Origin of the sequence: Longimicrobium sp., from assembly GCF_036399255.1 — a bacterium.
Taxonomy (GTDB): Bacteria; Gemmatimonadota; Gemmatimonadetes; order Longimicrobiales; family Longimicrobiaceae; genus Longimicrobium.
In genome coordinates, this window is sequence record NZ_DASWNM010000080.1 from 1 (window position 1) to 57,671 (window position 57,671).

Annotated in this window: 44 protein-coding genes (1 of these 44 running past the window's edge); 27 read left to right on the top strand and 17 right to left on the bottom strand. The window is 71.4% G+C overall.

Annotation, left to right across the window (positions count from 1 at the left end):
* Positions 1-69: 69 nt before the first annotated feature.
* A complete protein-coding gene (locus tag VGC13_RS13545; RefSeq protein ID WP_331125788.1) occupies positions 70-1,326 on the bottom strand; it encodes a PLP-dependent aminotransferase family protein in 1,257 nt (418 codons plus the stop codon).
* Between the two features lie 485 nt (positions 1,327-1,811).
* On the opposite strand from VGC13_RS13545, the gene VGC13_RS13550 reads away from it, so the two are divergent.
* The 9 genes from VGC13_RS13550 (at position 1,812) to VGC13_RS13590 (ending at position 16,056) form a co-directional block, all read left to right on the top strand.
* On the top strand, positions 1,812-2,783 hold the full coding sequence (locus VGC13_RS13550) for a helix-turn-helix domain-containing protein (RefSeq protein WP_331125789.1): 972 nt from the start codon (positions 1,812-1,814) through the stop codon (positions 2,781-2,783).
* Positions 2,784-3,481: 698 nt separating this feature from the next.
* Positions 3,482-4,609, top strand: a complete 1,128-nt coding sequence (locus tag VGC13_RS13555; RefSeq protein WP_331125790.1) for a DUF4956 domain-containing protein — start codon at positions 3,482-3,484, stop codon at positions 4,607-4,609.
* 52 nt (positions 4,610-4,661) lie between these two features.
* Entirely contained in the window at positions 4,662-5,867 is a 1,206-nt protein-coding gene (locus VGC13_RS13560) for a metallophosphoesterase family protein (protein WP_331125853.1), read from the top strand.
* A complete protein-coding gene (locus tag VGC13_RS13565) occupies positions 5,864-8,365 on the top strand; it encodes a BamA/TamA family outer membrane protein (protein ID WP_331125791.1) in 2,502 nt (833 codons plus the stop codon). Before VGC13_RS13560 ends, VGC13_RS13565 begins: the two co-directional genes overlap by 4 nt.
* Positions 8,366-8,370: 5 nt before the next feature.
* A complete protein-coding gene (gene ppk1, locus VGC13_RS13570; RefSeq protein WP_331125792.1) occupies positions 8,371-11,583 on the top strand; it encodes a polyphosphate kinase 1 in 3,213 nt (1,070 codons plus the stop codon).
* Between the two features lie 14 nt (positions 11,584-11,597).
* Positions 11,598-12,518 (top strand): hypothetical protein, encoded by a 921-nt coding sequence (locus tag VGC13_RS13575; protein WP_331125793.1) that lies wholly within the window; start codon positions 11,598-11,600, stop codon positions 12,516-12,518.
* 1,211 nt (positions 12,519-13,729) lie between these two features.
* On the top strand, positions 13,730-13,978 hold the full coding sequence (locus VGC13_RS13580; RefSeq protein WP_331125794.1) for a GlsB/YeaQ/YmgE family stress response membrane protein: 249 nt from the start codon (positions 13,730-13,732) through the stop codon (positions 13,976-13,978).
* A gap of 24 nt (positions 13,979-14,002) precedes the next feature.
* Entirely contained in the window at positions 14,003-14,902 is a 900-nt protein-coding gene (locus tag VGC13_RS13585) for a ferritin-like domain-containing protein (RefSeq protein ID WP_331125795.1), read from the top strand.
* A gap of 530 nt (positions 14,903-15,432) precedes the next feature.
* Positions 15,433-16,056 carry a lytic transglycosylase domain-containing protein gene (locus VGC13_RS13590; RefSeq protein WP_331125796.1) on the top strand — a complete coding sequence of 208 codons (624 nt, stop codon included), beginning with the start codon at positions 15,433-15,435 and terminating at the stop codon, positions 16,054-16,056.
* Positions 16,057-16,393: 337 nt separating this feature from the next.
* Here VGC13_RS13590 and VGC13_RS13595 read toward each other — a convergent pair whose 3' ends face one another.
* A complete protein-coding gene (locus VGC13_RS13595; protein WP_331125797.1) occupies positions 16,394-16,630 on the bottom strand; it encodes a ferredoxin family protein in 237 nt (78 codons plus the stop codon).
* Positions 16,631-16,750: 120 nt separating this feature from the next.
* Complete coding sequence (locus VGC13_RS13600; protein WP_331125798.1) at positions 16,751-17,617, bottom strand: alpha/beta hydrolase family protein; 867 nt, start codon at positions 17,615-17,617, stop codon at positions 16,751-16,753.
* 738 nt (positions 17,618-18,355) lie between these two features.
* Here VGC13_RS13600 and VGC13_RS13605 point away from each other — a divergent pair.
* From VGC13_RS13605 to VGC13_RS13615, 3 genes are read left to right on the top strand one after another with little or no spacing between them, the layout of a single operon-like run.
* Positions 18,356-19,717 carry an amidohydrolase family protein gene (locus VGC13_RS13605; protein WP_331125799.1) on the top strand — a complete coding sequence of 454 codons (1,362 nt, stop codon included), beginning with the start codon at positions 18,356-18,358 and terminating at the stop codon, positions 19,715-19,717.
* Positions 19,714-20,637: a cation diffusion facilitator family transporter gene (locus VGC13_RS13610; RefSeq protein ID WP_331125800.1), complete on the top strand. Its 924-nt coding sequence runs from the start codon at positions 19,714-19,716 to the stop codon at positions 20,635-20,637. Before VGC13_RS13605 ends, VGC13_RS13610 begins: the two co-directional genes overlap by 4 nt.
* A complete protein-coding gene (locus VGC13_RS13615) occupies positions 20,634-21,347 on the top strand; it encodes a methyltransferase domain-containing protein (RefSeq protein ID WP_331125801.1) in 714 nt (237 codons plus the stop codon). Before VGC13_RS13610 ends, VGC13_RS13615 begins: the two co-directional genes overlap by 4 nt.
* A 38-nt stretch (positions 21,348-21,385) precedes the next feature.
* On the opposite strand, the gene VGC13_RS13620 is transcribed toward VGC13_RS13615, so the two are convergent.
* Positions 21,386-21,799, bottom strand: a complete 414-nt coding sequence (locus VGC13_RS13620) for a hypothetical protein (RefSeq protein WP_331125802.1) — start codon at positions 21,797-21,799, stop codon at positions 21,386-21,388.
* 65 nt (positions 21,800-21,864) lie between these two features.
* Here VGC13_RS13620 and VGC13_RS13625 point away from each other — a divergent pair, with 65 nt between their 5' ends.
* Positions 21,865-23,028 carry an NAD(P)/FAD-dependent oxidoreductase gene (locus tag VGC13_RS13625; protein WP_331125803.1) on the top strand — a complete coding sequence of 388 codons (1,164 nt, stop codon included), beginning with the start codon at positions 21,865-21,867 and terminating at the stop codon, positions 23,026-23,028.
* Positions 23,028-23,684, top strand: a complete 657-nt coding sequence (locus tag VGC13_RS13630; RefSeq protein WP_331125804.1) for a cyclase family protein — start codon at positions 23,028-23,030, stop codon at positions 23,682-23,684. The genes VGC13_RS13625 and VGC13_RS13630 overlap by 1 nt, the downstream gene beginning before the upstream one ends.
* A 718-nt stretch (positions 23,685-24,402) precedes the next feature.
* Here VGC13_RS13630 and VGC13_RS13635 read toward each other — a convergent pair.
* Complete coding sequence (locus VGC13_RS13635) at positions 24,403-27,087, bottom strand: DUF5916 domain-containing protein (protein WP_331125805.1); 2,685 nt, start codon at positions 27,085-27,087, stop codon at positions 24,403-24,405.
* Positions 27,088-27,730: 643 nt separating this feature from the next.
* Positions 27,731-28,285 (bottom strand): molybdenum cofactor biosynthesis protein B, encoded by a 555-nt coding sequence (locus tag VGC13_RS13640; protein ID WP_331125806.1) that lies wholly within the window; start codon positions 28,283-28,285, stop codon positions 27,731-27,733.
* Between the two features lie 143 nt (positions 28,286-28,428).
* Between VGC13_RS13640 and VGC13_RS13645 the strand changes: the two genes are divergently transcribed.
* The 3 genes from VGC13_RS13645 to VGC13_RS13655 are packed head-to-tail and all read left to right on the top strand — an operon-like array spanning position 28,429 to position 32,103.
* The gene (locus tag VGC13_RS13645; protein ID WP_331125807.1) at positions 28,429-30,570 is read left to right on the top strand and encodes a methyl-accepting chemotaxis protein; all 2,142 of its coding nucleotides are present in this window, start codon (positions 28,429-28,431) and stop codon (positions 30,568-30,570) included.
* Entirely contained in the window at positions 30,567-31,334 is a 768-nt protein-coding gene (locus VGC13_RS13650) for a TVP38/TMEM64 family protein (RefSeq protein WP_331125808.1), read from the top strand. Before VGC13_RS13645 ends, VGC13_RS13650 begins: the two co-directional genes overlap by 4 nt.
* The gene (locus VGC13_RS13655) at positions 31,327-32,103 is read left to right on the top strand and encodes a DUF1499 domain-containing protein (protein WP_331125809.1); all 777 of its coding nucleotides are present in this window, start codon (positions 31,327-31,329) and stop codon (positions 32,101-32,103) included. Before VGC13_RS13650 ends, VGC13_RS13655 begins: the two co-directional genes overlap by 8 nt.
* Before the next feature lie 102 nt (positions 32,104-32,205).
* Here the strand turns inward: VGC13_RS13655 and VGC13_RS13660 are convergent, their stop codons facing one another.
* The 3 genes from VGC13_RS13660 to VGC13_RS13670 form a co-directional block, all read right to left on the bottom strand.
* Positions 32,206-33,927: an alkaline phosphatase family protein gene (locus VGC13_RS13660; protein ID WP_331125810.1), complete on the bottom strand. Its 1,722-nt coding sequence runs from the start codon at positions 33,925-33,927 to the stop codon at positions 32,206-32,208.
* A gap of 99 nt (positions 33,928-34,026) precedes the next feature.
* Complete coding sequence (locus VGC13_RS13665; protein WP_331125811.1) at positions 34,027-34,581, bottom strand: hypothetical protein; 555 nt, start codon at positions 34,579-34,581, stop codon at positions 34,027-34,029.
* Positions 34,582-35,280: 699 nt separating this feature from the next.
* Positions 35,281-36,018 carry a Bax inhibitor-1/YccA family protein gene (locus VGC13_RS13670; RefSeq protein ID WP_331125812.1) on the bottom strand — a complete coding sequence of 246 codons (738 nt, stop codon included), beginning with the start codon at positions 36,016-36,018 and terminating at the stop codon, positions 35,281-35,283.
* Positions 36,019-36,382: 364 nt separating this feature from the next.
* Here VGC13_RS13670 and VGC13_RS13675 point away from each other — a divergent pair, with 364 nt between their 5' ends.
* Complete coding sequence (locus tag VGC13_RS13675; RefSeq protein WP_349264210.1) at positions 36,383-36,679, top strand: Rho termination factor N-terminal domain-containing protein; 297 nt, start codon at positions 36,383-36,385, stop codon at positions 36,677-36,679.
* 186 nt (positions 36,680-36,865) lie between these two features.
* Here VGC13_RS13675 and VGC13_RS13680 read toward each other — a convergent pair whose 3' ends face one another.
* Positions 36,866-37,315, bottom strand: coding sequence for a hypothetical protein (locus VGC13_RS13680; RefSeq protein WP_331125814.1), 450 nt, complete (start codon positions 37,313-37,315; stop codon positions 36,866-36,868).
* A gap of 618 nt (positions 37,316-37,933) precedes the next feature.
* Complete coding sequence (locus tag VGC13_RS13685; RefSeq protein ID WP_331125815.1) at positions 37,934-38,224, bottom strand: hypothetical protein; 291 nt, start codon at positions 38,222-38,224, stop codon at positions 37,934-37,936.
* A gap of 292 nt (positions 38,225-38,516) precedes the next feature.
* On the opposite strand from VGC13_RS13685, the gene VGC13_RS13690 reads away from it, so the two are divergent.
* Positions 38,517-39,563 carry an MBL fold metallo-hydrolase gene (locus VGC13_RS13690; RefSeq protein ID WP_331125816.1) on the top strand — a complete coding sequence of 349 codons (1,047 nt, stop codon included), beginning with the start codon at positions 38,517-38,519 and terminating at the stop codon, positions 39,561-39,563.
* Positions 39,564-40,048: 485 nt separating this feature from the next.
* Entirely contained in the window at positions 40,049-41,359 is a 1,311-nt protein-coding gene (locus tag VGC13_RS13695; RefSeq protein WP_331125817.1) for a S8 family peptidase, read from the top strand.
* Between the two features lie 253 nt (positions 41,360-41,612).
* On the opposite strand, the gene VGC13_RS13700 is transcribed toward VGC13_RS13695, so the two are convergent.
* The 3 genes from VGC13_RS13700 to VGC13_RS13710 form a co-directional block, all read right to left on the bottom strand.
* Positions 41,613-43,223 carry a VWA domain-containing protein gene (locus VGC13_RS13700; RefSeq protein ID WP_331125818.1) on the bottom strand — a complete coding sequence of 537 codons (1,611 nt, stop codon included), beginning with the start codon at positions 43,221-43,223 and terminating at the stop codon, positions 41,613-41,615.
* A 1,097-nt stretch (positions 43,224-44,320) separates the two neighbouring features.
* Entirely contained in the window at positions 44,321-44,785 is a 465-nt protein-coding gene (locus VGC13_RS13705) for a hypothetical protein (RefSeq protein WP_331125819.1), read from the bottom strand.
* A 148-nt stretch (positions 44,786-44,933) separates the two neighbouring features.
* Positions 44,934-45,842: a PhzF family phenazine biosynthesis protein gene (locus VGC13_RS13710; protein ID WP_331125820.1), complete on the bottom strand. Its 909-nt coding sequence runs from the start codon at positions 45,840-45,842 to the stop codon at positions 44,934-44,936.
* A gap of 178 nt (positions 45,843-46,020) precedes the next feature.
* On the opposite strand from VGC13_RS13710, the gene VGC13_RS13715 reads away from it, so the two are divergent.
* Positions 46,021-46,731 (top strand): TetR/AcrR family transcriptional regulator, encoded by a 711-nt coding sequence (locus tag VGC13_RS13715; RefSeq protein WP_331125821.1) that lies wholly within the window; start codon positions 46,021-46,023, stop codon positions 46,729-46,731.
* Between the two features lie 308 nt (positions 46,732-47,039).
* Here the strand turns inward: VGC13_RS13715 and VGC13_RS13720 are convergent, their stop codons facing one another.
* The 3 genes from VGC13_RS13720 to VGC13_RS13730 are packed head-to-tail and all read right to left on the bottom strand — an operon-like array spanning position 47,040 to position 50,551.
* Entirely contained in the window at positions 47,040-48,311 is a 1,272-nt protein-coding gene (locus VGC13_RS13720; RefSeq protein WP_331125822.1) for a cation:proton antiporter, read from the bottom strand.
* Positions 48,312-48,314: 3 nt separating this feature from the next.
* Positions 48,315-48,812 carry a cation:proton antiporter regulatory subunit gene (locus VGC13_RS13725; protein WP_331125823.1) on the bottom strand — a complete coding sequence of 166 codons (498 nt, stop codon included), beginning with the start codon at positions 48,810-48,812 and terminating at the stop codon, positions 48,315-48,317.
* Entirely contained in the window at positions 48,809-50,551 is a 1,743-nt protein-coding gene (locus VGC13_RS13730; RefSeq protein ID WP_331125824.1) for a monovalent cation:proton antiporter-2 (CPA2) family protein, read from the bottom strand. Before VGC13_RS13730 ends, VGC13_RS13725 begins: the two co-directional genes overlap by 4 nt.
* An 813-nt stretch (positions 50,552-51,364) precedes the next feature.
* Between VGC13_RS13730 and argC the strand changes: the two genes are divergently transcribed.
* The 6 genes from argC to argH all read left to right on the top strand — a co-directional run.
* Entirely contained in the window at positions 51,365-52,357 is a 993-nt protein-coding gene (gene argC / locus VGC13_RS13735; protein WP_331125825.1) for an N-acetyl-gamma-glutamyl-phosphate reductase, read from the top strand.
* Positions 52,354-53,121, top strand: coding sequence for an acetylglutamate kinase (argB, locus tag VGC13_RS13740; protein WP_331125826.1), 768 nt, complete (start codon positions 52,354-52,356; stop codon positions 53,119-53,121). Before argC ends, argB begins: the two co-directional genes overlap by 4 nt.
* Positions 53,108-54,292 (top strand): acetylornithine transaminase, encoded by a 1,185-nt coding sequence (locus tag VGC13_RS13745; protein WP_331125827.1) that lies wholly within the window; start codon positions 53,108-53,110, stop codon positions 54,290-54,292. Before argB ends, VGC13_RS13745 begins: the two co-directional genes overlap by 14 nt.
* On the top strand, positions 54,283-54,846 hold the full coding sequence (locus tag VGC13_RS13750) for an N-acetyltransferase (RefSeq protein ID WP_331125828.1): 564 nt from the start codon (positions 54,283-54,285) through the stop codon (positions 54,844-54,846). The genes VGC13_RS13745 and VGC13_RS13750 overlap by 10 nt, the downstream gene beginning before the upstream one ends.
* Positions 54,847-55,132: 286 nt before the next feature.
* Positions 55,133-56,365: an argininosuccinate synthase gene (locus VGC13_RS13755; RefSeq protein ID WP_331125829.1), complete on the top strand. Its 1,233-nt coding sequence runs from the start codon at positions 55,133-55,135 to the stop codon at positions 56,363-56,365.
* A 3-nt stretch (positions 56,366-56,368) separates the two neighbouring features.
* Positions 56,369-57,671: the 5' portion of an argininosuccinate lyase gene (gene argH / locus VGC13_RS13760; RefSeq protein ID WP_331125830.1), read on the top strand. 122 nt of this gene lie beyond the right edge of the window; the window shows 1,303 of its 1,425 coding nt (coding positions 1-1,303); it begins with the start codon at positions 56,369-56,371; the stop codon falls past the right edge of the window.

Genomic DNA, 57,671 nt, shown 5'->3' on the forward strand with positions numbered 1-57,671 from the left:
GGAGGGGCGGCCCGCGGAATCCGCGGGCCGCCCCTACAATACGTCGTTTTGCCGATGGCGGGAAGTACGCTAGGCGTTCTCGCGCAGCACGCGGCCCAAACGCGCCATCCCCTCCCGGATCTGCTCCGGCTTGCAGTACGAGAAGTTGAGCCGCATGCCGTTGCGCCCGGCGCCCGTCCCCGGCATGGCGAACGCGTCGCCCGGCACGTACGCCACCCCGGCCGCCATGGCCGTCTCCAGCAGCGCGTCGGTGTCGTACCCCTGGGGCAGCTCCACCCACAGCAGCGCGCCGTTGCTGGGCACGCTCCACCGCGAGCCCGCGGGGAGCTCCGTGGCCAGCAGCTCCAGCATCAGGTCGCGGCGCACCCGGTACTCAGCGCGGACGCGGTCCAGGTGGCCGTCGAAGCCGCCGCCGGCCAGGTACTCGGCCGCCAGGCGCTGGCTGAAGCTGGCCATGTCCAGGTCCGCGCCGTCCTTGGCGCACCCCAGCACGGGCACCAGCGACTCGGGCGCGACGATCCATCCCAGGCGAAAGCTGGGCGCCAGCACCTTGCTGAACGAGCCCACGTACAGCACCCACTCTTCGTCCAGGGCGCGCATGGGCGCCTCGGGGCGCTCGTAGTACAGCATGCCGTACGCGTCGTCCTCGACGATGGGGACGCGGTAGCGGCGGGCCAGCTCCACCAGCCGCTCGCGCTTGCCGCGGCTCAGGCTGGAGCCCAGCGGGTTGTGGCCGTCGGTGATGCAGTAGATGTAGGCCGGGCGCTCGCCCGCGGCCAGGTACCGCTCCACCGCGTCCACGTCCATCCCGGTGTCCAGGTCGGAGCCCACGGTGAGCACGCGGGGGCGGTACGACTCGACGACCTGCTGAAAGCCCATGTACACCAGCTCGTCGCACAGCACCGTGCCGCCCGGCTCCAGCAGGACGCGCGACACCAGGCTGAGCGCCTGCTGGGCGGCCGTGGTCAGGAACACCTGCTCGGGGCGGCACTCCACGCCGCGCTGGGCCATCAGCCTGACCACCTGCTCCTTGAGCGGGCGATAGCCGGGCTTGTACTGCAGCGCGTCGGGGTCGCCGCGCAGCACGCGGTCGGCGGCGGCGGCCAGGCCGTCCACGGGAAACAGCTCGGGCGCGGGCAGCCCCAGCGCAAAGGTCACCAGGTCGTCGCGGCCGCTGAACGACAGCATGCGCTGGATGACGGAGGGGCGCACACTCCCCGTCCACGCCGCCAGGGGCAGCCCGGCGGCAATGCCGGGCCCGGATGCAAGGTTGGCCATGGGGACGGCGGGAATGGCGGTGGGCGGTTCGGCTTCGAGAACGCTCATGGAAACACCGGGGAGCCGTGCCACGCGGTGCGGCACGGAAGAGGTCAGGAGGGTTTGTTGATCTTCAAGGATAACGGAAGGACCGCAAGACACGCAACAGTTCGGCGGAAAATGTTAATGAGTTCACACTGCAGTTCCGGGGCTCCCGCCCAGCAACCGGGCCGTCCGTGGCGCAATCGGCGAGGTTGGAGATTCGAATAGGCCATGTTCGGCTACGATGCTCGCCGGCGCCCCCGCCCCGCCTCATCGCCGCCACCTTCGGGAGTGTACCACCGCCGTCCCCAAGCGCGCGCTCTGCCCACGCCTGCACCGAACAGGCACGTCCGTCGGGTGACGCCATACGTGAGACGACACCATCCCGGACGGCGTAAACAGGAAATGCTAGACAGGAACGAGAAAACAGGTTAGGTTGTACACGGAACGCGACACACGCGAAACGGCCATCCAGACGGTGGCCCGAAGCACCCTCGCCGCCGAGGAAGGCCATGCAACCCATCGCACGTCCGCTGATCGTGCTGCACTCGGACCCCGTGTTCAAGGAACGCGTGCGCCGGGTGGGCAACCAGCGGTTCAAGACCCAGTTCGTGGACGACTGGGACGGGCTTCGCGCCGCGCTCACCGAGTCGCCGCCGGCGGCGCTGGTGGTGGTGGACCCGTACACGCGCACCTACGGCACCGAGGCCGAGCTGGCGCCGGAGCTGCGCTCCATCCTGTGGGAGTTCCCCACGGCGACGGTGATCGCCGCGCTGGAGGTTCGCCGCGGCCGGGTGCGCGACCTGCGCACGCTGGGCGAGTGGGGCGTAAAGGAAGTGATCGCGCTGGACGAGGAAGACACGGTGGAGGCGATCAGCCGGCGGCTGCGCAGCGCGCAGGGGCGCCCGCTGCAGAGCCTGCTGGAGCGCTCGCTTCCCACCAACCTGTCGGGCCGCGCCCGCGCGCTGCTGATGGCGGCGGCCGAGGTGGTGGCCGAGGGCGGCCACGGCCGCGACCTGGCCTCGAGCCTCAAGCTGTCGGAGCGCACCCTGCTGCGGTGGGCCGAGCAGGCGGACCTGCCGCCCCCACGCCGCATCCTGGCGTGGATGCGGGTGCTGCTTGCCTGCGAGCTGCTGGACGACCCGGGCCAGACGGTGCTGAGCGTGGCGTACACCTGCGGCTACGCGTCGGACAGCTCGCTGCGCCGCGCGGTGCAGGAGTTCACCGAGGTGATGCTGACGCAGCTGCGCAAGCAGGGCGCATTCGCCACCGCGTCGGAAAAGTTCCTGGCCGAGCTGAACGCCGCCCGCGAGGCCGGCCGCATCCGCCGCCAGGAGACCAAGCTGGCGGACGACGAGAGCGAGAACGACCTGCCGATCTCGCGCCTGCACGCGCCGCACGACGACATGTCGCTGGCGGCCACGCTGGATGCGCCGCCCCACGTGCCGCGCCGCCGCGGCCGCCGCAAGGCCAACGCGGCCTGAGGCATCTTTCCGCACGACGAGCACGGGCCCGCGCGATTCCGATCGCGCGGGCTTCGTTGTTAGGGAATAGGGAATAGGGAACAGGGGACAGGGGACAGGGGACAGGGAACAGCCGGTAACGGCGGGCGGGATGCCGCTGCTGCTGGCGCAGGTTTCGTGAGCACGGGCCTGCGCGGCAGGTGGGGAACTCACAGGAGGAAGCAGAGTCAGCGGAGTTTTCTCGTGCCGTTTTCTCCGCGACCATCCCAAGCGCTGATCCGTGGTGAGCGGGGGAATGGCGCGCCGGGTGGATCGGGGGATGGTCTCCGCGGCGCACCGGAGCAGGCCGGACGAATACCTGATGCGCGATCTTGCGAACCATCCGCCCACACCCACGGCCGAGGGAAGCGCACGCATTCTGGACGCAGGAAACCGCCTCTGCTTCCGCCGCTTCCTCTGAGGGGGAATGGCCTTTGGGAGCCCGGATTCATTGACTCCCCGGCTCCACGGCAGAATTGTTCCGTGTTCGTTACGTTCTTCCCGCCCCTCCGCGGCTTCGCGCGAGGCCGGCCTTGCTTCCGCGCATGCAGGCGCGCGGCGTGTTTCCTGCTTGTGCGCGGCTGGCTCCGCGCGCACCGGCGGCGCAGCGGACCCGCACACACCTGATACGAATGGCACGCAACCGAGACAGGGAGTCCGCACCGCTGCCCGGACCGCCCGTGGTACAGCACGGCGAGTCCGAGACGCTGCTGTCGCGCCCCGCGCCCCCGGGCCCCCCGCCGCCCGCGCACCCGGCCCCCCGGCCGGCGCCGCGCCAGACGGAGGAGCCCCGGAACCACCGCGGCCTCATCGAGCGCATGACGGAGGCCCGCAGCCACCCGTTCCTGCGGCTGCTGGCGTACTACGTGTTGCTGGTGACGGTGATGTCGCTGCTGGTGTACCACGTCCCCGCCGTGCGCGAGGCGTTTCTCTCGTCCAACGCGCTGACGCTGGAGCAGGGGGGCGGGCTGGTGGGGCCGGTGGCGGCCGACTTCGGCGCGCGGGTGTCGCTGAACGAGGCGCTGAGCCGCGCCATGGGCACCCTGCTGGTGATCCTGGGCGCGCTGTCGCTGGTGGTGCCGGTTGCGTGGGTGTACATGCTCACCAAGCGCTTTCGCTACGACCCGGCGCTGGTGTCGTCCGTCATCATCCTGCCCATCGTGGTGGCGGGGATCGCGCTGGTGGTCAAGAACAGCGTGGCCCTGGCCTTTGCGCTGGCGGGGATCGTGGCGGCCGTGCGGTTCCGCAACACGCTCAAGGACCCGCGCGACGCCGTGTACATCTTTCTGGTGATCGGCATCGGCCTGTCGTCGGGGGTGCAGGCGCTGGACGTGGCGCTGGCCATGTCGCTGGCGTTCAACTACGTGGTGCTGGCGGTGTGGAAGTTCAACATCGGCAGCATCTACAGCGGCCGCTACGCCCGCACCGGCATCCTGTCGTCGGGGCCGCAGCGGCTGCTGCTGGCGCAGGACGCCCAGGGGCAGCGCGAGGTGCGCATGCGCATGCTGGACCACGCCGACCAGATCCGCACCGACGGCATCCTTCTGGTGCACAGCATGCAGCCCGACCTGGCCCGCCACACCGTGCAGGAGGCGCTGGCCGACATGGCCAGGGACTGGCAGCTGGTGGACGTGGTGAGCCGCGACGACGACCTGTTCACGCTGGAATACCTTGTGCGACTGAAGGGGAGCGCGTCGGCCCCCGAGCTGGTGGGGGCGCTGGACGAGCGGTGGGGCGCGCAGGTGGCGGCGGCCGAGTACGTGCCGTTTCGCGCCCGGCGCAAGAAGCGGAAGAAGCAGCGGGGCTGACGCGGCGCGCGGCCCCGGCACGAAGGTGGGTTTCCCCGGAACGTACGTGAGGATGATGAAGGACTGGACGCGGCGGGCGGCGCTGGCCGCCGGCGCCGCGCTGCTGGCGTCGGCGGGGTGCGGCAAGCCGGCGGCGGGGCTGGGACGGGTGGTGGGGCCGCTGCCGGCGGACTCGGTGGCGCTGAACCTGGTGCTCATCGGCGACGCGGGGCTGCCCAACCCGGAGGGCGAGCCGGTGCTGCGCGCCCTGCAGGCCGAGATCGCCGCCGCGCCCGAAAAGAGCTTCGTCGTGTTCCTGGGCGACAACATCTATCCCGTGGGGCTGTCGGACACGCTCACGGCCGAGGGCCGCGAGGGGCTGCGCATTCTGCGCGCGCAGATGCAGCCCCTGCGCGACACGGGGACGCGCGGCGTCTTCGTTCCCGGCAACCACGACTGGGCGCAGGGCGCTCCCGAGGGGTGGGCCAACATCGTACGGCAGGAGCGCTTCATCAACATCGAGGGCGCCGGGCTCTTCGGCATGGAGCCGCGTGACGGGTGCCCGGGGCCGGTGATCGTCGACCTGGGGGTGGTGCTGCGGCTGATCGTCATCGACAGCCACTGGTGGCTGCACCCCGCCACCAAGCCCGGCCGCGACCGCTGCAATCCGGGAACGGAGCAGGGGGTGGTCGATTCGCTGCGCGTGGCGCTGGCCACGGCGGGGGAGCGGCGCACCGTGGTCGTCGCCCACCACCCGGTGGTCTCGGGCGGGCAGCACGGGGGGTACTTCGACTGGCCCACCTACCTGTTCCCCTTCCATCCCTGGGCGCGGACGGCCGGCCTCTTTGCGCGTCAGGACGTGACCGGGCGCGAGTACCGGCACATGACGGCCGAGCTGAGCCGCGCCTTCGTGGTGGACACGCCCACGGTCTACGCGGCGGGGCACGAGCACAGCCTGCAGGTGTTCCGGCGCGACCCGGCCAGGTACCTGCTGGTGAGTGGGGGAGGGATCTACGGGCACACCACGCCCACGCGCGCCATCACCGGCATCCGCTACATCCGCCAGGCCAGCGGCTACCAGCGCATCACCTTTCTGGACGACGGCCGCGCGCGGCTGAGCGTGATGGTGGTGGACGCGCAGGGGAACGCCACCGAGGACTTTTCCACCTGGCTGGACGTGCCCCCGCTGCGCGGCAGCGCGTCGGCCACGTCGTCGCCCATCGTTCCCGCGCAGTCCGACACCACCCATGGGGTGCCGACGCCCGGGGGGCGCCCATGAGGCGTGCCCTCCCGGCCCTCGCCTCCCTGCTGCTGGCGGCCCCGCTGGCCGCCCAGGCGGGCGACTCGGCGCGGGTGGCGGCCGGGGCGGAGTACCGCGCCGGACCGGTGAAGCGCTTTCTGCTGGGCCGCTCGTACCGTGAATTGTGGACCACACCGGCAAACGTTCCCCTGCTGGACCTGCGCACCTTTGCCGGCGGACTGACGCCCACGGAGACGGGGGGCGGCAACCAGACGCTGTCGCTGCGCTTCCGGGGCGCGGACGGGCGCGAGTACGCCTTTCGCTCGGTCAACAAGGACCCGGGACGGGGCGAGGGCGGGCGCGGCGGGCCGGCGGGCGCGGTGCTGCGCGACCAGGTGAGCTCGCAGAACCCGGCGGGCGCGGTGGTGGCGGGGCGGCTGATGGACGCCACCGGCGCGCTGCACGTGGACCCGCTGCTGTTCGTGATGCCGGACGACCCGCGGCTGGGCGAGTTTCGCGCGGAGTTCGCGGGAATGCTGGGGCAGCTGGAGGAGCGCCCGGGCGACCGCTTCGGGGGCGCGGCGGACGTGGAGGACACGGACGAGTTCCTTCCCGCGCTGGACGCGGACCCCGCGCACCGGGTGGCGGCCGAGGAGTACCTGGCCGTCCGGCTGATGGACGTCTTCCTGGGCGACTGGGACCGGCACGAAGACCAGTACAGCTGGGCGCGGTACGACCGCGGCGGCACCACCCTGTGGCGCGCCATCCCCCGCGACCGCGACTACGTGTTCGTGGACTACGACGGGTTCGCGGTGGAGCTGGCGCGGCCGTTCCTGCCCAAGGCGGTGCGCTTTCGGGCCAACTACGACGGGCTGTTCGGGCTGGTGCAGCAGGCGCAGTACCTGGACCGGCGGCTGCTGGGCGGCATGGACCGCCGCACCTGGGACTCAGTGGCGGCGGCCCTGCGCGCGCGGATCACGGACGCGCTGATCGACGAGGCAGTGCGGCTGCTTCCCGCCGAGTACCAGGCGCTGGAGGGGGCCAACCTGGCCGCCACCCTGCGCGCCCGGCGCGACGCGCTTCCCGACGCGGCGGCGCGGTACTACGCCATGATGGCCCGCGAGCCCGAGGCGTACGGCACCGACGCGGCGGACTTCGCCGTGGTCGAGCGGCTGGAGGACGGCGGGATGGAGGTGCGCATCCACGCCGGCGCGGACGAATCCGCCGCGCCCTACTACCGCCGCCGCTTCGAAGGCCACGACACGCGCGAAGTGCGCGTCTTTCTGCTGGGCGGCGGCGACCGGGCCGTGGTGCGCGGTGCGGGCGGCCGGCTGGTGCGCGTGATCGGCGGGGAGGGCGACGACGTGCTGGAGGACCGCGGCACGGGACGCACGGCGTTCTACGACGCGCGCGGCGAAAACCGCATCGTCCGTGGATCCAATACCGTGGTCGACACGCGCCCGTTCGCGCGGCCCGAAAAGCTGTCGGGCGAGCAGAGCGCCATCGATCCCCCGCGCGACTGGGGGACGGACGGCGCGGCGCTGACGCCGTACGCCGCCATCCGCCCCTTCGCCGACCTGGTGGTGGGCGTGGGACCGCGGCACACGCGCTACGGCTTTCGCCGCGACCCGTACGCGGAGCGCTGGTTCGTCCGCGGGCTGTGGGCGCCGCTGTACACCCGCTTTGGCGCCGAGGCGCGCTACACGCGGCGGTGGACGGGCGCGCCGCGCTCGTACGGCTCCCTCTTCGCCCGCGCCTCGGAGCTGGAGGGCGTCTACTTTACCGGGTACGGCAACGACACGGACGACGACGCGGGGCTGCGAGACTACATCGTCTTCGAGCGGCAGGCGCTGCTGGAGCCAGGCGTGGTCCTGTCGCGCGGCGGCGGGCTGACCCTGGCGCTCTCCGGCGTGCTGCGCTACACGGACCCCGAGGTGGACGCGGGGACGCCGGCGGAGCTGGACGGGCCACTGGGGACGGAACCGTACGTGACGGCCGGCGTGCGCGCGGGCGCGGCGTGGGTGCGCGTGGACAGCGCGGCCTACCCCACCCGGGGCTGGACCTTCGCGGCGGAGGGCGGCGCCTTTCCCCTCCTTTCCGAGTCGTGGGCGGGGGGTGACGGCGAGCGGGACGGCGCCTTTGCCCGCACCGCCGCCCGCGGGGCGTTCTACCTTCCCCTGGGCCCCGCCGTGCTGGCCCTGCGCGCGGGGGGCGAAAAGGTGTGGGGCGACTTTCCCATCCAGTACGCGGCGCTGCTGGGCGGATCGCCCACCCTGCGCGGCTTCTCGTACCAGCGCTTCGCGGGGGACGCGGCCGCGTTCGGCGGGGCGGAGGCACGCATGCGGGCGTTCGGCCCGGTGGGCGTGCTGGCGCTGGCGGATGCCGGGCGCGTATGGTACGACGGTGAGAGCGACGGCGGCTGGCACACCTCGGTGGGCGCCGGCGCCTTCGTGAACGCCGGCTCGCAGACGCTCAGCGTGTTCTACGCGCGGGGCGAGCGCGGCATTTTGTACCTGCGCCTGGGTCTCCCCTTCTGACGGACATGTCCACGGACTGGCCCCCGCCCGCCCCCGACGAAGCCGAAACCGCACCCGGGCCGCCGCGCACCACCACGGTGCGCTTCGACCCCGGTGCGCCCGGCGTGCTGGAGGCGGTCGCTTCCGGCCCCGCCCCCGACGGCTTTCGCGCCGGGCACCCCGCGACCCGCGTGTTCCGCGACGTCTACCACGACACGGCGGACGGCGACCTGGAGCGCCGCGGCGCCTGGGCGTGCCTGCGCCACCACCCCGACGGCGCGCGCACCCTGTCCGTGCGCACCGGCGCGGACGCCGAGGGGGGCGAGGTGGCCGTCATCGAGCTTCCCGCCGCGCAGGACGACTCGCCGCTCCTGGGGCTGTCGGAGCCGGCGCGGCTGCTGCGGGCCATGGTGGACCCCGCGCGCCTCGTCCCCCGGGTGGAGCTGGAGACGCACCGCGTGCTGCGCCCCATCCAGTCGCTGGACGGGCGCCCGGCCGAGGCGGCGTGCGACGCCATCACCATCCGTTCCGGCGAGATGACGGCCACGCTGGAAGAGATCGAGCTGCGGCTGCCGGAGGGCGCGGACGACCAGCACCCCGTGGCCGCGGCGCTGCGGCACGCGCACGGCATGCGGCGGGTGGGCGAGGACCGGCTGGAGCGCGCCCGCCACGCCCTGCGCGAGGCGGAGCTGGACCGGATGGAGCAGGCGGTGCGCGCCGCCCGCCGCGTGGCCGTGGTGGCGGTGGAGGACGGCCGCATCGCCCTGCGCCGCGAGCGGGCGGCGCTGCGCGTGCCCTCCGGCCACGGATCGGGCGAAGAGGCGTGCCGCCGCGTGCTGCGCGAGTGCTTTGGCCACGACGGCGCCCGCGTGCGGCTGCTGGGGCTGGGGCCCGGCCCCGCCGAGCGCAGCGCCGTGGAGGTGTGGCTGGCCGAGGGCGCCCACGCGCAGAGCGAGGACGCCACCTGCGACATCATCCGCATGCCGCTGGCCGAGGTGCTGCACTCCGTGGGGAGCCCCGCCCTGCGCGACCGCGACACCCTGGCGGCGCTGCACGTGGTGGCCCGCTCCGACTTTCCCACGCCGCTGGCCGGCGCCGTGGGGAGCGAGGAAGAGGCGGCCACGCGCGCCATGCTGGCCAGCGCCGCCCCCGTTCTGGCCACGGACGACGCGGACCTTCCCGCGGGCTCCATGCTGAACATGGAGCTCAGCATGCTGGCGTTCAACCGCCGGGTGCTGGGGCTGGCCGAGGACGAGCGGGTGCCGCTGCTGGAACGGCTGCGCTTCGTGGCCATCTTCGGCGGCAACATGGACGAGTTCTTCCGCGTCCGCGTGGCCGGCTTCAAGCGCCAGGTGGCGCTGGGAAGCACCAAGGCCACCATGGACGGCGCCACCCCGCAGGAGCAGCTGGACGCCATCGGGGTGCGGGCGCGGCGGCTGCTGGACCGGGCGTACGCGCTGCTGGGCACCGCGCTTCTTCCCGCGCTGGCGGAGCACGGCATCCGGGTGGTGCGGCTGGACGAGCTGACGCGCGGGGAGCTGGAGATGGTGCGCGGCTACTGGACGCGCGAGGTGCATCCCATCGTCATGCCCCTGACCGCCGGCCCGGGCCACCCCTTTCCCCACGTCCGCAACCTGCGCCCCGCGCTCGCCGCCCTGCTGCGCGACCCGCGCACGGGCGAGCGGCGGCTGGGAATGGTGGAGCTGCCGGACGGGCTCCCCCGCTTCGTCCGCCTGCCGGAGAGCCGCCGCTTCATCCCCATGGAAGAGGTGATCCGCGGCTCGTTCGCGGCGCTGTACCCCGGGATGGAGGTGGACACGGCCTGCGCCTTTCGCGTAACGCGCAGCGCCGAGCTGCACCTGGACCGCGCGCAGGTCGAAGACCTGCTGCACGCGGTGGAGGAGCAGGTGCGCAAGCGCCGCTTTCGCCCCGTGGTGCGCCTGGAGGTGGAGCGGGGGATGCCCGGCGAGGTGCAGGGAATGCTGCTGCGCGAGCTGCAGTACGAGGTGCCCGGGCAGGTGGCGGCGCTGGGCGAGGAGGACGTGTACGTCATCCACCGGCTGGTGGACCTGCGCGGCCTGCGCGAGCTGGCCGAGGTCGACGCCGAGCCCGGCGTGCTCCTGTACCCCCCCGAGCCGCCGCCCCGCGAGCCGCTGGACCCGGCGCGCAACGTCTTCGAGCAGCTGCGGCAGTCGCCGGTGCTGGTCTCGTTTCCCCGCGACTCGTTCCGGGGAACGGTGGAGCGGCTGGTGATCGACGCGGCGGAGGACCCCGAGGTCCTGTCCATCAAGCTCGCCCTCTACCGCACCAACTCCAAGTCGCGCATCGTCGAGGCGCTGTCGCGGGCGGCGGCGGCGGGGAAGCAGGTGGTGGCGCTGGTGGAGCTTACGGCCCGCTTCGACGAGCTGAGCAACATCCAGTGGGCGCGCCACCTGCGCTCGTTCGGCATCCACGTCATCTACGGGATGCCAGGATTGAAGGTGCACGCCAAGATCGCGCTGATCGTGCGCCGCGAGCCGGCCGGCATCCGCCGCTACGCCTACATCGGCACGGGAAACCTGAACGCCAGCACGGCCGCCTTCTACACCGACCTGGGGCTGATGTCGGCGGACCCGGAGCTGGGGGCCGAGCTCAACGAGGTGTTCAACACCCTCACCAGCGGGACCATCCGCCCGGACTACGGGCCCCTGCTGGTGGCGCCGACCACCATGCGCAGCCGCTTCGTGGAGATGATCGACCGCGAGGCGGCGCACGCGGCGGCCGGCGGCGAGGGCGCCGTCACCGCCAAGTTCAACGGCCTGGCGGACCGCGGCATCATCGCGGCGCTGTACCGGGCGTCGCGGGCGGGGGTGCGCATCGACCTGCTGGTGCGCGGCATCTGCTCGCTGCGGCCGGGGGTGGCGGGATTGTCGGAGAACATCCGCGTGTACAGCGCGCTGGGGCGCCACCTGGAGCACGAGCGCATCTTCCGCTTCGCCAACGCGGGGGAGCCGGAGTACTTCATCGGCTCGGGCGACTGGCGCACGCGCAACCTGAGCCGCCGGATCGAGGTGGCCGCGCCGATCGTGGACCCGGCGCACCGCGCCCGGCTGGACGCCATCCTGGAGCACGACCTGGCCCGCCCCGACCTGTGGGAGCTGGGGGCCGACGGCACCTACTACCAGCGTCCGGAGCCGGCGCCCCGCGAAACCACGTCCGCGGACCCGTCGCGCACGCCCATCGTGATCCCCACCCCATGACGCGCGCCCGGTGGATGAAGAGGCACGGGGCGCGGGCCGCGGCCTCCTTCGCGGCCCTCGTGCTGTGGGCCGGGTGCCGGCCGGCGGAGGACGGGGAGGAGGATGCCGCCGCGGCCGCCGTGGAGGCCCCCGCGCAGACCTGCCGCGTGGTGCGGCAGGGATTGTCGCTCCCCGAGGAGGTGCGCGAGACCAGCGGCGCCGCGCTGGACCCCCTGGTGCCGGAGGTGTTCTGGACGGTGGGCGACTCCGGCACGGACCCGGTGCTGTACGCCGTCACGGCCGACGGGGCGCTGGCCGGCCGGGTGGCGGTGGCCGGGGCGCGCAACCGCGACTGGGAGGACGTGGCCATCGGCCCGTGCCCCGGCGGGGACTGCGTGTACGTGGGCGACATCGGCAACAACCAGAACAGCGCCGGCAACGAGGTGGTGCTGTACCGCGCGCCCCTGCCCCGCCCCCAGGACGCCGCCACCCGGCCGGCGGAGGTGTTCCGCGCCCGCTTTCCCGGCGGCGGCCGCGACACCGAGGCCATGTTCGTGGCGGCGGACGGCGGGGTGTACCTGGTGAACAAGGGGCAGCGCGACGACATCGAGCTGTGGCGCTGGCCCACGCCCCTGCGCCCCGGCCCCGTGGACCTGGTGCGCGTGCGCGTGCTGGCCCCCGAGCCCCAGCAGCCCGGCGACGCGGTGACCGGCGCCGGCGCGTCGCGCGACGGGCGGTGGGTGGCGCTGCGCACCTACGGCCGCCTGGCGCTGTACCGCACGGCGGACCTGCTGGGAAGCGGCGAGGCGGCCTTCAGCATGGACCTGGCCCCGCTGGGCGAGCCCCAGGGCGAAGGCGTGGCCATGCGCTCTGACGGCACGGTGCTGCTGACCAGCGAGTCGGGGGAGGGCGCGCTGCCCGGGCGAGCGGCGTGGCTGCAGTGCCCTTTGCGGTGAAGGGGTGAAGGGGTGAAGGGGTGAACGGGGGCAGACGGCGCTTGTCGTACCGAATCCCGAGGAAACACCTGTCATTCTGAGGAAGCGCCCGCCCCGGACTCCCGGGAAAACCACGAGGCCCTTTGGCGCGACCGAAGAATCTCCCTCCCCTCGCGCGGAGCCCTCTTCCGGGCATCGCCCGGGAACCCCGCGTAACGGAAAGATCCTGCAGCTCAGCATGCAGGAGATTCGATCTCGCATACGATGGGTGCCGGTGGCGCCTGTCTTACCGAATCCCGCGGAAACACCTGTCATTCTGAGGAAACGCCCGCCCCGGGCTCCCGGGAAAACCACGAGGCCCGTTGGCGCGACCGAAGAATCTCCCTCCCCTCGCGCGGAGCCCTCTCCCGGGCATCGCCCGGGAACCCCGCGTAACGGAAAGATCCTGCCGCCCAGCATACAGATCATTCGATCTCGCATACGATAGGTGCCGGTGGCGCTCGTTTTCCCGAATCCCGCGGAAACACCTGTCATTCTGAGGAAGCGCCCGCCCCGGGCTCCCGGGAAAGCCGCGAAGCCGGCTGGCGCGACCGAAGAATCTCCTTCCCCTCGCGCGGAGCCCGTTCCCGGGCATCGCCCGGGAACGCTGCGTGGCGGAAAGATCCTGCCGCCGAGCCTGCGGATTCTTCGATCTCGCATGTGATGCAGGAAGAACCATCATTCAGCCCCATCCCGGCACGCTGCGCCGCGGATGGGGCTTCGCGTTCACCCGCCGGAAGCACGCCACGGGTGATTGCGGCCGGATGGGCGCAGCATCGCGTCGGCTACCATGGGTCTGGCGCGAGCGGCCCCCGTTTCCGAAGAAGATTCTTCGGGCGGCGCACAGGGCTGCTGCGCGTTCCGGGCGGCCCGGGGGGCGCCTTCCTCGGAATGACAGTGATCGTCCTCGTGGGGTTCGTTACACGCTCGCTTCCGCTTGCGGGAGGGAGTGTCAGCGTGACGAGCGGCGCAGTACGCATGCATCCAAGTCAATGTGATTCAGCAACTTGGACCATCATGCACTTACCTGCCGGCGGGCGCGTGCGCTTCGTTCGCCGGGGATGAGCAAAACGCTGGTGCGGAGCCAGCTACAACACAGGTGGCAGTTGGGCATAAAGCGTGCATTCCCGCCGCGCGACGGCGGTCCGAACCAGAAGGGACCGATTCCGATACCACCACACCGTGGGGGAGATATGGGCGGCATTCTCTGGATGATCATCATCGGCCTGGTCGCCGGCGCGATCGCAAAGTTCATCATGCCGGGCAAGGATCCGGGCGGCATCATCGTCACCATCCTGCTGGGCATCGCCGGTTCGGTCATCGGCGGCATGCTGTTCGGCGGCAGCGACAACCGCGTGGGGCTCATCGGCAGCGTCGTGGGCGCGCTGATCCTGCTTCTGCTGTACCGTCTGGTGGTCGGCCGCCGCCGCACCCACGTCTAACTCTAACGGTTCGGAGGCGCGCACATGGCAGCCAGCCAGTTGAAGGACCTGCTCATCCACGAGCTGGGCGACCTGCTCTACGCAGAGCAGCTGATCCTCAAGATGCTCGGCACCCTCACCCGCGAGGTGAAGAACCCCGAGATGCTTGCCCGGGTGCAGGAGCACATCGGCGAGACCGAGGAGCAGATCGAGCGGCTCCGTCGCGCCTTCGAGGCGGTCGGCGAAAAGGCCAAGGCCGAAACCTGCGAAGCCGCGGTGGGGCTCAAGGCCGAGCACGACTCGTTCAAGAAGGACGAGAACCCCTCCAAGCAGCTGCTCGAGGCGTTCGACCTGGGCAACAGCCTGCGGGTTGAGCACTACGAGATCGCCGGGTACCGCTCCGCCATCGCCGTGGCCACCGCCATGGGCGAGCGCGAGGTGACCGCCCTGCTGGGCGAAAGCCTGCGCGAGGAAGAGGCCATGGCCTCGTTCATCGAGCGCAACTCGGTGCGGGCGCTCAAGTCCCTGTCCCTGGGGATGGACCTGGCCGCGGGCGAGGCGGAGGTGCAGTTCACCCCCGAAGGCGGCTCGTCGCGCGGCAGCGGCGGATCGAAGTCGTCCGGCGGCGGGTCGAAGTCCGGCGGATCCAAGTCGGGCTCCAAGTCGTCCGGCGGCAGCAAGTCGGGCGGGAGCAAGTCCGGGGGCAGCAAGTCGGCCGGCCGCTCGTCGGGCGGGTCGTCGTCCACGGCGGAGCGGTCGTCGGGGAGCGGCTCCAAGAGCGGCGGATCGAAGTCGTCCGGCGGCTCCAAGTCGTCCGGCGGGTCGAAGTCCGGTGGATCGAAGTCGGGTGGATCCAAGTCGTCCGGCGGATCGAAGTCCGGCGGATCGAAGTCGGGTGGATCGAAGTCCGGCGGGTCCAAGTCGGGCTCGCGGTCCAGGGGCTGACCCACGCGCCGAGCGCATCCGAGGCCCCTTCCCGCCGTACCGGGGAAGGGGCCTCGGGCGTTTCATCCAGAAAAGAAGAAAGCCTCACGCGGACGCGGAGGCGCTGAGAAAACGATCCGTTTCTCTCCGCGTCTCCGCGCCTCTGCGTGAGGCGGGGTTTTTACGCGAACAGGGGCCGGAGCGGCAATGTAGATCCATGTGGAATGTAGAAGAATTTCGCGAATTCCCGGAAAATTTCGGTATTCCTTCGCTTATCTCATTTGTTTGCATCAGAAAGCCAGTGTTGATGCGGGTTTTTGGCCCGGCTATGGGAAGAAATCAGCTATCTTCATTTGACACAAGCGGTTAAGGGGCTTAGATTGGAGGAACTTGTTGAATGCCCTCAGCAGGGCGGGCGCGGCGGTCCCATCTCGATCGGCCGCGTTTGTCTTGTGAACGACAGGAGACAGATGGTGAAGGACAACGAAGGCCGTTCGCCGCGAACGGGGCCGCGTAACGCCCCTCCGCTGCGGAATGACTTCCGTTCGCTGGTGCGGTCGCGGCCGATCCAGGCCCTGCTTCTGGGGGCCGCCGTGCTGCAGGGCGTGGCCACCGCCACGGGCGCCGGCCCGCTGGGCCAGGACGGCAAGCGCCGCGGGCTGGTGCAGACCGCGGTGCGCAGCGGCACCAGCATGCAGGTGGCCCCGGTGGTGGTGCGGGCCCCGCAGCGCGTGGCCCAGGCCGCCGAGGCCGAGCGCCTGGCCAACGAGTACCGTGCCAGGGGATACACCATCCCCGACAAGCTGGCGGAGCTCATCTACAGCACCGCCGTGGAGCACGACATCAACCCCGAGATCGCCTTCGGTCTGGTGAAGACCGAGAGCGAGTTCAAGGACTACGCGACCAGCCACGTGGGCGCCATCGGCCTTACGCAGCTCATGCTGCCCACCGCCCGCTGGTTCAAGCGCGACGCCACCGAGAACGACCTGCGCGACTCGGAGACGAACCTGGAGATCGGCTTTCGCTACCTGGGCGAGCTGATCGACCGGTACGACGGCAACGTGAACCTGGCGCTCACCGCGTACAACCGCGGCACCGGCACCGTCGACCGCGTGCTGCAGCGCGGCGGCAATCCCGACAACGGGTACGCCGGCAAGGTCCGCGGCCGCGGCTGATCCAGCCCGGCCGGATGATGGAAGGGGCGCCCCCGGCGAGTTTCGGGGGCGCCCTTTTTCTTTTCCCGTGCGTCGACGCGCCTGCGATGCCTCATACCAGCTCGTGAAAAGAATAATCGTACAGAGGAACAGAGTCAGACAGAGAAAGCGAGTTGATCTTGATTCCTCTGTCTGACTCTGTTCCTCTGTACCCATGAAGGTGTTGTTTTCCCGGATTCGGCATCACACGGAGTCAGCAGAGAACTCGCATTCTGCGCGCACGATGCGAAGCGTGAAGAAGGGGCCGCCTCCCAGGTGTGGGAGGCGGCCCCTTGGGCATGCAGGCGATCCGCGGCGGTCAGGCGTCGGAGAGCACGCGGTTCTTCTCGATGTAGTCCGTCCACTCGGGCGGCACGTCGGTATCGGGAAAGATGGCCTGGACGGGGCACTCGGGCTCGCAGGCGCCGCAGTCGATGCACTCGTCGGGGTTGATGTAGTACTGGTCGTTCGCCTCGTAGATGCAATCCACCGGGCACACCTCGACGCAGCTCGCGTCCTTGGTCCCGATGCAGGGCTCCGTGATCACGTAGGGCATCTGGTTCTCCAGCAGGGGTCAGGGCCGGGATGTCTCTGCTTCAGGGCAATGCGCCGGGAAGCGGTATGATAACGACCCCTCGCGCGGTTGTCCACCAACCGTCGAACGATCGTTCGAAAATCACTTCAGGTGCGTCTGGAACCACTCCAGCGACGCCTCGGTCACCAGCTGCAGCTCGGGGGTGGCGCCGGCGTACGGATGCTTTCCGTTGAAACCGTGGTCCGCCCCCTCCACCACCAGCAGCTCCGCCGCCTCGCCGGCCGCGTCGAACAGCCGCCGCCCCTCGTCCACCGGCACCGACGTGTCGGCGTCGCCGTGCACGATGAGCCAGGGGATCTGCAGCCGCGCGGCGGCGGCGGGAATGTCCAGCCGCTCGCGGTTCTGCTCCACGTCGCGCCAGTAGACGGGGCCCACGGGCATCATCTGCTTCGTCCGCGCGTTCTCGATCTGCACCGTGCCGCCGGCCCGCCAGGTGGCGACCTGCTCGGGCGACCAGCGTTCCGCGATGCCGGCGATGGCGGCCCAGGTCACCAGCGCGTCCACCCGCGGGTCCCCGGCGGCAGCCAGCACCGCCTCGCCGCCGCCGCGCGAGTGCCCCAGCAGCCCGATGCTGCGCACACCGTGGTCCAGCAGCGCGCCGCCGGCCAGCGCGTCCATCACGCGGCGGATCTCCTGCACGTTGCGCGTGTGCGTCTGCTCGGCGAACAGGTGCATGGCGCTGAAGGTGTCGGCCCCGTCCTCGCCGATGCCGTTGTGCGAAAAATCGAACGTGACCGCCGCGAACCCGCGCGCCGCCGCCTCCTGCGCCAAGGTGGGAAAGAACCCGAAGGTGCGAAAGCCCTTGAAGCCGTGGATCAGGACGACCGCCGCCGTGGGCCGGGCCCCCTGCCGCACGTGCAGGTCGCCGCGCACCGACGGGCCGCCGTCCGGGGACGGCAGCTCGAAAGGGGTGCGAGTGATGGGGTGGCTCGCGGTGTCGTCGGGCATCAGTGCGCTGCGTGAAGTCCGGTGCTCGGGCGAGGGGACAGGTTACAGGGGACAGGTACAGCGGACAAGACGTGATGCGCAGGTTTTGTCGCGAGCGGCGGGCGCCCCCTCCGCGAGGGACGAGCGGAGAGGGGAGAATTCGATCCCGCTTCGACTGGAGTCCGTCGTGTGCCGCAGGCGCCCCCTCCGCTCGCTTAGGCTCGCACCTCCCCCAAAACTGCTGGGGGAGGTTGGCGGTGCCGATGGATCGGGGCTCGGCGAATCGGATCGAACTGCGCCCGACGGGGTGCCCCTCCCCCGGCCCCTCCCCGTTCGTTCCTCACGGAGAGGGGAGAATTCGATCGCGCTCCGGACAGTCTGTCGAGCGCGTCACCCTCCCCCGCGCTGTTTGCGGGGGAGGGCCGGGGTGGGGGCGGCCCACCATCTCGCGCTGCCCTGTCCGAAGCCACGCCGTGGCCAGCCTCACCCGCAACCTCCCCCAGCAGTTTTGGGGGAGGTGGGCGAGTGGTGCGAGCCCGGAGGGGGCGCCCGCCCCTCGCGCCGAAGCATCCGGAACGCCCGTCCATCCTGCCCATTCGCCTCGCGGCCCGGTGCCTGCTATTGTCCCACCCCTTCGCCCGAACCGTGCAGGGCGGATGCAAAACGCCATGATCTTGTGCGGCGCGGGACGCGAATCGCCGAAAACGCCGCGGCTCGTGCCCGCTGTACCCTGTCACCTGTAACCTGTCACCTATCCCTTTGCCGGAGCTGCCGCTTACCCTTTACCGCGCCGACTGGGTGCTTCCCGTCTGCGCCGAGCCCATCCGCAACGGCGCCGTGCTGGTGGGCACGGACGGCCGCATCGCGGCGGTGGGGCCGGCGCTCGCCATCGAGCCGCCGGAGGGGTGCGTGGTGGAGGAGCTGGGCCAGGCCGCCATCCTTCCCGGCCTGGTGAACGTCCACGCGCACCCGGAGCTGGCCATGTTCCGCGGCGCGCTGGAAGACCTGTGCTTTCGCGATTGGATCCTGCGCCTGGTCGGCGCCAAGCGCGCGGCGCTCACCGACGCGGACTTCCACGCGGCCGCGCGGTGGACCCTGGTGGAGGCGCTGCGCTCCGGCATCACCACCCTGGCGGCCACGGAATCGTCCGGCGCCTCGGCGCAGGCACTGTGCGAGGCGGGGCTGCGCGGCGTGGTCTACCAGGAGGTGTTCGGGCCGGACCCGGCGCAGCGCGACGAGGCGATGGCGGGGCTGCGCGCCAGCGTGGAGTGCCTGCGCGCCTGGGAGTGCGACCGGGTAAAGATCGGCGTGTCCCCCCACGCGCCGTACACCGTGTCCGACACGCTCTTCAGCGCCACGGCGGAGTACGCGCTGTCCGAGAACCTGCCGATGGCGGTGCACGCGGCGGAAAGCGCGATCGAGCACCAGCTGGTGCAGGCGGGGGAGGGCGACTTTGCGCCGGGGCTGCGGGCGCGCGGCATCGACACGCCGCCGCGGGGACGGACCACTGTGGAGATGCTGGACCGGCTGGGCGTGCTGCGCGCGCGGCCGCTGCTCATTCATTGCGTGCTGCTGGACGGGGACGACATCCGCCGCGTGAGCGACACGGGATCGACCGTGGCACACTGCCCCGTGGCGAACGCGCGGCTGGGGCATGGGCTGGCGCCGTACCCGGAGATGATCGCGCAGAACGTTCTCGTGGGCCTGGGGACGGACTCGGTGGGGAGCAACAACCGGCTGGACCTGCTGGAAGAGGCCCGCATCGCCTCCGTCTTGCACCGCGCGCGGCTGGCCAGCTGCAGCGTGCTGGGGCCCGCGGAGCTGCTGCGGCTGTGCACCATCGACGGGGCCCGGGCGCTTGGGCTGGACGGCGCCGTGGGCACGCTGGAGCCGGACAAGGACGCGGACCTGTGCGTCGTCTCCCTCGCCGCGCCGCACGTGCGGCCGGTGCACGATCCCGTGGCCGCCGTCTTTCACGCCGCGCGCGGCTGCGACGTGGTGCTGACGGCCGTGCAGGGGCGCGTGCTCTATCGCGACGGCCTGCTGGCGACGCTGGACCCCGCCACGCTGCAGCCGGCGGTGGATGACGCCGCCCGGCGGCTGCGGGAGGCGATGACGTGAGCGCGCACGCCGCCGCGGACCCGCCCGACGCGCGCACCCGCGAGGTGCGCCGGGTGCTGACGCTGATGCTGGCCGTCAGCCTGGTCCTGGTGACCGCGAAGACGGCGGCGGGCGTGCTCAGCGGCTCGCTGGCGGTGCTGGGCGGCGCCTTCGACAGCGCGCTGGACGTGCTGACCACCGTGGTCGCCATCACCCTGGCCCGCGTGGCCGGACAGGAGCCGGACGAGCAGCATCCCTACGGCCACGAGAAGTTCGAGGCGCTGGGTGCGCTGGCCATGGTGGCCTTCCTGTCCATCACCGTCTACGAACTGGTGCGGACGGCGGTCGCGCGCATCGCGGGGGGCGGCGGCGAGCGGGTGGACACCAGCCTGGGCGTGTGGGTGATGGGCGGATCGCTGCTCATCGGCCTCGTGGCGTCGGAGTACGAGCGGCGGCGCGGACAGGCGCTGGCGAGCGAGCTGCTGCTGGCGGACGCGGCGCACCTGCGCGCCGACGTCTTCGTCACGCTTGCCGTGCTCATCGGCCTGCTGCTGACCCGCCTGGGGTGGCGGACGGGGGATGCGTGGACCACGCTGCTGGTGGCCGTGCTCATCATCCGCACCGGCTTTCACATCCTGCGCGAGACCATTCCCGTGCTGGTGGACGAGGCGGCGGTGGAGGCGGCCGAGATCCGGCGCATGGCCGAGGCAATGGACGGCGTGGATGCCGCGTACGACGTGCGCTCGCGCGGCCGGCGCGAGGGGGCGCGCTTCGCGGAGCTGACGATCGCCGTGCAGACGGGGCTGGACATCGAGGAGGCGCACGAGATCGCCGACCTGGTGGAAGGCGAGGTGCGCCGCCGCTTGGGCGCGCGGCGCGTGGTGGTGCACGTGGAGCCGCTTTCCGCCGCGCCGGCCCGCGTGCGCGAGGCGGGCGAGTGACCTCTCTCCCCCGCGCCGCCGGCGCCGAGCGGATGGACGAGCCCGGCCAGGACCCGGCGGAGCTGGGGCGCTCGCTGGTGGACCTGCAGCACGTGAACCGCTGGCTGGGCGGCTACCGCGTGGTCCTGCACCACCTCGGCCGATTGGTGGCACGGCATCCGCGGCCCGAGTACCGCGTGCTGGACGTGGCCACCGGCTCGGCGGACATCCCGCTGAAGGTGGCGGCGTGGGCGCGTTCGCGGGGGATCAGGATGCGGATCGTCGCCACGGACAATCATCCCGTCACGCTGGATTTCGCGCGCCGCCACGCGTCGGGCGATGCGGACGTGCGCGTGGAGGCGGCCGACGCGCTGCATCTGCCGTACGAGGATGGTGCGTTCGATTTCGCGATCTGCTCCACCGCGCTCCACCACTTCGACGCGCGCGCGGACCTGCTGCGCGTGCTGGGGGAGCTGCGCCGCGTGGCGCGGATCGGCGGGATCGTCAACGACCTCCGCCGCTCCCGGCCGGCATACGTCGGCGCGCGGCTGCTGGCGGCCACCTTCTGGCGCGCGCACCCCGTGACCGCGCACGACGGCCCGCTCTCCGTCCGCCGCGCCTTTACCCCCGCGGAGCTGGACGACCTGGCCCGCGCCGCCGCCCTTCCCTGCGCCCGCGTGCACCGCCACGAGCCCTTCCGCGTCGCGCTGGTGTGGGAGCGGGAGGGGTGATGAGGTCGACGAGGATGCGGATTGCGATTGAGGTCAGGTCACGCGAAGCCCGCCCGCGAGAGCGAATGAATTCGCCGCAACAACAGCGGAAAGCCCCGCAAACTGCGCGGGGCTTCAACCGCAAACCCGGCGGCGACGCGCTGCACGTTCCGATGCCACCGCACCGGTCCGCGCAGGCGGACATCGCGTTTCCCCAGCCGCGAATTCATTCGCCCCGGCTGGCGCGACGCGGCGGCCGGGTGGTGTGCGACATCCCGGGCACCGGCGCGTCCGCAGCCAGCGCGCGCGACCTGCCCCGTCCCGGGCGGGTAAACCCGCGGCTGGAACAGCGGAAAGCCCCGCAAACCGCGCGGGGCTTCAACCGCGAACATCGCGGCGACGCGCTGCACACGCCGACGCCACCGCACCCGTCCGCGCAGGCGGACATCGCGTTTCCCCAGCCGCGAATTCATTCGCCCCGGCTGGCGCCGCGCTCGGCGGATTGGGGATCCGAACCGCCTCGCCTCCGGGGGCGGCCATGACCTGGGACGCCATCGTCGTCGGCGGGGGGCCGGCGGGGAGCACGACGGCGGCGCTGCTGGCGTCGGACGGATGGCGCGTGCTGCTGCTGGACCGCGCCCGCTTTCCCCGCCGCAAGCCGTGCGCGGAGTGCATCAACCCCGCCGGCGTCGCGGCGCTGCGGCGGCTGGGCGTGCTGGACCGCGTGATGGAGGCCGGCCCCGCGCGCCTGGAGGGCTGGCGCATCGCATCCGACGGCGGCCCGTCGTTCCTGGGCCGCTTTCATGGCGGCGTGCACGGCATCGCCCTGCCGCGCGAGACGCTGGACGACATCCTGCTGCGCCACGCCCGCGCGTGCGGCGCGGAGGTGCGCGAAGGACTGAAGGCCACCGACCTGCTGCGCGATGGGGACGGGCACGTCCGCGGCGTGGTCGCGGGCGGGGAGGAGGTCGCCGCGAAGATCGTGGTGGGGGCGGACGGGCTGCGATCGATCGTGCTGCGGCGGCTGGGGCTGCTGGCGCGCGCGCCACGGCTGCGAAAGCTGGCGCTGACGGCGCACGTGCGCGGCCTGGGCGACATGGGCGGATGCGGGACGATGCGTGCGCGCGGCCGCCGCTGCGTGGGCGTGGCGGACGTGGGCGGCGGATTGGCGAACGTGACCGTCGTCGTCCCCGCCGAGCAGGCGCACGAGGTGGGCGGCCACGCCGACGCGTACTTCGACGCCGCGCTGCGCGAGTCCGGCTTCGTGGATGCCCGGCGGGTGGACGACGTGCTGGCCACCGGCCCCTTCGACTGCCCGGTCCGCCGCGCCGTGGCGGACGGCGCGCTGCTGGTGGGCGACGCGGCGGGCTACTACGACCCGTTCACCGGGCAGGGCATCTACCGCGCCCTCCGCGGCGCCGAGCTGGCGGCGCAGACGATCGGCGCGGCGCTGCGGGCGGGCGACACCCGCGCCGCCGCGCTGATGCCGTACGAGCGCGCCCGCCGCCGCGCCTTTGCCCCCGGCGAGCGGCTGCAGCGCGTGGTGGAGGCCTTTGTCTCCCGCCCGCGGCTGCTGCGGTGGGCCGCCGGCCGCCTGGACCGCCGCGCGCAGCTCGCGGACGCCGTCATCCACGCCACCGGCGACGTACGCCCCGTGCGCTCGCTGCTGCACCCTGCCCTCCTTCGCCAGCTGGTTGCCTGATGCGCGTTCTGTACGACGTCACCCGCCCCCTCGTCGCCGGCTTTCCCGTGTGGCCCGGCGATTCGCCCTGCCGCATCGAGTGGAAGGCGCGGCTGGGGCCCGGCGTGATCTACAACCAGTCCGCGCTCTCCATGAGCCCGCATACCGGCACCCACGCCGACGGCCCCTTTCACCTGCTGGAGGACGGGCTGATGATCGGCGCGGTGCCGCTGGACGCGTACCTGGGCCCCGCGCGGGTGGTGGACGCGACCGGCCGCGCCGCGCTGGACGCCGCCTGGGCCGCCGAGGTGCTGGCCGCCGGCGCGCCCGAGCGCCTGCTGGTGCGCGTGGGCGCGTGGACCGATCCCGCCGTCTTCCCCACGCGCTTCGCCGCGCTGGACGGCGAATCCGCGCAAATGCTGGTGGATGCCGGCGTGCGCCTGTTCGGCACCGACGCACCGTCGCCGGACCCGTTCGATTCGCCGGACCTTCCCGCGCACCACGTGCTGCTGGGCGCCGGCCGCGGCATCCTGGAGAACGTGATGCTCGATGGCGTGCCGCCTGGCGAGTACGAGCTGATCGCGCTGCCGCTGAAGCTGATGGAAGCCGAAGCATCCCCCGTCCGCGCCGTCCTTCGCGGCCTGGACCAGACCGCCGCCGCGCTGCTGGGCGACTGACCCGCGCCGCGGCTCCCGATCATCATCACCCAAAACGAAGACCTCGCTCCGGCACCGTGCCAAGCGAGGTCTTTTTCCGAACCCAAGAAAACACCTGTCATTCTGAGGAAGCGCCCGCTCCGGACTTTCGGAAAATCCGCGGAGCCAGTTGGCGCGACCGAAGAATCTCCCTCCCCTCGCGCGCAACCCCTCCCTGGGCATCGCCCGGGAACACACCGTGACGGACAGATCCTGCCGTTCCCGATAAAGATTCTTCGGTCGGCGCCACGGCTCCGGGGCACGAAGACGGTTCCGGGCGGCGCCTCCCTCAGAATGACACCGATCGTCCATCACCCGAGAAGCGGGGTCTTTTACCGAATCCGAGGAAACACCTGTCATTCTGAGGAAGCGCCCGCTCCGGAATCTCGGGAAAGCCGCGGAGCCAGTTGGCGCGACCGAAGAATCTCCCTCCCCTCGCTCGGACCCCCTCCCCGGGCAGAGCCGGGGAACCCCGCGTGACGGAAAGATCCTGCCGCCTATCCCGTCGGCTACGATGGGCTTCGGCGCGAGGGGCCCCCGTTTCCGACAAAGATTCTTCGGTCGGCGCACCGGCTCTGCGGCATGAGGACGGGTTCGGGGCGGCGCCTCCCTCAGAATGACACCGATCATCCGGGCGCAGCTTTTTTCTTGCTGTCCCCTGTCCCCTGTCCCCTATTCCCTATTCCCTGTTCCCTATTCCCTACAGGTTCAGCCAATAATTCAGCTTCACCAGCAGCACGTTCGTCGGCGGGGCCAGCGCGTCATCGAACAGCCGGCCAAAGTCGCGGCGCACGCCAAACGAGCCGTCCTGGGCAAAGTGGCTGCGGCCGTGGCTCCACACCACGAACAGCGCCGAGCCGGGGCGGTACTCCCACCGCAGCACCGCGTTGGTGCGCAGCTCCTTGAAGTTGAAGTCCGGGTTGCGGAAGGTGAAGTCCGGGTCCCCCGCCCCGTCCAGCCGCACCGCGTACTCCCCCGGCTCGCCGTCCACGATCTCCGTTCCCTCGGCGTAGGCGCGGAAGCGGTCGTCGAACGAATCCGCGTGCCCGTCCGTCACCTCCTTGAACCGCGAGTACTCGCCCGCGGCCACGAACGGCTGCGCGTACAGCTCCAGCGTCAGCCTGGGCGTAAAGGCGTAGTTCAGCCGCGTGCTCAGCGAGATGCTGCGGTTGCGGATGTTGCCGAACACGTAGTGCGGCGTTCCGTCCGCCGTGCGCCCCTCGCTCACGAAGATCCACGGATCCTCGCTGACGTTGACGTTGGGCCCCACCGACAGCCGCACGCGCGAGGTGGGGCGCAGGTTGAGGTTGCCGCCGCCAAAGTATCCGCCGCCACGGGTGCCCCACTCGTTCCATCCGCCGTAGAACAGCTCCCCCGACAGGCGCTTGCGCCCGTCGCTGAAGAATCCGCCCTCGAAGTTGCTGTACGCCGGCCCCACGAACGACGGCCCGCCGCGCAGCACGTCCGCCCGCAGCGCCTGGAACTCGTGGTTCACGTCCACCCACGTTCCCCAGTTGTTGTGGAACTGGCCAAAGCCGTTGACGTGCATTCCCGTCGCCAGCCGCTCGCCGCCAAAGCTCCAGCCGTTCCAGCCGTGCAGCCCCGCGTTCCAGTTGCGGAACACCTTGCCCGGGCGAAACTCCTCGTACCGCACGTTGGCGCCGGCCAGCGCCCAGTCGGCGTTGCGCACGTAGCCAAGGTCGTTCATCTCCAGCCCCGGCGAGCGCGCGTGCGTGAACACGCCGCCCCGCCAGTGCCCGCCGCCCACCTTTTCGATGGACGCGCGCCCCATCCACCCCGACAGCGAGGTGGCGTCCTCGTCCACCTCCAGGTAGTCCGCGTCCGGACGCTGAAAGTAGTGCCCCGCGCGCGTCTGGATGGCGGTGATGGCGTCCGTGCTGCCACGCACGTGCGTCCCCACCAGCGCCCCCTCCACCTCGTACTGGTTGCCGCCGAAGCGGTGGCGCCCGTCCAGGCCGGCCAGGTACGCCTGCGACGGCAGCCAGGCCAGCCCGTCCCCCTCTCCCAGGTCGCGGTGCGTGGCGGTAAAGATGCCGCCCACCGCGCTGCTGCCGCCCTGGAAGTCCTTGATCACCCGGCCCACGGCGTAGTTGGTCATGGGCTCCACCACCGTCTCGCCGCGTCCGTCGGGCGTCACGTACCGCACGTCCTCGCGCGCGGTGACGGCGTCCAGCAGGCCGATGGACCAGCCGCTCCGCGTCTTTCCGGAGAGCTTGGCGGCGCCCAGGATGGTCGTCGCCTCGGGCGCGGCGGCGAACTGCGCGTCGTTGGGCGCGCGGCCCTGCGGTGCGCGGCCCAGGCGGCGCGAGTAGAACGGCTGGTCGTTGCCGAACTGCGCGCCGCGCACGCCGTAGGGAAAGCCCACGCCAAAGCGGAAGATGTCGGCCCCCTCGGTAAAGAACGGCCGCCGCTCCTGGAAAAAGGTCTCGAACGCGCTCAGGTTCACCTGCGACGGGTCCGCCTCCACCTGCCCGAAATCGGGGTTGATGGTGGCCGTGAGCGTGAGGTCGGAGGTGAGCCCGTACTTCACGTCCGCGCCCACGGAGCCGAAGGGATCGTTCTCATCCCAGAACGGGTCGTCCGCGGAGCCCGGCTCGCGGGTCACGCGGGCCACCGTGTAGGGAAGCACCTCCAGCCGGCGCGCGCCGCGGATGCCGTCGATCCCCCCCACCTCGCCGAACTGCGAGACGAAGCCGTTGCGGTCGGGGTGGATCTGGCTCCAGTCGGCGATCTCGCTGCGCCGGGCGATCTCGCGCGTCACCTGGATCCCCCAGCGCTGCTCGCCCGCGGTGCCGCTGTAGCGCAGCTGCGAGAGGGGGATGCGGTACTCCACCGTCCACCCGGCGCTGTCGACGCGGGCGGCGGACTCCCACACGGCGTCCCAGCCCAGGTCCTCGTTCGTATCGTTGCTGTGGAACGCGTCCTTCTGCACCCCGCGCGGATTGACGGAAAAGCGGAAGGCGGTGCGCTTGTCGTTGTAGCTGTCCAGCATGACGTGCGCCCATTCGGACGAGATGCCGGCCAGGTCGCGGCGGCCCAGCGGCGCCTGCATGCTGTCGGGCGAGGGGTCGTGCATGCGCATGGCCACGTACACGGCGCCGTCGTCGTACAGGATGCGCGCTTCGCTGGGCAGGGTGGCGGGCGCGCCGGGGTTGGACGCGCGCTGCACGAAGCCGGTGAGCGGCTGCGCCTGCCGCCAGGCGTCGTCGTTCAGCACGCCGTCGATCTGCGGAGGCTGGGTGGTGCGCGTGGCCCGGGCCAGCCGGCGTCCTTCGGTGCCGGTGGCGCCGGGCTCGGCGATCTGCTGCGCGGCCGCGGGCGCGGCAAAAGCAAGTGCGGCCGCAAGGGCGAGTGCACTGCGCATGTGCGGGAATGCTCCACGTGAAGGGGTCGCCCCGGGGGGCGGCTGCGCGGCGGAGACGCGCCGCGCGTCCGGGCATGCGGCGTGTGCTCCGCCTTCCCTGGACGCGTGGTAGGATGCCGCCGGACGCGCGCGGGTTCGAACCGTCCGGGTTAGGGATCGGTTAGCGCGCGAACGAGGGTACGGAGGCGGGACGGAAGGGGTTTCGCGCACCACGGGCTCCTGCACCACGGGTTGGAAACCCGCGGCTAGAAAGGCCAGAAGCCCCGCCCTGGGCTCGCGGAGCTCGCCCGGCGGGGCTTCAACCCCATCGCGTCCGTCCCGGCGCGGGCGTGGCCCACGCGAGCAGGTGAAGCCCCGTTTTGTGAGGAACGAGCCGCCACGGGCTAAAGCCCGCGGCTACAAATGCCAGAAGCCCCGCCCTGGGCTCGCGGAGCTCGCCCGGCGGGGCTTGAACCCCATCGCGTCCGTCCCGGCGCGGGCGTGGCCCACGCGAGCAGGTGAAGCCCCGTTTTGTGAGGAACGAGCAAAGACGGGGCTTATGGCCCTTCTAGCCGCGGGTTTCCAACCCGTGGTGGGGGGGGCGTGGATCCCGCCGGCGACGCACCGGGCTCGGCCGGCGCCACCCGTTCACCCGTTCACCCGTTCACCCGTTCACCCCATCCCCCGCCCGCGGCGGATGCTCCGGCGCCACCAGCCAGGCCATGTGCTTCAGCTCCGGCTCGATCAGCCGCTCCCACGCCAGGCGCACGGCGGCGGGCGATCCGGGAAGCGAGAACACCACCCGCCCGCGGTACAGCCCCGCCGTGGCGCGCGACAGCATGGCCGCGGCGCCCACCTGCTCCCAGCTCAGCATCCGGAACAGCTCGCCGAAGCCGGGGATCGGCTTCTCGAGGTGGCGCACCAGCACGTCGTAGGTGGTGTCGCGCGGAGCGATGCCGGTGCCGCCGTTGAACACGATCACCCGCGCCGCCCCGAACGCCATCGCCCGCAGCGCCGCCTCGACCTCGGCCGGCTCGTCGCGGATGATGCGGCACCCCTCCACGTGGTGCCCCGCCGCCTCCACCGCCTGGCGCAGCCAGATGCCGTTGGTGTCGGTCTCCTCCGTCCGCGAATCGCTCACCGTCACCAGCGCCACCGGCACCGGCCCCCGCTCCGCGTCCGCCGCGCGATGGTGCCGCTCGCTGCTCTCCGTCGTCATCCCCATCCCCCCCATTTCCGGTGAACCGTGGCGCGCGGCGGCGGGGCGGAAACCCCGCGCCGGCGCCGCTCGCGCACGCCGCACTTTCGCCGTTTCGCGCCGACCTTAGATTCACTCCCAATCCGCGCCCCCGCAACGCCACCATGAAAGCCTTCTTCAACGCCGCCGCGAGAGGGCTGGCCGGGATCACGGTCCCGGCGCTGGTCTTCACGTCCATCTACGCCGTCTCCACCGCCGCCGACGCGCAGCGGGGGATGGGGGCGGCGGTGTACGGCGCCATCGGCTACGTCTTCCTGATGGTGGGGTGGTGGGCGTACGGCCGCGCCAGCCGCGTCCCCGCCGGCCCGGCGTTCCTGATCCACGCCTGCTCCTGGGCGCTCTACCTTCCCGCCTCCCTCGTCACCGGCGGGCAGCCGTCCGCGACCCTCGGCTACGCGGTCTTCGCGCTGGGCGGCTTTCTGCACGCGCCGTCGCTCCTCCACTTCGCCGCCGCGCTCGCGTTCCCCCGCCGGGTGAACCGCTGGCTGGGCGGGTTCGCGGCGTTCTACGGGGTGATGCTGGCGCTGTGGCTGGTTTCCGTCCTGGGCGCGCTGGCCGGCGCGGAGACCGTGCCGGAGGTGCTGGACGGCATCCTCCGCGACGACGTGATGGACGGGCTGGCCTTTCTGGGCGCCATCGCCCTCGTCGCGTGGGGGATTACGAGCACGCACTCGCCGCGCCTGCGCACGCAGCTGGCCTGGGCCGTGGCGGGGATCGCGCTGGGGATGGGACCCGGCTGGCTGTCCGCGCTCCCGGAGATCGGCAACGCGCTGCGCGGCGAGGCGCTGCCGGGGCTGCCGCTGTACGCGCTGTTCTGGGTGCTGATGCCGCTGGCGTTCGCCTACGCCATCGTGCGCTACAACCTGTTCGACACCGGCAGGCTGGAGCGGCGCGCGCAGGAGATCTCGCTGGCGCTCCTCCAGGCGGGGAGCGTGGACGAGGTGAGCCGCCAGGCCGTGGACGCCCTGCACGCCGACTTCGACCTGAGCGCCGCCTCCGTCTGGGCGCTGGACGACGCCGGCCTTCCCGTGCAGATGGGCGGCGACGCGGGGGCGGGGGACGCGGCGGCCCTGGAGCGGGTGCTGAACGGGGGCGATGCCGATCTGCCGCCGCACCGCCTGGCCTATCCCCTTCTCTACGGCGACGCGGTCGAGGCGGCGCTCTGGCTGGAGCGCGCGGGCGGCGAGCCGTTCGAGGACGGGCACCTGGACTACCTGGCCCGCGTGCAGCGGCAGCTGGGGATGGCGCTGCACCTGCGCCGCGTGGACGGCCGCGTGCGCATCAGCGCCGAAGAGCTGACGGCGCTGGCGCGGGAGGTGGATACGGTCGCCGCGGAGCTGCGCATTACCGGAGAGAGCGTGACGGCGGCGGTGCAGGAGGTGAGCGAGGGGTCCATGCGGCAGACGGAGGACTACCGCAGCGTGGCCGATTCCATCGCCCTGCTGCGCCAGGCCAGCGTCGAGATCGCCCGCCGCCTGGCCAGCGCCGACCGCTTTGGCGGCGAGACGCTGCAGCGCTCGCGCGGCGCGGGGAGCGACGTGGAGCTGCTCGTCGCGCGGGTGAAGGAGGGCGCCACGCGGCTGGGGACGGTGTCGGACGAGGTGGCGTCGCTGCGGGAGCGGAGCGGGGAGATCGGCACCATCAGCGACACCATCCGCGAGGTGGCCGAGCAGACCAACCTGCTGGCGCTGAACGCCGCCATCGAGGCCGCCCGCGCCGGCGAGTACGGCCGCGGCTTCGCGGTGGTCGCGGACGAGGTGCGCAAGCTGGCGGAGAACAGCGCCGCCTCGGCCGAGCGCATCGGCGTCCTCGTCGAGCAGGTGCGCGCGGAGATCGCCCGCGTGGCCGAGGCCATCGCCGGCGCCCGCGCGGACATCGGCGAGGGGGCGCAGGGGGCGGACCGCGCGGCCGTGGCGCTGCGCGAGAGCATTACACAGGTGGCGCAGCTGCGCGAAGAGATCGCCGGCGTCTCGGCGCTGATGGAGGACGCGCAGGCGCAGAACGAGATGATCGGCGACGCGGTGACGCGGGCCACCGAGATCAGCGAGCAGAACGCCGCCGCCGCGGAACAGACGGCCGCCGCCACGCAGCAGCAGCTGGCGTCGCTGGAAAGCGTGGCCGCCAGCGTGCGCGAGCTTTCTACCCTGGGGGCGCGGATGTTCGAGCTGCTGCAGGCGGAGTCGGTGCAGGACCCGTCGCCGGTCTCCGGCCGCTGGGTGGACCTGGCGCGCGGGCCGGGCGCATGACGGACGCGGACGGCGGGGAGCGGATGGGGGAGGCGGGCGCGGGCGCCCCAGCCGCCGCCGTGCGTCCCCGCCGCCGGCGCGCCAACTGGAAGAAGATCGGGCTGGCGGCGGTGATGCTGGGGGCGCTGGCCGCGTTCGCCCTGCTGGGGGAGCAGTTCGACTTCGAGGCGCTCAAGGCGCACCGCGCGGAGCTGCTGGCCTACACGCAGCGCCACTACGTGTCCATGCTCCTGGGCGCCACGCTCCTCTACACCGTGGCGACGGCGCTCAGCTTTCCCGCGGGGATCCTGCTGACCTTTGCAATGGGGCTGCTGTTCGGCCGATGGGTGGGGACGGCGGCGGTGGTGCTGGCGGCATCCATCGGGGCCACGCTGGCGTTCCTCGCCGCACGCTACCTGTTCGCGGACGCGGCGCGGCGGCGGATGGGGCCGCGGCTGCAGCGGCTGGCCAAGGGGTTCGAGCGGGACGCGTTCAACTACATCCTGTTCGTGCGCCTGGTCCCCCTGTTTCCCTTCTGGCTGATGAACCTGGTGCCCGCGTTCACCCCCGTGACGGCGCGCACCTTCTTCGCGGCGACGGCCATCGGCATTCTGCCGGGGACGTTCGTCTTCGTGAACCTGGGCGAGTCGCTGGGCCGCATCGAATCTCCCCGCGACTTCGTAGGGGCCAACACGCTGCTGGCGCTGGGGATGCTGGGCGCGATGAGCCTGCTGCCCATCGCCTGGAAGAAGTTCCGCAACCGAAAGAGACGATCCCATGGCTGAGCTGCACGTGGAACGCGTCCGCCGCATGCATCCCGTGGCCCTGGCCGGGCTGCTGCTGGGGCTGCTGGCGATGCTGATGCTGTTCGTGACCGGCCCCGGCGCGCGCTTTGGCTGGTGGCACTTTCGCACCAGCTTTGCGCTGATGCAGTACGCGGCCTACGCGGGCGCCGCGGCGGCCCTGGTCTCGCTGCTGGGGCTGGCGCTCAGCCGCGGGCGCGGCCGCGCGGTGGCCGCCGTGGGGCTGGTGCTGGGCGCGCTGGCCTTCTTTCTCCCGTGGAGCTGGCGGCGCGACGCGGGGCAGTATCCGCCCATCCACGACATCACCACCGACGTGGCGAACCCCCCCGTGTTCGTGGCCGTGGCGCCGCTGCGCAAGGACGCGCCCAATCCCGTGGAGTACCAGGGCGACTCGGTGGCGGTCGCGCAGCAGAAGGCGTATCCGGACCTGCGCCCGATGATGATGGCGATGCCGGTGGATTCCGCCTTTTCGCTGGCGCTGCGGACGGCGGGGGAGATGGGGTGGGAGCTGGTGGACCAGAGCCGCCGCGACGGGCGCATCGAGGCGACGGCGACCACGCCCTGGATGGGCTTCAAGGACGACGTGGTGATCCGCGTGTCGTCCGCGTCCGGCATCTCGCGGGTGGACGTGCGCTCCAAGAGCCGCATCGGGCGCGGCGACGTGGGCGCCAACGCCAAGCGCATCCGCGAGTACCTGCGCCGCCTCCGCGCCGCCGACCCCGCCCCCATCCAGACCGAAGCGGCTTCGTAAGCCCTGGAACAGATTGGCCTCACACAGAGTCAGCAGAGTCAACAGAGTGCAAGCTCCTCTGTTAACTCTGTTGACTCTGTGTGAGGCCCAATCTTTTTGGGATTATCGCCTGGCGGACAGCAGGTCGAGGATCACGGGGGTGATGCTGAGCTGGTCGGGGTGGCGGCCGGCGGCGCGGAGGACGCGGGCACGGACGGCGGCGCCGGCGGTGCGGGGCTGGATCACCAGCAGCGGGATCTCGCTGTCCTGCGCGGTGGGACTGCCGTGCCACGAGTGGTACCGGCTGGAAAAGTAGAAGCGCTGCTCGATGGGCAGCTGCACCCCCGTCCGCGCCAGCAGCAGCACGTCCCCCGCGCGGTGGCCGTACGGGCCCACGGCAAGGCCCTCCAGCCGCCGCTCCAGGTCCAGCAGCTCCGGGCGCGGATGGGCGGCCAGGTACGCGCCCACCGGCACCAGCCGCTCCCCATCCCACACCTGGAACGGCGCCGCGTCCTGCCCCGGCGCGGTGGGAGGCCGCGCGAACACCAGGTCCAGCGTTCCCCGCAGCGCCGGCACCCCCGCGCCGGTGCGCGAGGCCTCGTAAAAGGCGCGGGCCACGGGGAGCACGTCCTCCTCCAGCCGCGGCGGACGCTTCCAGTCGCAGCGCACCGTAGCGGCGGCGCAGGTGGAGCGGTCGGCCAGGTAGACGTAGGCGAACGCGCCCTGGTACGCCACCGCCGCCTGAAAGTCCTGCTGCTCCGGGTCCAGCTCCAGCTGGAACGGCCGCACGCGGAACCCCGCCCGCCGCAGCACCGCCGGCGGCTCGTCGTCGCCCTCGGTGCCCAGGGAGTGCAGGTCGTCCGGCAGCACCGGCGTGTGGCCGTGGTCGGCGACGAACATCACCCAGGCGCCGTCCAGCGCGCCGGCCTTGCGGTAGGCGTCCAGCACCTTGCCCACCGCGGGGTCGATCACGTTGCGCAGGTACCGCAGCTGGTCGGGAATGGGGTGCTCGGCCACGTGGGTGTACAGGTCCACGCCGGGAAAGTACACCACCTGCAGGTCCGCCACCCCGTGGCGCCCGATGCTTTCCACCAGGCTCTCCACCGCCTCGTCGTCCAGCTCCTCGTACATCTCCTGCCCCACCGTCTCGTCGTCCACCACGCCCGTGGCCGCGCGGGTCATCATCCGCCCGTACGACGAGGGCATGGGCACGGTGAGCAGGTCCGCGCCGCGGTGGTACGCCTGCAGCGACACGTACGACCGCACGCCCGCGCGCTCGTACACCGTGGGCGCGCGCAGCACGCGGCCCATCAGCTGGTCGCTGAACACCTCCAGCGCGTGCTCGTGCTGCGTCACGGTGACGGGCGCGGGCGCGTAGAAGCGCATCTCCTCGCGCGCGAACCACTCGTTGCCGGGCACTCCGGTGCGTGCCGCCGGCTGGCCGGTAAAGACGGACGCCCAGGCGGCGAAGGTGGTGGAGGGAAGAATGCTGAGCACCCCCGGCGCCGCCCAGCCGTGCTCGAACAGCCGCGGCTCCGTCTCGCGCCCCAGCAGCGCGCCCACCCGCGGCATGGCGCCGGCGGTGATGGCCTGCCGCAGCTCGCCGTCGCCCACGCCGTCCAGGGCAAACACGATCACGCGGGGCGCGCCGCGGGCCGGGTGCAGCGGCTTGCGCAGCACCTTCTCCCCGCCCGTCGCCATCAGCTCGGCGATCTCCTCGGGCGCGTTTCCCTTCCACTCCAGGTACACCGCCGCCGCGCCCACCAGCACCCCCGCGATCAGCGCGAAGATCAGCAGGCGGCGCAGCAGGGCCAAGGGAAGGTCGCGCGGGTGCAGGCTGGGCATGGGTGTGGCGGATGGGCAAAAGCGAAGCGGGCCCGCGGGATGGTCCCGCGAGCCCGCGCCGGTGCTCCGTACGTCGTTACAAGGGAAACCGAGCGGCGGTCAGGCCGCGGTTCCGGCGGCCTCCAGCTCCTCGTCCATGATGAGCGACGAAAGCAGGGCCAGGTGCTGGGGGGTGCAGTACAGGCGAATCTCGCCTTTTTCCCCGGCGCGCATGCGGCTGCGCGTAAAACAGACCACCCGCCGCTCGTTGCAAAGGCGATCGAGCGCGCGGGCGGCGCGGGGTACGTCCGGGATGTCTGCCAGTCCTTCGTTGCGGCGCTTCCAGCCCACGTGCGTGGCCACTTCTTCGGCCGAGACGGCGTCGTGCACGGTGGGGTTGAAGGCGTCCTCGTCCAGCGCTTCGATCACCAGCTCGCGGTCGCGCAGGTAGCGGTAGGCCTCCTGGGCGTCCTTGGTGCAGCGGTCGTCGCAGGGAACCTGGTTGGTGCGCACCTCCAGCACCTCGCAGCAGTCGCTGCCCACGACGAACGCCTCGTCTCCCACTTTCCACCGCTGCATGGCCTGCTGCTCGGCGACCTTGCGGTTCGATGCCTGTACGGCGTACCGCAACGTCTGGCGGAAGGTGATTTCCACCTCGTAGGGCTTCTGGTCCATCTCGTCTCTCCGGGGGTTAACCAAGATCGTCGGCCCGTCGTGCGCGACCAGTGGTGGCGCATTCGGAACCGCATACCGGGACGCCTACGCCAGTATCGTGCTCGCCTGTTTACCACGCCGCGCCACGAATATACAGACAGATCGCGGATTGCGGGGGTCTGCCGGTTTTCTTTCGGTGTCCGCGACTGCCGCAAATGTGCGTAGCAGCCGCGTAAATGCTGAAAATCCCGCGTTGATCCACGAAATCAGCCGGTGGTTCTCACGCGGGGGGACGCAGGGGAGGCAGAGACGATCTCCCCTGCTTCCCCTGCGTGAAACCAGGTTCCCGGCCCGGTTGTGCATTTCCCACGGGCCGTCTCATCCTCCTCGTACCAGAAAAGAATGATCGTACAGAGGAACAGAGTCAGACAGAGAAAGCGAGCTGAAAGATCATCCGGGTTCCTCTGTCTGACTCTGTTCCTCTGTACGCATGAAGGTGTTGGTTTCCCGGCGTCGGCATCACACGGAGGACACGGAGAAGACAAGAGGACCTGTTTCTCCTCCGTGCTCTCCGGGTGAGGCGGCAGTAGAAGTCTGGGTGCACGATGGGCTGCGGGATTCGGTATGCGTCCACTCTCTTTCGTGGATCGGGCGGAAACGGGAAAGGGCGGGCTCCCCGCCGGGAAGCCCGCCCTTCGTTCCGTCCGCCGTCGGATACGGTCAGTCGCGGCTCTGCAGCTTGGCCAGCAGGCGCAGGATCTCCAGGTACAGCCACACCAGCGTCACCATCAGGCCGAACGCGGCGTACCACTCCATGTACTTGGGCGCGCCCATCTCGGCGCCGCTCTCGATGAAGTCGAAGTCCAGCACCAGGTTCAGCGCCGCGATCACCACCACGAACAGGCTGAACAGAATGCCCACCATGCCGCTCTCGTGAATGAACGGGATGCGCGTTCCAAAGAAGCCCATCACGATGTTCACCAGGTACAGCATGGCGATGGCGCCCGTGGCCGCCACCACGCCCAGCTTGAAGTTCTCGGTGGCGCGAATCAGGCCGGTGCGGTACGCCAGCAGCAGCGTGAGCAGCGTGCCCATGGTCAGCGCGATGGCCTGCATGGCGATGCCCGGATACGCCTGGTTGAACACGCCCGAGATGGCGCCCAGGAACAGCCCCTCCAGCACCGCGTAGATGGGCGCGGTGACCGGCGCCCACGTCTTCTTGAAGATGGTGATGATCGCGAAGATGAGCGCGCCGATGGCGCTCATCCCGGCGGTGGCCAGGGCCGCGCTGGGGTCCCACGCGTTGAGCACCTTGCTGAACATGTAGGACGCCGGGATCAGCATCAGGACCAGGAGGATGCCCACCTTGTTGACCGTGCCCTCGATGGTCATGGCGCCCGCGCCGGGGGCGGCCCGCTCGAAGGTCTTGGAGTTCAGGGACGGATTGGAGGTTCTCATGGCTCCGTGCGACTGTGGTTGTGTGGTTGCGGCGGTCTAATACGCCAGTGTGGGGCGGCGTGTTTCGCTGGGCCGCGCCGGGGCTGGACGGTGCATGCCGCCGCCTGGGGAATCTCGATGTGCTACGATTGTCCGTCGGCGTGCGTACGGCCCCTGTCGAAGTGCGGAAAGGGACGTACGGCGGCGGGGCGTGGGCCTGCGGGCACCGAATCTAATGCGCCGCGCCGCACGACGTAAAGACGCATCCTTCCGCCGCGCCGGGCCAGAGAGGAGCAGCGGTGCGCCGCGAGGGGCGAAAATCGAGCGGTTGGGCCGGTTCTTGCCTGTTTCACCCGCGTATCACCACCTGAATCCGGAGGATGCGATGCCGAGGGGCTGGAGCAAGCACGACGAAACCATGTACGAGGCGATCAAGGAAAGCTCCCTCGATCGCGGCATGGACGAAGGCCGGGCCCAGGAGATCGCCGCGCGCACGGTGAACAAGAACCGCCGGCTGGAAGGCCGCAGCGCCAACAAGCACACGCAGGGCACCGGAAACCCGCACAGCGGCTACGAAGACCGTACCCGCGACGAGCTGTACAACATCGCCAAGAAAAAGAACATCCCCGGGCGCAGCAAGATGGACAAGCAGCAGCTGGTGGCCGCGCTCCGGGAAACCTGACCGCTCCGCCCCCACGGCAGGGGCCTCACGCGAAAGACGCAGAGGCGCGGAGCACCGCGGGGGCGATCGCTGGAAACAGGGGGAGAGGAGGACCGGAAGATCGACTTCTTCCCCTCCGCTCCCCCTGTTCCCGTCCCTGCAGACGCTTGTCCGTTTCCGCGTCTCTGCGCGGGACGCATTTTTCGGCTACGGCAGCGTGGTGATGGCGGCGCGGGCGGAGGCGGGGTAGAAGGCGTTGTGGTAGCGGGTGTAGATCAGCATCAGCCGCTCGCGGCTTTGCGGCGCCGCCCGCGCCAGCAGCGTGACGATCTCGTCGCGCTGGGCCAGGATGGCGTCCGCCTCGCTTCGCTGCGCGCCCGACAGCCCCGGCGCGGCGGCCTGCAGCGTGGCGTACACCTCCGTCATCCGCTGGCGCGCCTGCTCGTAGTTGCTGCGCTGCGCCTCGACCAGCGCCGCGCCGATGTGCCCTTCCACCCGCGCCATCCGCAGCTCCTGCTGCGTCGTCCGCAGGCTCTGCTGGCTCGTCTCCAGCCGATCGCGCAGCCCGTTGGCGCGCGACATCTGGGGCAGGTAGCCCAGCAGGAACGCCGCCAGGGCGATCCCCGCGGCGATGGCGAACAGGCGCGTGCGGTCCATTGAACGAGGTGCGGGCGGGGCGGGAACGATGAACGGCCGGCCCTACGATGGGACGCCGCCGGAGCAGCCGCAAGGAAGGGGGATCGGAAAGATGCCGGCGGACACACAGCCCCCCAACCGCCCCGGGCGAATGAATTCGCGGCTGGGACAACGCGATGTCGGCCCTGCGCCGACTGGTGCGTGCCGCATACGTGGTGCGGTGCGCTGTTGAAGCCCCGCGCAGTTTGCGGGGCTTTCCGCTTTCGTTGCGGCGAGCGGCGGCTTCAGCCGCTCTCGCATGCCGGCGTTCCCCCGGACCGCCCCGGGCGAATGAATTCGCGGCTGGGACAACGCGATGTCGGCCTGCGCCGACGGGTGTGTGCCGCATGCGTGGTGCGGTGCGCTGTTGAAGCCCCGCGCGGTTTGCGGGGCTTCCCGCTGTCGTTGCGGCGGCTTCAGCCGCTCTCGCATGCCGGCGTTCCCCCGAACGGCCCCGGGCGAATGAATTCGCAGCTGGGATAACGCGATGTCGGCCTGCGCCGACGGGTGTGTGCCGCATGCATTGCCGCGGTGTTGCACCCGCGGGTTCACCCGCCCGGGCGAAACCCGGCGCACGACCTCCGACCGTTCCGCCGCCGTTCAGCGCGCGGCGAGTGCTTCCGGCGCGGAACTCGCGGGCGCGGGCTTCAGCGGCACGAGCGCGGGCGTACCGCGCAGAGGCACCTCGCACGTCCCGGTGATGCACGGAATCAGGATCGCCGTGGGGGGCGACGAATTCGTCACCGTGGACTGCGCGCGGGCCGTGTGCGCGGGCTGGACGGCGGATGCGGCGAGGCCGTGGGCCGGCGCGCCGGAGGCGGACGCAAGGACCAGGGGGACGAGAGCGAGCGTGTACCCCGCACGGCGCGCGCGGGACGGACGGTGTGGCATGGTGCTTTCTGCGGCGGGGATCGGTAGCACAATATAGTGCCTCCCCTTCGCCACGGAAACGCTTTCTCGTTTCCAGAACTTTTCCTGCCGCGCCGGGGATGCGCCCCGGCTCACGAACAGCAGCGGAGTCCACGGTACTTCTTTTACTCCGCTGACTCCGTGTGAGGCCATCTTCTCTGGAAGGCGGATCGATGAATGCGCCGGAGGCGGCGCGCGGTTTGCGGAATCCGGGGCGCAACGGAAAGCGGAGCAAGGGCTTCGCGGCGGTGATGCGTGCACGCGGGAGGGGATGATGACGGCGACGCTGGAGCGGATCTCGGGACGGAAGCTGGAGCGGGAAGAGTACCCGTCCACGGGCGGCGCGCGGGAGCTGCTGCCCGACCTGGCGTACCTGCGCACCGCCATCGTGAACCTGTTCCTGTACGGCCCGCGCGGCGCGGGCGACCGGGAGTGGGTGCTGGTGGATACGGGGATGTACGGCTCGGCGCCCAGGATCGTGGCCGCGGCGGAAGAGCGCTTCGGGCCGGGGGCGCGGCCGCGGGCCATCGTCCTTACCCACGGGCACTTCGACCACCGCGGCTCCATCCACGAGCTGGTGGAGATGTGGGACTGCGTGGTGTACGCGCACCCGCTGGAGATGCCGTACCTCACGGGCGACTCGGCGTATCCGCCCCCCGACCCCACGGTGCCCGGCGGCGCCATGGCCCGGCTTTCGTTCATGTACCCGCGCAAGCCCATCGACCTGGGCGGGCGGGTGCAGCCGCTGCCGGCGGACGGCTCGGTGCCGGGAATGCCCGGGTGGCGGTGGATCCACACGCCGGGGCACACCGCCGGCCACGTGTCGCTGTTCCGCGACGCCGACCGCACGCTGATCGCGGGCGACGCCTTCGTCACCACGCGACAGGAGGCGCTGACCTACGTGCTCGAGCAGACGCCGGAGGTAAACGGCCCGCCCGCGTACTACACGCCCGACTGGCCCAGCGCCGAGCGCTCGGTGCGGCTGCTGGCGGACCTGAACCCCGGGCTGGCGGCCACCGGCCACGGCATTCCGCTGAGCGGCCCGCAGCTGCGCGACGAGCTGCGCGCCCTGGCCATGAACTTTCGCACCCGCGCGGTGCCCGCCCACGGGCGCTACGTGGACCGGCCCGCGGTGGCGGACGAGCGGGGCGTGGTCTCGGTACCCCCCGCGCCGCTGGACCTGGCGAAGACGCTGCTGGTGCTGGGCGGCGCCTTCGTGGCGGGGCTGGCGCTGGCCCGCGCCGTCCGCCGCCCGCGCCGCCGCCGCGCACACACGGAGCACGTGGTCTACGAGCGCTACGAGGAGCCGGTCATTCTCTGATCCCGGCCCCGGAAACGGACCTGTCTCACGCAGAGGAAGCCAGGTCTGCTTCCTCCGCGTGAGACAAGTCCCCTGGGGGATTCGGCGGGGCGGATGATCCATCCCCCTCCCGGCCTTCTTCCGCACCGCGGAGGAAGGCCGTTTTTCATCCGCGTGCGCAACGGACGCCCACCCGCCCCCCCGTCTCGGCCATCCCGGACAACAGACGTTTCCCAAGCACCGACTTGGAGCGGGTCACCGCTGCATCCTGCGCACCGGAATGGTGCACCGTGCACCGCTTCGTTTCGGCCGCCGGAAAGTGCACATTCTGGAAAACTGTTGCTGCTGCTGGGTTTATGGCGTTGGCGAGCACTGTTCGGGAGTGGTCCACCCCTTGCCTTACCCATGGCCATCACCACCGAACGGACGTTCAAACTATCGGAGGGCTCTGCGCTCTCTTGCAGGACGATCGTTCCTATTCACCCCCCAGTTGCAGGGAGTCTCCGATGCACCGTTTCCGCACCGCCGCCGCGGCCGCGCTGACCCTTGCGGTCGCCGCCTGCTCCGACGCCCCGGCCGGCCCCGAGGCCGCCGCCCCCGCCCCCCTGCCCCTTACCCAGAGCAACCACGACGCCGTGGTGCCGGGCGAGGTGCTGGTGAAGATGAAGGACGGCCAGACCTTCGGCGCCATCACGGGCCAGGGGCTGAGCCTGGCTCGCCTGGGCTACAAGAACGAGTTCGCGGTGATGGGCGTGTCGCGCGGCCAGGAGCGTGCCGAGGCGGCCCGCATCGCGGCCGACCCGCGCGTGGAGTGGGCCGAGCCCAACTACCTGCGCCAGACGCAGGCCGATCCGCGCCTGTGGGCCTTCTTCAACCCGGGCGGCCTGAACGCCTACTTCAACGACCCGGCCGATTCGCGCCACGGCCAGCCCCTCGGCGCCACCTACGCCTCGATCGCGGACGCCGATGAAGACGTGATCTCGAGCATCGCGGCCGGCGGCGGCGCGGTGGTCATCAGCAGCATCGACACCGGCGTGGACATGGACCACTCGGAGTTCACGGGCCGCCTGATCGCGGGCCGCGACTGGGTGAACAACGACGCCAACCCCGAGGACGACGACGGCCACGGCACGCACACCAGCGGCACCATGGCCGGCACCACCGTCGGCGTGGCCGGCGTGACCGGCGCCTCGTCCAACGTCCGCATCCTGGTCCAGAAGGTCTGCGGCCCGGCCGGCTGCCCCACCTCGGCCATCGTGAACGCCATCCGCGCCGCGGCCGACTACCCGGGCATGGTCGCCATGAACCTGTCGCTGGGCGGCACCCGCGAGTCCCGCGCCGAGATCGACGCCATCAACTACGCCGTGAACACCAAGGGCGTGCTGGTGATCGCCGCCGCCGGCAACAGCGGCACCAACAAGGTGGGCTGCCCCGCCTGCGACCCCAACGCCATCTCGGTGTCGTCCACCAGCTGGCGTGACGCGCTCGCCTACTACTCGCAGTACGGCAGCGGCCTGGACATCAGCGCCCCGGGCGGCGAGATGTACAGCAACACCACCGACGAGATGGGCATCTACAGCGCCTACCTGAACAACGGCTACACCTACATGCAGGGCACCTCGATGGCCACCCCGCAGGTGACGGGCGCCGCCGCCGCGGTCGCCAGCAAGCTGGGCCTGCGCGGCGCCGCGCTGCGCAACCGCCTGCTGAGCACGGCCGACGACAAGGGCACCGCCGGCGTCGACACCAAGTTCGGCAACGGCCGCCTGAACGTGCACCGCGCCGTGACCGGCACCACGCTGGGCGCCGGCCTGTAAGCCTTACGGCTTTCGGCTGAACGGATCGGGGCCCCGCCACCACGGCGGGGCCCCGATTCTTTTTGACCCCCCAAAAAACAACACCTTTATGCGTACAGAGGAACAGAGTCAGACAGAGAAAGCGAGCTGAAATATCCGCTCGCTTCCTCTGTCTGCCTCTGTTCCTCTGTACGACCATTCTTTTTCAGGATCTGGACGCGGGCATACTCTCCTTCGAAGCATCCCCCCTCTCCGCTCCATCCGCCCCCTCGCCTCAGTGCCCGTGCGACGGGGCGTCATCCTCCGCCCACGGCTCCTCCTCATCAACCCACCCGTCCTGACTCGCCAAACGCCGGGACGATTGCACCAGGCGCACGAACTCGGCGCGGTCGCCGTGCGCGTCGCGGCCCACGGCGCCGCGGGCAAGGCGCAGCACGCGCTCGTACGACGCCTGGCCCGCGTGCTCGGAGCCGCGCAGCAGCATGCCCCACTGCGCCACCGCCGCCGCAAAGCGCAGGTCGTTGGACGCGGCGTCCAGCGGGCGATGCGAATCGCGGACGGTGTGCTCCAGAAGCCGGCTCTCGCCGCCCTCCGGCTGCTTGTAGCGCAGCTTTACCGTCATCAGCTCGCCGGACGCGCCGCCGCGGCGGTCCTGGTAGCGCAGCGGGTCCACGCGCCGGCCCTCGCGCGATCCGCCCGCGGGCACCACCTCGTACAGCACGGTGACGGTGTGGCCGGCGCCCAGCTCGCCGGCGTCCTTGCGGTCGTCGTTGAAGTCCTCGGCCGCCATCACCCGGTTCTCGTAGCCGATCAGCCGGTACGAATCCACCCGCGCGGGATTGAACTCCACCTGCACCTTCACGTCCTTCGCGATGGCGACCAGCGTGCCGGCCCGCTCGCGCACCAGCACCTTCTCGGCCTCGTCCTCGCCGTCCACGTAGGCGTAGTTGCCGTTGCCGTGGTCCGCCAGCGCCTCCATCCGCGCGTCCGCCAGGTTCCCCGTGCCAAAGCCCAGCACCGTCAGGAAGATGCCGTCCTCCCGCTCCTGCTCGATGAGGCGCACCAGCTCGCCCTCGCTGGTCACGCCCACGTTGAAGTCGCCGTCGGTGGCCAGGATGACGCGGTTGTTGCCACCGCCGACAAAGGCGTCGCGCGCCAGGCGGTAGGCCAGCCGGATCCCCTCGCCGCCCGCGGTGCTGCCGCCGGCCTGCAGATCGTCGAGGGCGCGCATGATCCTGCGGCGGTCGGAGGTGGGCTCCAGCACCACGCCCGCGGCGCCCGCGTAGACCACGATCCCCACGCGGTCCTCGTCGCCCATCTCCTCCACCAGCCGGCCCAGCGCGGCCTTCACCAGCGGCAGGTCGGGTTCCATCGACCCGGAGACGTCCACCAGGAACACCAGGTTGCTGGGCGGCAGCTCGGCGACGTCCATCCGCCGCCCCTGGATGCCGATGCGCACCAGCCGGTGCTCCGGGTTCCACGGCGCATCCGCCACCTCGGTGCGTACGGCGAAGGGCTCGTCGCCGGCGGGATCGGGATCGTCGTACTCGAAGTAGTTGACCAGCTCCTCGATGCGAACGGCGTCGGCCGGGGGCATCTGCCCCTGCCGCAGGAAGCGGCGGACGTTGGCGTACGAGGCGCGGTCCACGTCGATGGCAAAGGTGGAGAGCGGCGTGGCGCGCGCGTCGCGAAAGCCGTTTTCCGCCACGTGGGCGTACTCCTCGGTGTTGAAGCCCGGCTCCGGCGCGAAGGAGCCGGACGTGTCGGCGACCGTCGCCGACTGCACGGCGTCGGCGGTTGCACCTTCGGAGTCGCTGCCGCCGGACGCGCAGGCGGCGAGGGAAAGCAGGACGGCGGCGAGCACCAGCGGATTGCGTGGAATCATGTGCACCTCCCGAGTGGGTGACGCGACTCGGTGCCGGTGGATGCCCGGCCCCGTCGCGTCTCTGGAAGGCACCGCTCGTTCCGGGGAACACCTGTAGTCCGCATCGCATGCAAGCCGATGCAGCTGTTGTGTTTGTGATCGTATTTATCCGATGCGCGGCGATGGGATCCGCCGGTTCGGAACGCGTTTACTGAACGTCCGCCGCGTTCAGTGGACGTGCGCGGTCCGCGGATAAGCGGGTCACGCGGAGGACGCGGCCCGCTTTGCTATACCAGATCAGGTTGAAGAATCCCCTGCGGTCGCGCCGGTCTGTCATTTCGAAGGAGGCGCCGCACCGCACCATCGGCTCGCACGAACTCCTGCGCGCCGACTGAGAAATCTACCGTCTGCTGCTGGCTCCTCGTCGCACCGCTCCGGCACTGGCCCTATCCGCCCGTGTCGTAGCCGCGAAGCAGGCACGGGCTGCCGCGTCTGACCTCCAGCAAATCCGACGGTAGATTCCTCGGCCCTGCAACCTCTGGTGTAAAAGCAGGCTGCGGCGTGGCCGGGCCTCGGAATGACAGAGCGATGCGCAGCGTCGGATTCTTGAACACACTCGGAGGGAGGCGCCGCGCTGCGCTCTCATCTCTTCGTGCGCGTGGCGCGGACTGAAGAATCTGCATACTGGGCGGCAGGATCTTTCCGCCGCACAGAGTTCCCGGGCTCTGCCCGGGAGAGGACTCCGCGCGAGAGGAGGGAGATTCTTCGGTCGCGCCAACTGACTTCGTGGCTTTTCCGAGAGGCCGAGGGGCGCGCTCCCTCAGAATGACAGGTGTTACCTTGGTTTTTTGTCTAGCCTGTCATTCTGAGGGAGGCGCCGTGCAGAACTCTCCGTACACTTGGGAGCGTGGCGCCGACCGAAGAATCTCTATCTGGGCGGCAGGATCTTTCCGCCACGCGGGGTTTCCGGGCTCTGCCCGGGGGAGGACTCCGCGCGGGAGGAGGGAGATTCTTCGGTCGCGCCAACTGCCTTCATGGATTTCCCGAGTGCCTGGGTCGGGCGCTTCCTCAGAATGACAGGTGGTTCCGCGGATCCGCGGATTCGGCATCCTTCGTTCTTATGGGTTCGCGTCGAGCAGTCGGTGCACCTCGCGCGCCCGCTCCTCGGTTTCGCTCGCGACGGTGCGGGCGCGGCGCGTAACGAGCACCGCCACCACGGCGACCGCGAGAGCCGCCACGCCGCCGATCCAGTTTCCGCCGGCCGCCGTGAGCACCGCGCAGACGGCCATGAACACGACGAAGCCCCGGCTGCATCCGATCCCCTGCAACTCGTTGCGGACATCGTCGTCGCGCACGTCCAGCGTGCGGTTGTGAAAGGCGACGACGGTGTGGATGCCTTTGTCCCCCGGCTCGCACACGACGGCAAGCTCGTCGCCCTCCTTGATGGATACGGGTGCGCGGCCGCGAAAGCCGAGCCGCGTGCCGCCGATCTCGAACAGGGCCAGGTGATCGGTCTGGCTGCCCCCGTGCGTTACGTGCACGGTGTGCCGAACGTCCTGCGCGACCCCGTCGATGCGCTGCATGCGAAGGCTGTTCACAAAGAAAAAGGCTGCCGAGGCGATCCAGGTCGGTGTCTGCTGTACGGAATCGAGTACGTGCGCCTTGAATCGGCTGTTTCACACGCCGAAATCCGGTCACCCCTTCACCCCTTCACCCTTTCACCCTTTCACCTCAATCCTCTGGAATCACCATCTCCCCCTCGCTCACCGACACCGCCGAGCCGCCCACGCGCACCTGCGCCACGCGCCCGCCCAGCACGTCCGCCTCCACCAGGATGCGGCTGGGGCGGCCCATCTCCACCCCCTGGTGCACCGTCCAGCTCCAGGTGCCGTCCGCGTCCGCGTCGCGCGCGGCCAGCAGCGCGGCGAGGGCCGTCGCCGCGCCGCCGGTGGCCGCGTCTTCGGTGATGCCCATGGCCGGCGCGAACATCCGCGCGCGCAGCGCCACGCCCTCTTCGCCCGTGTCGTCCGTCACCACGTAGAGGTGCGGCGACCACGCGGCGGCCAGGTGCCGCTCCCACGCGCCCACGTCCACGCGGGCGCGGGCCAGCGCATCGCGGCCGCGGACGGAGACGAAGAGGAACGGCACGCCGGCCGAGGCGTGCGCCGCGGCAATCGAGCCGCCCAGGTCCGCCTCATCGATCGACAGCACCTCCGCCAGCACCGCGGACGAGGGCACGGGGGGGCCCGGCTCCGGCACCCGCGGCGCCGAGAGCATGGCGAACACGGGCCGGCCGTCCTCCATCCGCACCTCCACCGGCACCGGCCCCACCCCCTCCCGCAGCACCAGCCGGGCGACCCGCCCCTCGGCCGGCACCCGCCCCAGCATCACCAGCAGAAAGCCCGTGCCCACCGTGGGGTGCCCCGCGAACGGCAGCTCGCCGCCCGGCGTGAAGATGCGGACGCTGAACGCCGTCCCCTCCGCCCCGGTGACGAACACCGTCTCCGACAGGTTCAGCTCGCGCGCAATGCGCTGCATCGTCTGATCCGGAATGCCGGCGGCGTCGGGAAACACCGCCAGCGGATTGCCGCCGAACACCCGGTCCGTGAACACGTCCAGCGTGTGGAACTTCGCCCGCATCATCCCCTCCGATCGAAATCGAAACCGCATGCCCGCTCGTCCCGCCCGAACTTCGGGCGTCGCATCCACGTTCGCAACTCTCCGCGGCGATGATCCGCCCCCTCCGGCTGCGGCTCTCCGTTGCGCCACCCGCGCCCGCCGACGCAGGTTCAGGGGCGATCAACACAACGGAGGGCGGATGGCCGAGGCGGCGGGCAAGACCGCGAAGGGCGAGCAGACGCGCGCGCTGATCCTTGAGACGGCGCTGGAGCTGTTTCGCGAGCGGGGGTACGAGGAAACCACCATGCGCGCCATCGCCGAGCGGGCGGGGGTGGCGCTGGGGAGCGCGTACTACTACTTCCGCGGCAAGGAACAGCTCATCCAGGCCTTTTACGGCCGCACGCACCAGGAGCACGTGGGCGAGGCCGAGGAGGTGCTGCGGAGGGAGCGCACCCTGCGCGACCGGCTGCTGGGGGTGATGCAGACCAAGCTGCGCACCATCGAGCCGTACCACCGCTTCGCCGGCATCCTCTTTCGCACCGCGGCGGACCCCGAGAGCCCGCTGAACCCGTTCAGCGAGGAGTCGCTTCCCGCGCGGCGCGAGGTGATCGAGCTGTTCGCCGAGGTGGTGCGCGGGGCGGAGGACAGGAAGCTGCCGAAGGACCTGGAGGCGGAGCTGCCGGAGCTGCTGTGGACGTACCACATGGGGATCGTGCTGTTCTGGATCCACGACCGCTCCCCCGGCCGCGTGCGCACCTGGCGGCTGATGGAGCGCACCGTGGACCTGGTCGCGCGCCTGGTGCAGCTGTCCTCGCTTCCGCTGATGGGACCGGTGCGGAAGATGGTGCTGCGGCTGCTGGCGGATTTGCGGGAGCCGGGGGAGGGGGAGGGTGAACGGGTGAACGGGTGAACGGGTGAAGCGAGCCGAACCAGTCATCCGGGTGCTGAACCTGGACAAAACGTGTCATTCTGAGGGAGGCGCCGCGCGGTGCTTTCCGGCCGCTCAGGAGTGTGGCGCCGACCGAAGAATCTTTATCCGAAGCGGCAGGATCTCTCCGTCACGCGGGTTTCCGGGCTCTGCCCGGGAAGATTGGGCTCACGCAGAACGGAGACGCAGGGGAGAATCGATGCAGCTGTTCTCCTCGGCGCCTCCGCGTTTCTGCGTGAGGCCAGGTATCGAACGCCTGGAGCGACGTTCCCCGCCGCCCGTTCACCCGTTCACCGCACGCGCTGATCGCCGGCGGAGGGGTGGTCGAAGTCACCAGGGCCTACGAGCGGCACGGCGGCGGGCGCGTCGTGCATCGCCAGGTCCGCGCGAAAGCCCCGCTCCTCCATGCGCGGGGCGCGGCGGGGAAAGGCCTTCAGGGCGATCTGCGGGGCGTAGCGCATGCCCACGGTGCCCAGCAGCGACAGCGCCAGCACCGATCCCGCGATGGTCGCGCTCACCTGCGCCAGGCCGGCGGTGGCCGCGATCCCCGCCAGCAGCACCGAGAACTCGCCCCGCGGCACCAGGGTGAACCCCAGCGCCAGCGCCGCGCGCTTGGGATGGCCCGACAGCCGCCCGATCCACCATCCCGCCGCGATCTTGGCCACCGCCCCCAGCACCGCCAGCCCCAGCGCGATGGGCCACACCTGCAGCAGCGCCTTTGGATCCACCGACAGGCCGAACGCCAGGAAGAACACCGCGGCGAACAACCCCTCCAGCGGAAGAAAGAGGCGCTGCACCCGCTCGCGGTGGTCCGTCTCCGAGAGCACCAGCCCCGCCAGGAACGCGCCGATCGCCTCCGACAGCCCCACCCCCAGCGCCGCCCACGACAGCAGCAGCATCAGCGAGCCGGCGGAGAGCAGAAAGACGTCGTCGCTCTCGATGTCGAACAAGCGCTCCAGGATGCGGCGGCCGAAGAACGCCGCCGCCGTCACCACGCCCACGAAGGCAAAGGCGCGCCCCATTCCCACCACCACCTTGCCCGCGTCGGGCTCCGCCACCAGCACCGCGCCCGACATCAGCGCCAGGAACAGCGCCATCGACAGGTCCTCGAACACCAGCACGCCCAGCGCCGACTCCGTCTCGGGGTTGGCCGAGCGGCGCATCTCGATGGTCGCCTTGGCGATGATGGCGCTGGACGAGACGTAGAGCGCGCCGGCCAGCAGCAGCCCGCCCGTCCACCCCCACCCCAGCAGCAGCCCGGCCACGAGGCCGGGAGGAAAGCAGACCAGGAAGTCCACGCCGCCGTCGCGCACGATGCGGCGGCGGTTGCGCAGCAGGGCGCCCAGCGAGAACTCCAGCCCCATGAAGAACAGGAGGAGCACCACGCCCAGCGTGGCCAGCACCTGCACCAGGTGCGCGTCGAGCCCGGCGCCCCGCAGCGCCATCCCGATCAGGATGTACGCCGGGATCACCGACTGGCCCAGCACCCGCGCGCCCAGCCCGGCCGCCGCGAGCGCGGCCAGCACCGCCCCCGCGCCCAGTAGAAATCCGCCGTGTTCCACCGGTCAGCCGTCCCGGGCCGCGACCCCGCGCACCATCTCGGACGCCAGCCGCACCTGGTCGCGGCTGCCGATCACCATCAGCGTGTCGCCGGCGCGCACCGTCTCGGCCGGCTGCGGGTTGGGGCGCGCCTCGCCGCCGCGGATGATGGCGATGATGCTGGCGCCCGTCCGCTCGCGCATCCGCGTGTCGGCCAGCGTAAGGTTCGCCAGCGACGAGCCCTGCGGCACCGGCAGCCAGTCCACCGACAGCTGCCCCAGCACCATCTCCATCGATTCGGCCACGGCCGGCTGAAAGTAGGCGCCGCCGATGAGCGCCCCCAGCTTGCGGGCCTCGGCGTCTTCCAGCCGCAGCGCGTTGGCGGGAAAGTCTTCGCCGCGCTCGAAGAAGTACAGTTCGCGGTGGCCGGTGTTGTGGATGATCAGGGTAAGCCGGTCGCCCTCGTTGGTGGTGCAGGCGAACTTCTTTCCCACTCCCGGCAGGTCGTGCTCCTTTACGTTCATCCGTGCTCCTTGGGCGCCGCGGCGCCGTCCTCGTCGGGTCGCGCCAGGCCGCTGTCGGCCAGGCGCCGGTAGTCGTCCCTGCGCATCTCGTCCAGCGCGGCTTCCACCGCGTCCTCCGCCACGCCCAGCGCCACCAGCAGGCGTCCGCCCAGCTGCAGGCTTCCCTCCACCAGCTCCGGCACCACCGCCGTGGCCCCCGCCGCCGTCAGCGGCCCGCACGAGCGCGTGTCGCGCGCACGGACGATGACGGGCACGTCGTGGTCCGCGGCGCGCACGGCGTGCAGCGCGCGCGTGACCGATTCCGCGTCGTCCAGGGTGATGACGACGGCCGATGCGCGCTCCACCCCCGCCGCGCGCAGCACCTCGGGGCGGCTGCCGTCGCCGTAGAAGGCGGGGATCTTTCGCGCCCGTCCCGCCGCCACCACCTCGGGGTCCCGGTCCAGCGCCACGTACTCCCGCTCCGCCGCCTCCAGCAGCTGCGCCACCGTGCGCCCCACGCGGCCCAGCCCCAGCACCAGCGCGTGCCTGCGCAGGTCGTGGGTTTCGCGCTCCAGCAGGCCCTGGGGGTCGCCGCTGGCGCGGTGCACGCGGCTGGACGCCGCGCGCCCCGCCATCATCAGCAGCGGCGTGCAGGCGATGGAAAGGGCGACGACCAGCAGCGCCAGCCCGCCCGTGCGCTCGCCCAGCGCGCCCGCCTCGCGGGCCAGGGTGACGAGGACGAAGCCGAACTCGCCCGCCTGCGCCAGCGCAAAGCCCACGAACACCGCCGTTCCCCACGGCTGCCCGAACGCGCGCGCCAGGGCGGTGATCACGACGGCCTTCGCCGCCAGCAGCGCCAGCACGCCGGCGGCGACGAGGTGCGCGTTCCCGGCCAGCAGGCGCACGTCGATCCCCATCCCGATCGCCATGAAGAAGAGCGCCAGCAGCAGCCCGCGGAAAGGGGCGATGTCGGCCTCCACCTGGTGGCGGTACTCCGTCTCGGAGATCAGCAGCCCGGCCAGAAACGCGCCCAGCGCCATCGACAATCCCGCCAGCGCCGTGGCCCAGCTCACCCCCAGCGCCACGAACAGGGTGATGGCGGTGAACAGCTCCGGCGTGCGCGCCGCCGCCACCCCGCGGAGGACGGGGCGCAGCAGCAGCCGCCCCGCGGCCATGATGAGGACCAGCGCCAGCGTCGCCTTGCCCGCGGCGACCGCCAGCTCGCGCGCCATCGATCCGCCCTCGCCGCCCAGCAGGGGGACCACGGTGAGCAGCGGGACCACGGCCAGGTCCTGCAGCAGGAGCACGGCGAGCGCCATGCGGCCGGCGCGGGTGTGCATGACGCCGTCGTCCTGCAGCATCCGCATCACCACGGCGGTGGACGAAAGCGCCAGCCCGCCGCCCAGCACCAGCGCCTCGCTCATCCCCAGCCCCGCCAGGCGCGCCAGGGCGGCGATGACGGCGGCGCAGACCACCACCTGCAGCGTGCCCATGCCGAACACGTGGCGCCGCATGGCGAACAGCCGCCCCAGCGACAGCTCCAGCCCGATGGCGAAGAGGAGAAAGACCACGCCGAACTCCGCCAGCGCCTCCACCGCCTCCACGTCGTTCACCATCCGCAGCCCGTGCGGGCCGATGAGCACGCCGGCGACCAGATAGCCCAGCACCGGGGTCACGCGCACGCGGCGGAACAGCGACACCACCACGATGGCCGCCGCCAGGATGATGAGGACGGGCCTCAGCAGGTGCGCCTCTTCCATGCCGCCGGGTGGGGTCCGTGCGCGGGGGATGGGTGTGCCTCGGATGCCTAGCATAAGGCGGAGTGCGGGGTTCGCACAACGCGGGGGAGAGGTAAGAGGGAAAGGTTCGATGCGGTCCGGCGGGGATGGAACTGCGTCGGCGGGGTGCCCCTCCCCCGGCCCCTCCCCGTTCGTTCCTCACGGAGAGGGGAGAATTCGATCCCGCTGCGGCAAGCCGTTCTCGCACCTGCCCTCCCGGAGCGCACCGGAGATTCCGCTCGCGTCACCTCTCCCCCCTGCAGTTTAGCCCTGCAGTTTAGGGGGGAGAGGCCGGGAGAGGGGGGCGCCGGTGGGCGCCAGTTCGATTCCTGTCGTCGAGCCCACTCCCCACCCCCTCCCCGCGCTTCGATGTGGATCGAACTGCGTCCGCCGGGGTGCCCCTCCCCCGACCCCTCCCCGCTCGTTCCTCACGGAGAGGGGAGAATTCGATCCGCTGCGGCAAGCCGTTCTCGCACCTGCCCTCCCGGAGCGCACCGAAGATTCCGTACGCGTCACCTCTCCCCCCTGCAGTTTAGGGGGGAGAGCCGGGAGAGGGGGGCGTCGGCTGGCGCCAGTTCGATGCCTGTCGCCGAGCCTCAGTCCCCACCCCTCCCCCGCAGTTTGGGGGAGGGGTCGCCAGCCGTCGCGAGGAACGAGCGAAAGGCCTGGCGGGGGAGAGGGCCCCCCGTCGTCGCACCCAATCCCCGGCTAAATCCCTCCAAACCCCCGCCTCACCGGCACTTCCACGGCGGGATGCTTGACTGTTGCCCAAGAAGTGTATACCTTTCCGCTGTGATGAATAATTATGCTTCGGCGCGGATCGGAATCCTGGGGGCGGGCGGATACGCGGGGCGCGAGCTGGCACGGCTCGTCGCGCGGCATCCGCGGGCGCGCATCGCCTGGGCGACCTCCGAGTCGGACGCGGGCAGGGCGCTGGGCGACGTGGTCTCCGGCGTGGACGGGCCGGCGCTGGTACGGGCGGAGGATGCGGCGCTGGGCGCGGCGGACTGCGTGGTCAGCTGCCTGCCGCACGGCGAAAGCGCGAAGTGGATGGAGCGGGCCCGCGGGGCGGACGTGCGCGCCATCGACCTTTCCGCCGACCTGCGCGTACCCGGCGAGGTGACACCCGGCTGGGCGCGGGAGGCGGTCTACGGGCTTCCCGAGCTGCACCGGGCGCGGATCGCGGACTCGCGGCTGGTGGCGAACCCGGGGTGCTATCCCACCGCCGCGCTGCTGGCCCTGGCGCCCCTGCTACGGCGCGGGCTCATCAGCGGGCCGGTGATCGTCAACGCGGCGTCGGGGGTCACGGGCGCGGGGCGCAACGCCAAGCGCGAGCTGATGTTCGCCGAGATCGCCGAGGGGTTCAGCGCCTACGCGGTAGGCAACGTCCATCGCCACCTGGCCGAGATGCGCGCGCAGGCGGCGGGGATCGCGGGGGGCGCGGCGCCGGAGCTGGTCTTTACGCCGCACCTGCTGCCGGTAAAGCGCGGCATCCTGGAGACCATCTACGTCCCGCTCGCGGAGCCGATCCGCGATCTGCTGCAGATGTGGATGGATGATTATTCATCCGAGCCCTTCGTGCGGGTGATGCGGGACCGGATGCCGGCGCTGGCGGACGTCGTCGGCTCCAACCGCGTGGCGATCGGCGTCGCGGCGGTGCAGAACGTCTCCGCGCCGATGCTTACCATCGTCGCGACCATCGACAACCTGCTGAAGGGCGCCGCGGGGCAGGCCGTGCAGAACCTGAACCTGATGTTCGGCTGGGGCGAGACGGAGGGGCTGGCGTGACGCGCGTGGTCAAGGTGGGCGGCAACCGCGCGGACGACGCGGGATGGATCCGCGAAGTCTCTGCCGGAATCGCCGCGTCGCGCGTGCCGACGGTGCTGGTCCACGGCGGGGGCAAGGACGTCACGGAGCTGCAGCGTGCGCTGGGGATCGAGCCGGAGTGGCGCGAGGGGCTGCGCGTCACCACGCCGCGGGTGCTGGAGGTGGTGCGGATGGTCCTGAGCGGCTCAGTGAACAAGCGCTGGGTGGCCGCCCTGCTGGACGCCGGCGCGGACGCGGTCGGAATCAGCGGCGAGGACGGCGGGCTGCTACGGGGCCGGCCGCTGCTGGGCGGCGCGCTGGGCTGCACGGGCGAGGTGACGGAGGTGCGCACGGCGCTGCTGGACGCGTGGCTGGCGCAGGGGCTCTATCCCGTGGTCAGCCCGGTGACGCGCGGGCCGGACGGCGGCGGGCTGAACGTGAACGCCGACGACGCGGCGGCCTCCGTCGCCGCGGCCATGGGCGCGGCGGAGCTGCTCTTCGTCAGCGACGTGCCGGGGGTGAAGGCCGGCGGCGCGTGGACGGAGATGCTGGACGGGGACGCCGCGGAGGCGCTGCTGCGGAGCGGCGAGGCGGCGGGGGGAATGCGCCCCAAGCTGCGGGCGGCCCTGCGGGCGCGCGCGGCGGGCGTGGGACGGGTGCGCATCGGCGACGTGGCGATGCTGACGGATGACGGCGCGGGAACGCGCATCGAGACGATACAGGAGGCCGCCCATGCTGGCTGCTGAACCCAAGACGACGGAAGCCACCTCCGCCCTGCTGGGCGTCTACAAGCCGGCCGGCCCGGTCTTCGTGGGCGGCGAGGGGTGCGAGCTGATCGCGGAGGACGGGACCCGCTACCTGGACTTTACCAGCGGCATCGCGGTGAACGCGCTGGGATACGGCGACCCCGACGTGGCCGCGGCCATCCAGGGCGCGCTGGCGGGCGGCGTCATCCACACGTCGAACCTGTTCCGCACCGCCCCGGCGGGCGAGCTGGCCAGCTGGCTGACGGCGAATTCGTTCGCGGACCGCGTGTTCTTCTGCAACAGCGGCGCGGAGGCCAACGAGGGCGCCATCAAGTTCGCCCGCCGCTGGGCCGGGCCCGAGAAGCGCGAGATCGTCGCCTTCCGCGGCGGCTTCCACGGCCGGACCATGGGCGCGCTCGCCGCGACGGACCGCCCCGCGTACCAGGAGCCGTTCGCCCCGCTGATGCCGGGCGTGCGCTTCGCCGAGGTGGGCGACGTGGCGGCGCTGGAGGCGCGGCTGTCGTGGGGAAACACCGCCGCCGTGCTCATCGAGCCCATCCAGGCCGAAGGCGGCGTGCGCCCGGTGCCGGCGGAGTTCCTGAAGGCCGCGCGCCACCTGTGCGACCTGGCCGGCGCGCTGCTGATGGTGGACGAGGTGCAGACGGGCCTGGGCCGCACGGGGTGGCTATGGGCGCACGAGGCGTCCGGCATTCGCCCCGACGTCATGACGCTGGCCAAGCCGCTCGCCGGCGGCCTGCCCATGGGCGCGGTGCTGGTGACCGAGGCGGTCGCCGGTGCGCTGCAGCCGGGCGACCACGGGACCACGTTCGGCGGCGGGGTGATGGTGGCGAGCGCCGCGCTGGCCACCTGCCGCAAGATCGGCGCGCCGGAGTTCATGGCCGAGGTGCGCCGCAAAGGGACGCTTCTGGCGGACCTGCTGGGCGCCCTGGCGCTGCGCAACCCGTGCGTCCGCGCCGTGCGCGGGGCGGGGATGATGTGGGGGATCGAGACCGACGGCGCGGCGGGGATCGTGGGCCGCGCGCTGGATTCGGGGCTGCTGCTGTGCAGCGCGGGGGCGGACGTGGTTCGCCTGCTTCCGCCGCTGGTGATTGGGGACGACGAGCTGCGCCGTGGCGTGGCCCTGCTGGAGGAGGCGATCGAATGCTGCTAGTACAGATTGCACCCCCCGCCCTGGCGGAGGACGTCCTCGACCTGCCGCCGTTCGACGCGTCGGGGCCGGTCTACGTTCGCCCCGCGACCATCGCGGACATGCTGCAGGTGGAGCCGATGATCAACGGCTTTGCCGCGCAGAACCTGATGCTGCCCAAGACGCGCGAGCAGCTGGTGCGCCTGTTCCGCGAGTTCGTGGTCGCGGCCGACGAGCACGGCCGCGTGGTGGGATGCGGCGGCCTGCGCATCTTCAGCCCCACGCTGGCGGAGGTCATCTCGCTCGCGGTGGACCCCGTGACGCAGGGAACGGGGATCGGCGGCCGGATCGTGGATCGGCTGGTGGAAGACGCCGAGATGCTGGGCATCACCACCGTGTTCGCGCTGACGCTGCGCGACGGCTTCTTCCATCGCCTGGGCTTTCGCACCGTGCCCAAGGAGATGTTCCCGGCCAAGGTGTGGAGCGACTGCCGCAACTGCCCCAAGCTCACGGCGTGCGACGAGATCGCCGTCGTAAAGGAAGTGCGGGGGATGTCGGAAGCGTCGCACTGGGAGTAGGGAAAGAAGTGCGTGAGTGCGGAAGTGCGTGAGTGCGGAAGTGAACGGATGGTCGATACCGATCGTCTCTGCCCCACGCACAACCTCCCCGGCAGTTTCGGGGGAGGTGCGAGCCTGGGCGAGCGGTGGGGGCGCCGGCCGACGGCACGTGAGCCCGGGATGATCCACTCACGCACTCACGCACTAACGCACTCACGCACTCACGCACTAACGCACTCGTTCGATCGATCGTCGCCGGTAAAGCGCGACGCAGCCTGATAAACCACCGATCATCGGAGCGCCCGACATGCCCAAGCCTCGCGTCGTCCTTGCCTACTCGGGCGGACTGGATACCTCGATCATCGTTCCCTGGCTCAAGGAGAACTACGGCGCCGACGTCATCTGCGTGGCCGCCGACGTGGGCCAGGGCGAAGAGCTGAGCGGCCTGGAGGACAAGGCCAGGGCCTCCGGCGCCAGTGCGTGCTACGTGGAAGACCTGCGCGACGACTTCGTCACCGGCTTCGTGTGGCCCACGCTGCGCGCCGGCGCCATCTACGGGCGCAAGTACCTGCTGGGGACGTCGATGGCGCGTCCCATCATTGCCAGGGCGCAGGTGGAGATCGCCAGGAAGGTGGGCGCCACGCACCTGGCCCACGGCTGCACCGGCAAGGGCAACGACCAGGTGCGCTTCGAGCTCACCTACGCCGCGCTGGCGCCGGAGCTTCCCGTCATCGCCCCGTGGCGCGAGTGGGACATCCGCAGCCGCGAAGACGCGCTGGCCTACGCCGCCGAGCACGACGTGCCGGTGACGGCCACCAGGGCCAAGATCTACAGCCGCGACCGCAACCTGTGGCACGTGAGCCACGAGGGCGGCCCGCTGGAAGACCCGGCGTACGAGCCCACCGAGGACCTGTTCCTGATGACGCGCTCGCCTCAGGACGCGCCGCCGGTGCCCGCGTACGTGACGATCGGGTTCGAAGAGGGCTATCCGGTGTCCGTCGACGGCGAGGTGCTGGGCGGGGTGCAGCTGATCGAGCGGCTCAACCAGATCGGCGGGCGGCACGGCGTCGGCCGCATCGACCTGGTCGAGGACCGGCTGGTGGGGATGAAGTCGCGCGGTATCTACGAGACGCCGGGCGGCACCCTGCTCTACGCCGCGCACTCGGAGCTGGAGCAGCTGGTGCTGGACCGGCGCACGCTGGCGCTCAAGGACGCCATGGCGCCGCGCTACGCGGACCTGGTGTACGAGGGCCGCTGGTGGACCACGGAGCGGGTGGCGATGGACGCGCTGGTGGACGTGACGCAAAAGGCGGTGACGGGCGAGATTCGCCTGAAGCTGCACCGCGGCAACGTGACGGTGGCCGGCCGCTGGAGCGCGCAGTCGCTGTACGACGAGCGGTTCGTGACGTTCGGGGAGGACGACGTGTACCAGCAGTCCGACGCGGCGGGCTTCATCCGCCTGTTCGGGCTTCCCAGCCGCGTGGCCGCGCTCAAGGCGCAGGAGGCCGCGCTGGCACCCACCCTTCAGGCGGCGGACTGACCGATGGCGTGCACTCCGACCATGCCGGCGCAGACGCCGCCGGCCGTGCCCGGCGCCCGCATGTGGGGCGGGCGCTTCAGCGCGGGGCCGGCCCCCGAGATGGACCGGCTGAACCGCTCGCTCCCGGTGGACCGGCGGATGTGGCGCCAGGACGTGGCCGGCAGCCGCGCCTGGGCCGCCGCCCTGGGCGCCGCGGGCGTCATCGACCCCACCGAGGCCGCCGACCTGCGCAGCGGCCTGGACGCGGTGGAGCAGCGGCTGGACGCCTGGACCGACGCCGACTGGGCCGCGGCCCAGGACGAGGACGTCCACACGCTGGTCGAGCGGCTGCTGGGTGAGGAAGCGGGCCCGGTCGCGGGGAAGCTGCACACCGGCCGCTCGCGCAACGACCAGGTGGCCACCGACTTTCGCCTGTGGGCGCTGGAGGCGGCCAAGGGGCTCGAGGCGGGGCTGCGCGACCTGCAGGCGGCGCTGGTGGAGCAGGCGCGGGCCCACGGCGACACCGTGATGCCGGCGTACACACACCTGCAGCGCGCGCAGCCGGTCTCGGCGGCGCACTGGCTGCTTTCGCACGCGTACCCGCTGGACCGCGACCGCGCGCGGCTGGCGGACGCGCTGCACCGCGTCAGCATTTTGCCGCTGGGCTCGGGGGCCATCGCCGGCTGCCCGTTCCCGGTTGACCGGGTGCTGCTCAAGGAGTCGCTGGGCTTCCGGGCCATCAGCGGCAACTCGGTGGACGCCGTGGCGGACCGCGACTGGGTGGCGGAGCTGCTGTTCGTGACGTCGATGGCGGGCGTACACCTGTCGCGGCTGGCGGAGGACCTGATCATCTTCGCCACCAGCGAGTTCGGCTTTGTGCGGCTGTCGGACCGGTTCAGCACCGGCTCGTCGCTCATGCCGCAGAAGCGAAACCCGGACGCAATGGAGCTGGCGCGCGGCAAGGCGGGGCGGCTGATCGGCGAGCTGACCGGCTTTCTGTCGCTGCTCAAGGGGCTGCCCAGCGGCTACAACAAGGACCTGCAGGAGGACAAGGCCGCCCTCTTTGCCGCCTTCGACGCGCTGGGCGACGTGCTGCCGGCGGTGGCGGGGACGGTGCGGTCGATGCAGATCGACGCCGCCCGCTGCGCCAGCGCCGTGGACAGCGCCATGCTGGCGACGGACGTGGCGGACTTCCTGGTGCGCCGCGGAGTGCCCTTTCGCGAGGCGCACGGCGCGGTGGGCAAGCTGGTGCGCGCGGCGGAGGGGATGGGGTGCCCGCTGAGCGCCCTGCCGCGCGAGCTGTTCGTGCAGGTGAGCACCGAGTTCG

Coding starts and splice junctions, on each gene's coding strand:
- VGC13_RS13635 (WP_331125805.1), bottom strand. CDS start 27,087: ATGCGCAGTGCACTCGCCCTTGCGGCCGCACTTGCTTTTGCCGCGCCC.
- VGC13_RS13725 (WP_331125823.1), bottom strand. CDS start 48,812: ATGAACGTAAAGGAGCACGACCTGCCGGGAGTGGGAAAGAAGTTCGCC.
- ppk1 (WP_331125792.1), top strand. CDS start 8,371: ATGTCCACGGACTGGCCCCCGCCCGCCCCCGACGAAGCCGAAACCGCA.
- VGC13_RS13665 (WP_331125811.1), bottom strand. CDS start 34,581: ATGGACCAGAAGCCCTACGAGGTGGAAATCACCTTCCGCCAGACGTTG.
- VGC13_RS13685 (WP_331125815.1), bottom strand. CDS start 38,224: ATGCCACACCGTCCGTCCCGCGCGCGCCGTGCGGGGTACACGCTCGCT.
- VGC13_RS13575 (WP_331125793.1), top strand. CDS start 11,598: ATGAAGAGGCACGGGGCGCGGGCCGCGGCCTCCTTCGCGGCCCTCGTG.
- VGC13_RS13640 (WP_331125806.1), bottom strand. CDS start 28,285: ATGACGACGGAGAGCAGCGAGCGGCACCATCGCGCGGCGGACGCGGAG.
- VGC13_RS13660 (WP_331125810.1), bottom strand. CDS start 33,927: ATGCCCAGCCTGCACCCGCGCGACCTTCCCTTGGCCCTGCTGCGCCGC.
- VGC13_RS13585 (WP_331125795.1), top strand. CDS start 14,003: ATGGCAGCCAGCCAGTTGAAGGACCTGCTCATCCACGAGCTGGGCGAC.
- VGC13_RS13675 (WP_349264210.1), top strand. CDS start 36,383: ATGCCGAGGGGCTGGAGCAAGCACGACGAAACCATGTACGAGGCGATC.
- argC (WP_331125825.1), top strand. CDS start 51,365: ATGAATAATTATGCTTCGGCGCGGATCGGAATCCTGGGGGCGGGCGGA.
- VGC13_RS13745 (WP_331125827.1), top strand. CDS start 53,108: ATGCTGGCTGCTGAACCCAAGACGACGGAAGCCACCTCCGCCCTGCTG.
- VGC13_RS13565 (WP_331125791.1), top strand. CDS start 5,864: ATGAGGCGTGCCCTCCCGGCCCTCGCCTCCCTGCTGCTGGCGGCCCCG.
- VGC13_RS13680 (WP_331125814.1), bottom strand. CDS start 37,315: ATGGACCGCACGCGCCTGTTCGCCATCGCCGCGGGGATCGCCCTGGCG.
- VGC13_RS13715 (WP_331125821.1), top strand. CDS start 46,021: ATGGCCGAGGCGGCGGGCAAGACCGCGAAGGGCGAGCAGACGCGCGCG.
- VGC13_RS13625 (WP_331125803.1), top strand. CDS start 21,865: ATGACCTGGGACGCCATCGTCGTCGGCGGGGGGCCGGCGGGGAGCACG.
- VGC13_RS13670 (WP_331125812.1), bottom strand. CDS start 36,018: ATGAGAACCTCCAATCCGTCCCTGAACTCCAAGACCTTCGAGCGGGCC.
- VGC13_RS13750 (WP_331125828.1), top strand. CDS start 54,283: ATGCTGCTAGTACAGATTGCACCCCCCGCCCTGGCGGAGGACGTCCTC.
- VGC13_RS13600 (WP_331125798.1), bottom strand. CDS start 17,617: ATGCCCGACGACACCGCGAGCCACCCCATCACTCGCACCCCTTTCGAG.
- VGC13_RS13620 (WP_331125802.1), bottom strand. CDS start 21,799: ATGAATTCGCGGCTGGGGAAACGCGATGTCCGCCTGCGCGGACGGGTG.
- VGC13_RS13550 (WP_331125789.1), top strand. CDS start 1,812: ATGCAACCCATCGCACGTCCGCTGATCGTGCTGCACTCGGACCCCGTG.
- VGC13_RS13695 (WP_331125817.1), top strand. CDS start 40,049: ATGCACCGTTTCCGCACCGCCGCCGCGGCCGCGCTGACCCTTGCGGTC.
- VGC13_RS13580 (WP_331125794.1), top strand. CDS start 13,730: ATGGGCGGCATTCTCTGGATGATCATCATCGGCCTGGTCGCCGGCGCG.
- VGC13_RS13690 (WP_331125816.1), top strand. CDS start 38,517: ATGACGGCGACGCTGGAGCGGATCTCGGGACGGAAGCTGGAGCGGGAA.
- VGC13_RS13650 (WP_331125808.1), top strand. CDS start 30,567: ATGACGGACGCGGACGGCGGGGAGCGGATGGGGGAGGCGGGCGCGGGC.
- VGC13_RS13595 (WP_331125797.1), bottom strand. CDS start 16,630: ATGCCCTACGTGATCACGGAGCCCTGCATCGGGACCAAGGACGCGAGC.
- VGC13_RS13705 (WP_331125819.1), bottom strand. CDS start 44,785: ATGCAGCGCATCGACGGGGTCGCGCAGGACGTTCGGCACACCGTGCAC.
- VGC13_RS13730 (WP_331125824.1), bottom strand. CDS start 50,551: ATGGAAGAGGCGCACCTGCTGAGGCCCGTCCTCATCATCCTGGCGGCG.
- VGC13_RS13630 (WP_331125804.1), top strand. CDS start 23,028: ATGCGCGTTCTGTACGACGTCACCCGCCCCCTCGTCGCCGGCTTTCCC.
- VGC13_RS13560 (WP_331125853.1), top strand. CDS start 4,662: ATGATGAAGGACTGGACGCGGCGGGCGGCGCTGGCCGCCGGCGCCGCG.
- VGC13_RS13700 (WP_331125818.1), bottom strand. CDS start 43,223: ATGATTCCACGCAATCCGCTGGTGCTCGCCGCCGTCCTGCTTTCCCTC.
- VGC13_RS13645 (WP_331125807.1), top strand. CDS start 28,429: ATGAAAGCCTTCTTCAACGCCGCCGCGAGAGGGCTGGCCGGGATCACG.
- VGC13_RS13710 (WP_331125820.1), bottom strand. CDS start 45,842: ATGCGGGCGAAGTTCCACACGCTGGACGTGTTCACGGACCGGGTGTTC.
- VGC13_RS13545 (WP_331125788.1), bottom strand. CDS start 1,326: ATGAGCGTTCTCGAAGCCGAACCGCCCACCGCCATTCCCGCCGTCCCC.
- VGC13_RS13655 (WP_331125809.1), top strand. CDS start 31,327: ATGGCTGAGCTGCACGTGGAACGCGTCCGCCGCATGCATCCCGTGGCC.
- VGC13_RS13755 (WP_331125829.1), top strand. CDS start 55,133: ATGCCCAAGCCTCGCGTCGTCCTTGCCTACTCGGGCGGACTGGATACC.